Source organism: Sagittula sp. (assembly GCF_052825245.1).
The window spans coordinates 1-54,996 of the sequence record NZ_JBRBWD010000058.1; the positions used below are offsets into that span (position 1 = coordinate 1).

A 54,996-nucleotide genomic window follows, 5' to 3' on the forward strand; every position below is an offset into this window, starting at 1 on the left:
ATTGCGGCGGCTGGGCACGGTCGGCGAATTTTCCCGATCCGCCGCAGGCCTTCGCCGACTACCTCGACCGCCTGCGCGACCGCCCGGCGTTCCAGACGGCCCTGGGGTAGGGTGGCGCAAAGCCCCACCCTACGGGGGCGTCGCGCCGACACGGCCGCCGCACGGCGATCACCCCGTGTCGGCGCGGGTAGCGGAGCCACGGGCAGACCGGGATGCAGGGCGGAGATTCTCCGCCTCCCGATCACCGCAGGGATCAGCCCTTGTCTGTGACGTTCTCCTTGAACGCCTTCTCGAAGGCGGCCTGCTTGCCTGCGTCGGCCTCCGTCTGGTTCTGCGCCTTCCACTCGGCGTAGGGCATCCCGTAGAACACCTCCCGCGCCTCGGCCTGGTCCATGTCCATTCCGCGCTCCTGCGCGGCTTCCATGTACCAGCGGCTCAGGCAGTTGCGGCAGAAGCCCGCGAGGTTCATCAGGTCGATGTTCTGCACGTCCTGACGGTCCTCCATCAGGTGCTTGCGCAGGCGACGGAAGGCCGCCGCTTCCAGTTCGGTCCGGGTTGCGTCATCCATGTCGTCTCTCCTCTGGTCGCTCGTCTTGAAGACGGGCCGCCACGCGGCGGCCCCTAGTCTGATACCTTTTCCAGCGCCGACACCAGCATAGGTGCCAGCCGCTTGCCCCACAGAACCTGCGCCGCCTCGTCGCGGATCAGGTCGTGGCGGATCTCGATCAGCGTGTTCGGCCGCCCGCACCGCAGTGCGTGCAGGTCGATGGCGTCGCCGGGCAGGTGGCCGGGGTAGGGCTCGTTGCGGCCCACCACGAGGTCCGGCTCCGCCTCCAGCCGCGCGATCAGCGGATCGGACAGGCGCGCGTCCCAGGCGTGCAGGATGCCCACGTGCCACGGCCGGGGCCGCCGCCCGCGCAGCCGCGGCGTGAAGGAATGGATCGCCACGATCACCGTGTCGTCCCGCCGCGCGGCCAGCCCCTCCAGCGCGTCGTGGTAGGGCTGCCAGTAGGCGGCGATCCGGCGCGCCTTCTCGGCGGCATCGGCGTGGCGGTTCCCGGGGATGATCGTCCCGTCGTAAAGCTTCATCAGCAGGGTCGGATCGTCGGCGCCGCGGTTCGGGTCGATCACCAGCCGCGAGAAGTTCGCCATGACGACCGGCGCGTCCAGTTCCGCCGCAAGCGCCCGCGACACACCCGCAGCACCCACGTCGTAGGCGATGTGCCGCGCCATATCCTCCTCCGGCAGGCCCAGCGTCCCGCCAAGGTCCGGCGGCACGAGGTTGGTGGCGTGATCGCAGGTGATGAGGAAACGGCTCTGGCGCTCTGCCCCTTCCATCGTGAATGGCGCGTATGTCATGGTTCGGTAACCTCCGGCCCGCTACACATAGAGGCCCTTGCGGGGAATGAAAATGTGCGACATCTCGTTGCACAAGCCCGGCAGTTAGGCGATAAAGCAGGCGTGTTAGCGGTAACCCGTTCGGGTATCCGCATGCGGCCATGGCAGGGTCGGCACCACCACGACGGCAGACCCCGCAAGGGCGCCGATTGAACCGTACGGGACAGGACGACAAGGAAAGGTCTACCGCCATGAAACGCGACCGCAACGTCAAGATCGTGGCCACGCTCGGCCCCGCATCCTCGACCTACGAGATGATCAGGGCCCTGCACGAGGCGGGCGCAGACGTGTTCCGCCTCAACATGTCCCACGGCACCCACGAGGAAATCGAGGAGCGTCACCGCATCATCCGCAAGGTGGAGCAGGACCTCGACAGCCCCATCGCCATCCTCGCCGACCTTCAGGGACCGAAACTGCGCGTCGGTGAATTCGCCAATGGCTCCGAAGAGCTGGAGTGGGGGCAGGAGTTCCGCCTCGACCTCGACGACACGCCGGGCGATTCGAAGCGCGTGCAGCTTCCGCACCCGGAAATCTTCGAGGCACTGGAACCCGGCGCGCACCTGCTGGTCAACGACGGCAAGGTCCGTCTCAAGGTCGCCGACTGCACCAGCGACCACGCCAACTGCATCGTCGAGGCGGGCGGAACGATCTCCAACCGCAAGGGCGTGAACGTCCCCGACGTGGTGCTGCCGCTGGCCGCCCTGTCGGAGAAGGACAAGCGCGACCTGGAATTCGTCTGCTCGCTTGGGATCGAGTGGCTGGCGCTGTCCTTCGTGCAGCGCGCCCGCGACGTGCAGGAAGCGCGCGACCTCGCCAACGGCCGCGCCGCGCTGATCGCCAAGATCGAGAAGCCCTCTGCCGTGAACGACTTCGACGCGATCCTCGAGGTGTCGGACGGAATCATGGTGGCGCGCGGCGACCTCGGCGTCGAACTGCCCGTCCACTCCGTCCCGCCGATCCAGAAGCGCCTCGTGCGGAAATGCCGGGCCAAGGCGCGCCCGGTGATCGTTGCCACGCAGATGCTCGAGTCGATGATCGAATCGCCGATGCCCACAAGGGCAGAGGTCTCGGACGTCTCCGGCGCGATCTACGAAGGCACCGACGCGATCATGCTCTCGGCGGAATCCGCGGCGGGCCAGTACCCGATCGAGGCGGTGATGACGATGAACAACGTCGCCGTGTCGGTCGAAAGCGACCCGACCTACCGCGACATCATCGAGGCCTCGCGTCACGCCGACCGCAAGACCGTGGCCGACGGCATCGTGGCCGCCGCCCGCGAGATCGCGGAGACGACCGACATCAAGGCGATCTGCTGCTTCACCTCTTCCGGCAACACCGCAGGTCTGGTGGCACGCGAACGGCCCCGCGTGCCGATCATCGCGCTGACCAACCGCCGCGGCACCGCGCGCCGCCTGTCCCTGAACTGGGGCACGCAGTGCGTCATGACCGGCGAGCTGGAGCGCTTCAAGCAGGCCGTGGTCAACGCCGCCCGCGCCGCCCGCGCGCATGGCTACGCGACAGAGGACGACCAGATCGTCGTGACCGCCGGTGTGCCGTTTAACACCTCGGGCACGACCAACATCCTGCGCGTCGCGCCATGTAACGAGCGGTTGATCTATTCCACCGATCCGGAGTGATCCGGCAACCGTGGCGCGTGTCCTGCGCGCCCCGGCCCCGTGGCCCATCCTTGCCCGAATGTCATCCGGCGCCGCATTTGACCCGCGCGCGCCGGTGACGCACTCTGGCCCTGACAGCCGGAGGCACCCATGACCCTCGATCCCAAGACCGCGCTCGTGATGGGCATGCTGCTCGTGGTGCTTGCGCTGCCGGCGCTGATCTCGGCATGGGCAGACCGCCGGAAACCCTTCGCGGGCACGATCCTGCTGTTCGCCGGCTGCGCACTGGGCACATGGGCCTGGCGCAGGCAGGAGGGCGGCTTCCGGCTCGACGAGGTGCCCGACATCCTCTACGGCGTGATCGGACAGATGATCGGCTAGCCCGGCCGCCCGCGCACAAGGCGCGGACCCCCTTGCCAAATTCCCCCCGGCCCTCTATAGGGCGCCCTTCAACCGCGCGGCCGGCCTTCTTTGGCATGCCGAGTCGCGTCAACAACGGCGGCCCGAGCGTAAGCGAGGGCGCTCTTTGAAGAGGAACCGAAATGCCCAAGATGAAGACCAAGTCGAGCGCCAAGAAGCGCTTCAAGGTGAGCGCGACCGGAAAGGTCATCGCTGGCCAGGCCGGCAAGCGCCACGGCATGATCAAGCGCCACAAGAAATTCATCCGCGACGCGCGCGGCACGACCACGCTGTCGGCCCCCGACGCCAAGATCGTCAAGGGCTACATGCCCTACGATCGATAACCGCTAGCCAGGAGGATCAGATATGCCCCGAGTCAAAGGCGGTACCGTCACACACGCGCGCCACAAGAAGATCACCAACCAGGCCAAAGGTTACTATGGCCGCCGCAAGAACACCTTCAAGGTGGCGGCACAGGCGGTTGACAAGGCGAACCAGTACGCAACCCGCGACCGCAAGAACCGCAAGCGCCAGTTCCGCGCGCTGTGGATCCAGCGGATCAACGCCGCCGTTCGCCTGAACGACGAGACGCTGACCTATTCGCGCTTCATCAACGGCCTGTCGAAGGCCGGCATCGAGGTGGACCGCAAGGTGCTGGCCGACCTCGCCGTGCACGAGCCGGACGCCTTCGCGGCGATCGTCGAGCAGGCGAAAGGTGCGCTGGCCGCGTAAGCTGCCCGCCCTGATGTGTTGAACACGAACGGCCGTCGGATCCCCGGCGGCCGTTTTGCTTTGTGCGCCGCGCCCGGGCGGCCGTCAGCGTCCGCCGCCGCGCTTCGCCCGCTCGGCCTGCAGCGTATCGGCCAGCAGCCTCGCGATCCGGGCGGAGCCGGTCGGCGACGGGTGGATCTTGTCCCACGCGAACAGCGACAGGTCCGACGACGGCATGACCGCCGCAAGGTCGACCAGCACAACGCCTTCGTCGCGCGCCGCCATCCGCATCAGCCGCGCCTCGTATTCGAGGTAGGGCCCGACGCAGATCGTGCCGGCATAGCGCGGCGCGGTGTAGTAATCCGCCCAGATCACCCTGCTGCCTCTGCCGCGCAGCCCGGCAACCAGCCGGGGCACCGCGCCGGAGCGTCCGTCCTCCGACACCAGCTCGTCCAGAACAGTATCGCAGCGGGTACAGCCGCATTCCTCGCGCAGGTCGTTGGCGCCGCCGTCGAGGATGACCCATTCCGCCGACAGCCGCGCCACCTGCGAGGGGATGCTCAGCGGCCCCACACCCTCCGTCACCCGGGCGAGCGAGGTCGCCACGTCGCCCACCGGCTCCCGCAGGAGGGCAGACATGTTGTCCGCCACCGATCCGCCGCTGTTGCGGTTCCACGCCATCACCGAATCGCCTGCGACGACGATCCGCGCGCCGGGCGGCACCGAGCGCCCGCAGGCCGCCAGCGCAAGGCATATCAAAAGTCCGACAAGTCGCATCGCGATCCTCCCTCGCCGGGGAACCTGACACGAAATCCCCGCGCTTCAAGTCGTCCCGTTCGGGCAACACGAGGCCGTTTCTTGGCAGCGGGAACACGTTTCCCGGCCACGCCATGGCGCTCCGGCCTTGTTTCCCCCGGCGTCCCTCGCTACTCAGCACGCGCACACGCGGGAGCCCTGACATGGACGATCTGAGAAACAAGTATCTCGACCTCATCTCGAACGCCTCCGACGAGGGCACGCTCGAGGACCTCCGCGTCGCCGCCGTCGGCAAGAAGGGCGAGATCAGCCTGAAGATGCGCGAGCTGGGCAAGATGTCCCCCGAAGAGCGTCAGACCGCCGGTCCGGCGCTGAACGCGCTGAAGGACGAGATCAACACGGCGCTGGCCGCGAAGAAGGCCGCGCTGGCCGATGCGGCGCTGGACGAACGGCTGAAGACCGAATGGCTCGACGTGACGCTGCCGGTCCGCCCGCAGCGTCAGGGATCGATCCACCCGATCAGCCAGGTGACGGAAGAGATCACGGCGATCTTCGCCGACATGGGCTTTGCCGTGGCCGAGGGGCCGCAGATCGACACCGACTGGTACAACTTCGACGCGCTGAACATCCCCGGACACCACCCCGCGCGGGCCGAGATGGACACGTTCTACATGCACCGCGAGGAGGGCGACAATCGCCCGCCGCACGTGCTGCGCACCCACACCTCGCCGGTGCAGATCCGTCACATGGAAAAGCACGGCGCGCCCTGCCGCATCATCGCGCCGGGCCGCGTCTACCGTGCCGACTACGACCAGACCCACACGCCGATGTTCCACCAGATCGAGGGCCTTGCCATCGACCGCGACATCTCCATGGCGAACCTCAAGTGGGTGCTGGAGGAGTTCTTCTCCGCCTTCTTCGAGATCGACGGCATCAAGACCCGCTTCCGCGCCTCGCACTTCCCCTTCACCGAACCCTCGGCCGAGGTCGACATCCAGTGTTCTTGGGAAGACGGCCAGCTCAAGATCGGGCAGGGCGACGGCTGGCTGGAGGTGCTGGGCTCCGGCATGGTGCACCCGCACGTCCTGCGCTCCGGCGGCGTGGACCCGGACGAATGGCAGGGCTTTGCCTTCGGCATGGGGATCGACCGGATCGCGATGCTGAAATACGGCATCCCCGACCTCCGCGCCTTCTTCGACAGCGACCTGCGCTGGCTGCGCCACTACGGTTTTGCGAGCCTCGACGTGCCGACTTTGCACGGTGGGCTGTCGCGCTGACCTGAAAGGCAATCCCGCGGTGTACCCGCAGGATGTGGCCTGACAGCGCGACCCGGCAACGGGTACCGCCCTTCCGGGGGCGGTATCGCCTGTGGCGTACGTTGCTGTGAGTATTTGCAAAGCAGAGAAGCACAGGGTCGCCCTTCCCCTCCCATCGGGGCTGCGGTAAGGGAGGCCGGACGTATTTTCTGATCGGGGCCCGGCACATGAAATTCACCCTCTCCTGGCTGAAAGAGCATCTCGACACCACCGCCTCTGTCGATGAGATCGCGGAGACGCTGACCGATCTCGGGCTGGAGGTCGAGGAGGTCGTCGATCCCGCGTCCCGGCTGAAGGCCTTTACCCTCGCCAAGGTGGTCCACGCCGAGCAGCACCCGGACGCCGACCGTCTGCGCGTCTGCCGGGTGATGACCGACGAGGGCGAGAAGCAGATCGTCTGCGGCGCGCCGAACGCGCGTGAGGGGATCACCGTCGTGCTGGCGAAACCGGGCGACTACGTGCCCGGCATCGACACGACGCTCTCGGTCGGCAACATCCGCGGCGTCGAGAGCCACGGCATGATGGCCTCCGAGCGGGAGCTGGAGCTGTCGGACGAGCACACGGGCATCATCGAGCTGCCCTCCGGCGAGGTCGGCCAGAAGTTCACCGACTGGCTGGCGCAGAACGACCCGGCGAAGGTCGACCCGATGATCGAGATCGCGATCACGCCGAACCGGCAGGACGCCCTTGGGGTGCACGGCATCGCCCGCGACCTGGCGGCGCGCGGCCTCGGCACGCTGAAACCGCTGAAGGAAGCGCATGTCCCGGGCCAGTATCCCTGTCCGGTCTCCGTCACCATCGACGCGGATGCCGCCACCGACGGCTGCGCGATCTTTGCCGGGCGGCTGATCCGCGGCGTGCAGAACGGGCCTTCGCCGAAATGGCTGCAGGACCGCCTGCGCGCCATCGGCCTGCGTCCGATCTCGAAGCTGGTGGATGTGACCAACTTCTTCACCCATGACCGCAACCGCCCGCTGCATGTCTTCGACGCGGACAAGGTGCAGGGCGGCGCGCTGCGCATCCACCGCACCGAGGGGGGCGAGACGCTGGTGGGGCTCGACGAGAAGACCTACAGCTTCGGCTCCGGGCAGGTGGTGATTTCCGACGCGGCGGGCGTCGAATCCATCGGCGGCATCATGGGCGGGCTGTCGACCGGCTGCACGCAGGACACGGTGAACGTCTTCCTCGAGGCCGCCGTCTGGGACCGCATCCAGATCGCCCACACCGGCCGCGCGCTGAAGATCAACTCCGACGCCCGCTACCGCAACGAGCGCGGCATCGACCCGGCCTACAACATGCAGGCCATCGAGGATGCGACGCAGATGATCCTCGACCTTTGCGGCGGCGAGCCGTCCGAGGTGGTGGTCGCGGGCCGCGTGCCGGACACCGCGCGGGCGTACCGGCTGGACCCGGCGCGCGTCGTCTCGCTCGTCGGGATGGAGATCCCGGAAAGCGAGCAGCGCCAGACCCTGACCCGTCTGGGCTTCCGCATGGAGGGCAACATGGCGCATGTGCCGTCGTGGCGCCCGGATGTGCTGGGCGAGGCCGACCTTGTGGAGGAGGTGGCCCGCGTCGCCTCCCTGACGAAGCTCAAGGGCAAGCCGCTGCGCAAGGCGCCGGGCGTCCAGAGGCCGATCCTCTCGGCCCTTCAGAAGCGCGAGCAACTGGCGCGGCGCACGGCGGCCGCGCTCGGCTACAACGAGTGCGTGACCTACAGCTTCATCGACTCGGAGGCCGCGGCGCTGTTTGGCGGCGGCGGCGATGCGACGATGCTGGCCAACCCGATCAGCAGCGACATGAGCCACATGCGCCCGCAGCTTCTGCCGGGGCTGCTGCGCGCGGCTGCCCGCAACCAGGCACGCGGCTTTGCCGAGATGGCGCTGTTCGAGGTCGGCCATGCCTTCCACGGCGGCGAGCCGGGAGAGCAGGCGCTGATGGTCTCCGGCCTGCTGGTCGGGCGGACCGGGCCGAAGGACGTTCACGGCGCCTCGCGCCCGGTGGACGTCTATGACGCCAAGGCGGATGCGGAGGCGGTGCTGGCGGCCATGGGCGCGCCCGCGAAGGTGCAGATCCTGCGCGGCGCCGAAGGCTGGTGGCATCCGGGCCGTCACGGCAAGCTTTGCCTCGGCCCGAAGAAGGTGCTGGGCGTCTTCGGCGAGCTGCACCCGCGCGTGCTGTCGGCGATGGATGTGAAGGGGCCCGCTGTGGCCTTCACGCTCTACCCCGCCGAGGTGCCGCTGCCGCGCAAGGCCGGGGCGACCCGTCCGGCGCTGGCGCTGAACGACCTGCAGGCGGTGGAGCGCGACTTCGCCTTCGTCGTCGACCGCGACGTGGAGGCGCTGACCCTGGTCAATGCCGCCCAGGGGGCCGACAAGGCGCTGATCTCCGACGTGCGCGTGTTCGACGAGTTCATCGGCGGGTCGCTGGGGGAGAGCAAGAAGTCCCTCGCCATCACCGTGCGCCTTCAGCCGACCGACGCGACGCTGAAAGAGAAGGACATCGAGGCCGTGGCGGCCCGGATCGTCGAGAAGGTGACCAAGGCCACGGGCGGCGTGCTGCGGGGCTGACCCCGGACCGCACCGCTGGCGTGACATGAGGTAGGGTGGAGTTAACTCCACCCTACTTTGCGTTTCGTGGGCCGGGTCAGTTGGTTCCAGGACCTTTCGGCATGGCGTGGCCCATGCCCTGACCCATACCTTGTCCCATCCCGTGACCCATGCCCTGCGCCATGCCAAGGCGCGTGCCTTGCCCCTGGCCCATGCGCCCCGCGCGGCCCGGTCCGAAATCGGCCAACGTCACCGCGCCGTCTCCGTCGCTGTCCATCTGCGCGACCCAGCCGGCGGCTCCGGCGACGAACTCCTCGCGGCTGACCTTGCCGTCCCCGTCCGTGTCGTTCCGCGTCAGCTTCATGCCATCCGCCGCGCGCATCATCGGCCCGCGATCCTGCGCGCTTTGGGCCGCCATGTCGGTTGCACGGGCCTCGTCGAAGAGCACGTATTCATCGGCGTCCAGAAACCCGTCCTCGTCGGCATCGAAGGAGAGGAAGACATCGCCGCGGCGCGTCTCGGCTTCGGCCACGGTCACCTTGCCGTCGCCGTCGAGGTCCCAGTTCTGGAAGAAATGCGCCCCGGGCGTGCCTTGCTGCGCCAGCCCGGGCGTTGCGAGAAGGGCGAGGGCGAGAGCCATGCGTTTCATGTCGGGATCCATTCATCTGCGTTTGTGACAGTCATATAACGATTTCAGAATGTATCTCCGTCGCGGAAATCGCGCCCGCCCGCAGATTTTGCAGGGCGGCACCCGGCCACCGCGTTGCCCGCCCTTGGCCGGGGCGTCAGGCGTGCCCGCCCCTGCCGCTTGCGACGTCCAGCGCCTGCGCCAGTTGCCGGGCGAAGTTCGCCGCCGCCACCGGCAGAGTCCGCTGCCGCATCTGCGCGAGGTAGAGCACCCCGGCCGGCACATCGCGCGTGTCGATGGGCCGGGACACCACCGGCCCTGAATCGTCCATGGGCAGACCGATGGGGATCTGGAAGGTCACCATCAGCTCCGGCCCGGGATAGCAGCGCAGGAACTCGAAACTGTCGGACTCGATCCCCGGGACGATCTGCACGGAGGACCTCCGCATCGCGATGTCCAGCAGGTAGCGCACGCCGAACTCCTCGCTGGGCATCCCCACGGGGAAGTCCGACAGGTCCGACAGCCGGATCACCTTCTTCGCCGCCAGCGGGTGTTCGTGCGACATGACCGCATGCACCGGCTGCGGCGCGGTTGCCAGCACCTGCACGTCGGAAAGGCGCACGGGTTCGAATACCAGCGCGATGTCGGCCTCATGCGTGATCAGCGCCCGTTCGGCGCGGTAGCGGTCGCGCAGGTTGACCTCGAAGGTGACCAGCGGATGCTCCGCCCGGTAGTTGTTGATCTCGCGCGGCATGAAGTAGGGCAAGAGCGCCTGGCTGCACGCCACCTTCACATGGCCGCGCCGCTCTCCCTTCAGGTCCGAGATCTGCGAGCGCAGGCGTTCGAGGTCGGCGCGCTGGTTCCTGACGTGCTGGATCAGCAGCTCCCCGGCGGTGGACAGCCGCACGCCGCGCGGCAGCCGTTCGAAGACCGGCGCGCCCAGTTCCTCCTCGAGCGACAGCAGACGCCGGTTGAGCGCGGTGGAGGTGATCGAAAGCGACTCCGCCGCGCCCCGGATCGACCCGGCCCGGCTGATCGCTTCGATGAAGTCGAGCGTTTCGAGGTGTTTCATGGTGACCGCTGCGTTTTCTGCATCGCAATGGAGCGAACTTAGCAGCAGACAGCATCGCAGCATAGCTTAACCTCTGCGTCAACGTGCCCCCGGAATCGCGGGGGCCACAGCAGAGAGGGATGAAGAATGACCAGTTTCCTGACACGGCGCCGCTTCCTGTCGACCACCGCCGGCATGGCCGGGGCGGCGGCCCTCGGCGGCTTTGCGGCCCCTGCGCGCGCGGCGGGCGGCCTGACCGTCGGCTTCATCTACGTGGGTCCCCGCGACGACTACGGCTACAACCAGGCCCACGCCGAGGCCGCCGCCGTAATCAAGGGCATGGAAGGCGTCACCGTCATCGAAGAGGAGAACGTCGCCGAAACGCAGGACGTGCAGCAGACCATGGAGTCGATGATCAACTTCGACGGCGCGACACTGCTGTTCCCCACGTCCTTCGGCTACTTCAACCCGCACATCCTGACCGTCGCGCCGAACTACCCCGACGTGCGGTTCGAGCATTGCGGCGGCCTCTGGTCCGAGGGGATGCCCGAGAACACCGGCTCCTACTTCGGCTACATCGGCATGGGCCAGTACCTGAACGGCATCGCCGCAGGCCACGCGACGAAGACCAAGAAGATCGGTTTCGTCGCGGCCAAGCCGATCCCGCAGGTGCTGCTCAACATCAACTCCTTCCTGCTGGGGGCCCGCTCCGTCGATCCGGAGATCACCTGCCAGGTCATCTTTACCGGCGAATGGTCGATGGCCGTGAAGGAGGCAGAGGCGACCAACGCGCTGGCCGACGCGGGCGCGGATGTCATCACCTGCCACGTTGACGGCCCGAAGGTGGTGATGGAAACGGCCGCCGCGCGCGACTGCTTCATCTGCGGCTACCACGCCAACCAGTCGGAACTCGCGCCCGAGAAATACCTGACCGGCGCGGAATGGAACTGGGCGACCGTCTACACCGACATGGTGCAGAAGACGATGGCGGGCGAACCCATCGACAACTTCGTCCGGGGCGGCCTGGCCGAGGGCTTCATCAAGATGTCGCCGCTGGGGCCAGCCGTGTCGGACGCCGCGCGCGCCCAGTTCGAGGACACGCACGCAAAGATCATGTCCGGCGGTTTCGCCGTCATCAGCGGCCCGCTGAAGGACAACACCGGCAACGAGATCGCCGCCGCGGGCACCTCCTACGAAGAGACCGACGTGGCGCTGGAATCGATGAACTACCTCGTCGAGGGCGTCATCGGGTCGACCTCGTAAGATGTCGCTCGGGGCGGAGATGACCGGCCCGGTCCGCGACACGCGGGCCTGGCTGGTGCCGCTGGCGGGGCGGGCCGAGGGGCTGATCCTGCCGGTCGCGGCGCTGCTGACCGGGTTCGCGGCCTTCGGGCTGTTCCTGCTGCTTCTGGGCAAGAACCCGGTGGAGTTCTACCAGCTTGTCTACAAGGCGGGCTTCGGCACGGCCTTCTCCTGGACCAACACCCTGTCGCGGGCCGCCCCGCTTCTGTTCGCGGCGCTCTCTGTCGCCATCCCGGCGCGGCTCGGACTGGTGGTGATCGGCGGGGAGGGGGCCATCGTGCTGGGCGGCGTGATGACCGGCGGCCTTGCGGCGACCTTCGCGGGCTGGCCCGCGCTCATCGCCATGCCCATCCTCGCGCTCATGGCGGCGGTGGCGGGCGGGGTCTGGATCGGCATCGTCGGTGCCCTGCGCCAGTGGCGCGGCGTCAATGAAACCATCGCCTCGCTCCTCATGGCCTACATCGCCATCGCCCTGATGAACCACCTCGTCGAAGGGCCGCTGCGCGATCCCGCTTCGCTCAACAAGCCCTCCACCGCGCCCCTGGCCGACACCCTGAGGGTCGGCGACCTGCCGGGGTGGAGCGTGCACTGGGGCCTCGCCGTCGCGGTGATCTGCTGCATCCTCGCCTGGGTGCTGATCGAACGCACCACGCTGGGCTTCTCCGCCCGCATCGCCGGGGGCAACGTCCGCGCCGCGCAGGTGCAGGGCCTTCCGGTGGGCAAGCTGGTGATCGGCTTCACCGCGCTCGGCGGCGCCTTCGCGGGGCTTGCGGGCTACTTCGAGGTCTCCGCGGTGCACGGATCGGCCAATGCCTCGCTCGCCGCCGGGTACGGCTACACCGGCATCCTCGTGGCCTTCCTCGCCCGTCACAACCCGCTGGCCATCGTTCCCGTGGCCCTGCTGCTCGCCGGGTTCGAGGCGTCCTCCGGTCTCGTGCAGCGCCGCATGGACCTGCCCGACGCCACCATGCTCGTCCTTCAGGGCTTCGTCTTTGTCGCCATCCTCGCGTCGGAGACCTTCACCGGCCGCATCAACCTGATCGGCTGGATCGCGAAAGGAGACCGGACATGAACGGCGACATCGGGCTCTGGGCCGTGCCCCTCGCGATGCTGGGCGGCGCGATCCGCGTGTCGACCCCGTACCTCTTCGTCTCGCTGGGCGAGGTCATCACCGAGCGGTCGGGCCGCATCAACCTCGGGCTCGAAGGCACGCTCGTCTTCGGCGCCATGGCGGGCTACGCGCTGGCCTACCTCACCGGGTCTGCCTGGGCGGGGGTGCTGGCGGCGGCGCTGGCCGGGGCGGCCTTCGGCCTGATCCACGGGCTCCTGTGCTCCCTGCCAAAGGTCAACGACATCGCCATCGGCATCGCGCTCATGCTGCTGGGCACCGGGCTCGCGTTCTTCTTCGGCAAGCCCTTCATCCAGCCGGTCGCGCCGGACCTGCCGGCGATCAACCTCGGCTGGTGGTCCGACCTGCCGCAGGTGCAGGCGGCGCTCAAGGTCAACGTGCTGTTCATCGTCGGCGCCGTGCTGGCCGTAGCGCTGGCCTGGATGCTGAAGAAGACCCGCATCGGCCTGACGCTGCGCGTGGTGGGCGACAGCTCCGACGCGGCGCGTGCCCTGGGCATCAGCCCGTCGAAGGTCCGCATCCTTGCCACCGCCTTCGGTGGCGCGCTGGCGGGCATCGGCGGGGCGTACCTGTCGCTCTTCTACCCCGGCTCGTGGAACGAGGGCATCTCCTCGGGGCAGGGCCTGATCGCCGTGGCGCTGGTGATCTTCGCCCGCTGGTCGCCGGTCTGGTGCTTCTTCGCGGCGCTCCTCTTCGGTGCGGCCGGCGCGCTTGGTCCGGCGCTGCAGTCCATCGGCATCACCTCGGGCTACTACCTCTCCTACGCCGCGCCCTTCGTGCTGACGCTGATCGTCCTGATCCTGTCGTCGTCGAAATCCGGTGCGCTCACCGGCGCCCCGCGCGAACTGTCCATCACCAAGTGAACGGAGACCCACAGATGAACGTCATGACCGAAACCCCCGTGGGCACGACCATCGACTCCGCGCCCTACGCCTGGCCCTGGAACGGCGACCTGCGGCCCGGGAACACTGCGCTCATCATCATCGACATGCAGACCGATTTCTGCGGCGTGGGCGGTTACGTCGACAGCATGGGCTACGACATCTCCCTGACCCGCGCGCCCATCCAGCCGATCCAGTCCGTGCTGAAGGCCTTCCGCGACAAGGGCTACATGGTGATCCACACGCGCGAGGGCCACCGCCCCGACCTCTCGGACCTGCCCGACAACAAGCGCTGGCGGTCCCGGCAGATCGGCGCGGGCATCGGCGATCCCGGCCCCTGCGGGCGCATCCTGACCCGCGGCGAACCGGGGTGGGAGATCATCGGCGAACTGGCCCCGGAACCGGGCGAGGTCATCATCGACAAGCCGGGCAAGGGCTGTTTCTGCGCCACCGACCTCGAGATGATCCTGCGCCTGCGCGGCATCGACAACATCGTCCTGACCGGCATCACCACGGACGTCTGCGTGCACACCACCATGCGCGAGGCCAACGACCGCGGCTTCGAATGCGTGATGCTGACCGACTGCTGTGCCGCGACCGACCCGGCCAACCACGCCGCCGCGATCCACATGATCCACATGCAGGGCGGGGTCTTCGGCGCCACGGCGACCTCCGACGCACTGCTGAAGGTGCTGCCATGAAGATGGCGGCGCTCGACGACACGCCCACCGCGCCGGTCGCCAAACCGAAGGGCACCGGCGCCATCGGGATCGAGACGGTCGGCATGACCATGCGCTTCGGCAATTTCACCGCGCTCGACAACGTCTCGATCAAGGTGAAGCCGGGCAGCTTCCACGCGCTGCTGGGCGAGAACGGCGCGGGCAAGTCCACCCTCGTCAAGTGCATCATGGGGTTCTACCACGCCACCTCCGGCAACCTGCTGATCGACGGCTTCGACGGCAACGTGACCGATCCGAAGGACGCCCACGCCAAGGGGCTGGGCATGGTCTACCAGCACTTCACGCTGGTCCCGGCCCTGACCGTGGCGGAAAACCTCGTGATCAGCCGCGCCGACGTGCCGGCGGTGATCGACTGGGAGACGGAGATGCGCGACCTCTCCGCCTTCATGGACGCGATGCCGTTCCGTGTTCCCCTTGCGGAGCCCGTGCATCGCCTCGCGGCGGGCGAGAAGCAGAAGCTGGAAATCCTCAAGCAGCTCTATCTCGGCCGCCGCTTCCTGATCCTGGACGAACCCACCTCCGTCCTGACGCCCGACGAGGCGGACGAGGTGCTGGGCCACGTCCGCCAGCTGTGTGAGGCGGGGGCGCTGTCGGTCCTGATGATCTCTCACAAGTTCCGCGAGGTGACGGCTTTTGCCGACGAGGTCTCCGTCCTCAGGCGCGGCGTCTACACCGGCGGCGGCATGGTCAGCGACCTGTCCCACGCCGACATGGCCGCGATGATGATGGGCGATGCAAAGCCCGCCGACCCCGCCCCCCGCGCGGAAACGAGCGGAGAGACGGTGCTGGCGCTCGACGGCATCCGCGCGACCGACCGCTCCGGCCTCGGCCAGATCACGATCGACGGGCTGAAGGTCCGCGCGGGCGAGATCGTCGGCATCGCAGGCATCTCCGGCAACGGCCAGATGGAACTGATGGAGATCCTCACCGGCCAGCGCACGCCTTCCGCCGGCACGATGACCGTGCATGGCGTCCCCTACGGCGCCACCCGGGCCGAGGAACGCCGCCTGAAGGTCCGCTACCTGCCCGAAGAGCCGCTGCAGAACGCCTGCGCGCCGCGCATGACCGTGGCCGAGAACATCGGCTTCCGCTCCTTCGAGACGGGCCGCGACCGGCCGCGCTTCTGGCTTGCCCCGCGCGCCATGAAGCAGAAGGCCGAACGCCTCGTGGCCGAGTACAAGGTCAAATGCGCCTCCATCGAAAGCCCCATCGCCGCGCTCTCCGGCGGCAACGTCCAGCGCGCGGTCCTTTCGCGCGAACTGGACGGAGAGGTGGACCTGCTGGTGATCTCCAACCCCTGCTTCGGCCTCGACTTCACCGCCGTGGCCGAGATCCGGTCGCGCATCATGACCGCCCGCAATGGCGGCGCGGCGGTGCTTTTGATGAGCGAGGACCTCGACGAGATCCTCGAGCTTGCCGACCGCGTGCTGGTCATGTCCGAAGGCGCGCTGGTCTACGAATGCACCGCGGCCGAGGCCGACGTGCCCACCATCGGCCATCACATGGGAGGTCACGCATGAGGATCGCCGCAGAGCCCTTTCCGCTGGACCTCGACCCCGCGACCACCGCGCTGATCGTGATCGACATGCAGCGCGACTTCATCGAGCCGGGCGGCTTCGGCGCTTCGCTGGGCAACGACGTGACGCGGCTTCAGGCCATCGTGCCGACCACCGCGCGGCTGATCGACGGTTGCCGCGCGGCCGGCGTTCCGGTGATCCACACCCGCGAATGCCACAAGCCCGACCTGTCCGACTGCCCGCCCGCCAAGCGTCTGCGCGGGGCGCCGTCGCTCCGGATCGGCGACGCGGGCCCGATGGGCCGGGTCCTGATCGCCGGCGAACCGGGGGCCGAGATCGTCGCAGAACTGGCGGCCATCCCGGGCGAAAAGGTCATCGACAAACCGGGGAAGGGGGCCTTCTACGCCACCGACCTCGGGCCGTACCTTGCCTGTCTCGGGACGAAGACCCTGATCTTCGCGGGCGTCACCACGGAGGTCTGCGTCCAGACCACAATGCGCGAGGCCAACGACCGCGGCTTCGACTGCCTCCTGGCCGAGGACGCCACCGAAAGCTACTTCGCCGAGTTCAAGGAGGCGGCCCTGCAGATGATCCGCGCGCAGGGCGCCATCGTCGGCTGGACGGCGCCCGTCGCCACGATCCTCTCGGCGCTGGAAATGGCCGATGCCTGAGCCGCTCTCCATCGCTGACCTCACCAGCGGCAGCTGGCGCGACATGACCTTCGCCCCGTTCCGCGACGGGATAGAGATGTGCACCATCGCCGAAGGCACGCCCCAGGTGGCACTCCTGCGCTACGAACCCGGCGCCGCCGCCCCCCGCCACCGGCACAGCGGCATGGAGACCGTGCTCGTGCTGGACGGCAGCCAGAGCGACGAGAACGGGCATTACCCCACGGGCAGCCTCGTGCTGAACCCCGAAGGCAGCGTGCACACCGTGCGCTCGGACGAAGGCTGCGTCGTGCTGATCCAGTGGACGAAGCCGGTGGAATTTCTGGAAGGTGACTGACCTATGAACGTGATGACGCTACAGGCGCCCGACCTGCGGATCGGCGCGCTACACGACCTCTATTCCGCGGGCACCACGCCCGGCACGGTGATCGCCGCCGTCTACGCCCGCATCGCCGAGATAGGCGACCCCGGCATCTTCATCGCGCTCCGCGAGCAGTCCGAGGTCGTGGAAGAGGCCATGGCCCTGCCGCCTTTCGATGCCGACGCGTACCCGCTCTGGGGCGTGCCCTTCGCGGTGAAGGACAACATCGACGTGGAGGGCCTGCCCACCACCGCCGCCTGTCCCGCCTTCGCCTATGAACCCGCCGAGGACGCCTTTGTCGTCGCCCGCTTGCGCGCCGCCGGAGCGCTGGTGATCGGCAAGACCAACCTCGACCAGTTCGCCACCGGCCTCGTCGGGATGCGCTCGCCCTACGCCGTGCCCTTCAACGCCGTCGATCCGGAGATCGTGCCGGGCGGCTCCTCCTCCGGCTCTGCCGTGGCGGTGGCGCAGGGCATCGTCAGCTTCGCGCTGGGCACCGACACCGCCGGATCGGGCCGCGTGCCCGCCGCGCTGAACAACATCGTCGGCTTCAAACCCTCCCTCGGGTTGCTCAGCGCCACCGGCATGGTGCCCGCCTGCCGGACGCTCGACACCATTTCCATCTTCTCGGTCGGCGTGGCGGACGGCTGGACGGCGCTGCAGGTGGCCTCCGGCTACGATCCCGCAGACGCCTATTCCCGCGACCTTGCCGCCCCCGCGCTCGACACGCGCGAGACGCTGACCGTCGCGATCCCCGATGCCGCCTCGGCGCAGTTCTTCGGTGACACCCTCCAGGCAGAGGCTTTCGCCAGTGCCACCGCCCGGCTGATGAACATGGGCATCACCGTCGAGGAGATCGACCTCACGCCCTTCTACGACGTGGCGCAGATGCTCTACTCCGGCGCATGGGTGGCCGAACGCAGGGCCGCGATGGAAGAGATCATGGCGGTCGAACCCGACGTGGTGCACCCCGTCACCCGCGCCATCGTCTCGGCCGCCGATCGGTTGACCGCCGTCGACGCCTTCCGCGGGTTCTACCGCCTCGCCGACCTGCGCCGCGCCGTCCAGCCGGTGCTCGACCGCTACGACATGCTCGTGGTGCCCACCGTGCCGACCTTCTACACCCGCGCCGATCTGGAGGCCGACCCGGTCGAACCGAACTCCCGCTTCGGCACCTACACCAACTTCGTCAACCTGCTGGACATGTGCGGGCTGGCCGTGCCCACCGCGCCCCGCAGGGACGGGCGCCCGGGCAGCCTGACGCTGCTGGCGGCCTCCGGCAGGGACGGGCTTCTGGCCGCTCTCGCCGCCCGGATCGAGGAGGACGCCGCCATAGCCCCCGGCAACGGGCTTGCCATTCCGATGCCCTTGCCGCTTCCGGCGCGCGCACAGAACGAGACGGTGATCGCCGCCGTCGGCGCCCATATGTCCGGCCTGCCGCTCAACGGCGAGCTGACCCGCCTCGGCGCCCGATGCCTCGGCCCCGCCCGGACCAGCGCGGACTACCGGCTCTACCGGCTGCGCGGCGGCGTGCCGAAACCGGGCCTCCTGTGGGTGAACCGCGGCGGCAAGGCGATCGACATCGAGCTCTGGGCGCTGCCCACCGCCGCGGTCGGCGCCTTCATGGCCAACATCCCCTCGCCGCTCACCATCGGCACGCTGACGCTGGAGGATGAAGACCTCTGCAAGGGATTCCTGGTGGAGGCGGCGGCGGTCGAGGGCGCAGAGGACATCACCGCATTCGGCGGCTGGCGCGGCTTCCTCGCCTCGCTCGAATCCGCCCCGGCCTGACCCGGCCCGCCGGCAAGAGAAAAGGCGCCTCAGGGGGCGCCTTTCCAGTCCGTCCCAAGGATGTCAGCCCAGCAGGCGCCGCGCGATCACCTGCGCCTGGATCTCTGCCGCGCCCTCGAAGATGTTGAGGATGCGGGCGTCGCACAGGATGCGCGAGACAGTATATTCCAGCGCAAAGCCGTTGCCGCCGTGGATCTGCAGCGCGTTGTCCGCCGCGGCCCAGGCGACGCGCGCGCCGAGCAGCTTCGCCATCCCGGCCTCAAGGTCGCAGCGACGGCCTTCGTCCTTCTCCCGTGCAGAGAAATACGTCAGCTGCCGCGCGATCATCACCTCGACCGCCATCATCGCCAGCTTGCCCGACACACGCGGGAACTTGATCAGCGCCTTGCCGAACTGCTTGCGGTCCAGCGCGTAGCGCATGCCCACGTCCAGCGCCGCCTGCGCCACGCCGATGGCCCGCGCCGCCGTCTGGATGCGCGCGGATTCGAACGTCTCCATGAGCTGCTTGAAGCCGTTGCCCTCGACGCCGCCCAGAAGGTTCTCGCCCTTGACCTTGAAGTTGTCGAAGCCCAGCTCGTATTCCTTCATGCCGCGGTAACCCAGCACCTCGATTTCGCCGCCGGTCATGCCCTCGGTGGGGAAGGGGTCGGCGTCGGTGCCCGGCGTCTTTTCCGCGATGAACATCGACAGGCCCTTGTAGTTGTCCGTCGACGGATCGGTGCGCGCCAGAAGCGTCATGATGTGGGTCCGGGCGGCGTGGGTGATCCACGTCTTGTTGCCGGTGATCCGGTAATCGCCGTTCTCGTCCTTCACCGCCCGCGTGCGGAGCGAGCCGAGGTCCGACCCGGTGTTCGGCTCGGTGAAGACGGCGGTCGGCAGGACCTCGCCCGACGCGAGCTTGGGCAGCCATTTCGCCTTCTGCTCTTCCGTGCCGCCCGCGATGATCAGCTCTGCCGCGATCTCCGACCGGGTGCCCAGCGAACCCACGCCGATATAGCCGCGCGACAGCTCTTCGGATACCACGCACATCGACGCCTTGGACAGGCCGAAGCCGCCGTGCTCTTCCGGGATGGTCAGGCCGAAGACGCCCATCTCGGACAGTTCCTCGATCACCTCCATCGGGATCAGCTCGTCCTTCAGGTGCCATTCGTGGGCGAAGGGCTCCACCTTGTCGACGGCGTAGCGGCGGAACTGCTCGCGGATCATCTCCAGCTCTTCGTCGAGCCCGGTGCGGCCCACCGTGATCTCGGCCGAGCGCTCCTCCATCAGCTCGACCAGCCGGCTCCGTGCGGCCTGGCTGTTGGCGTTCAGCGTCAGCGTGACGATGGCCTCGCTGGCCAGCGGCGCGGCTTCGGCGGGGGTCACGCCCAGGTCCGCAAGGCGCACCATCTCGCCCTGGTTCATCTGGATGCCGCCCATGATCTGCGCGAGGTACTCGCCAAAGGCGATCTGGTGGATCAACTGCTCCACCTCGCCAAAGGTCCCCTCGGCGGTCAGCTTCTCCGCCCAGCCCTGCATCTGGCGCAGCGACTCGAGGTAGGTGGCGAACCACGCAAGGCCATGCGCCGCGGTCTGGTTGTCCTCCACCGCGCGCGCCGAGACCCGGCCGTCGATGCTGACCAGCGCGCGCACGCGCGCACGGGCGGCCTCGAACACCTGTTCCACCGGGGCAACGGCCGCGCCGGTCAGATCCAGAAGGTCGGGCAGGATCACGCGGCCCTGACCCAGGTCTTGTCCATCATGCGCCATTCATCGTCTCCTTGTCGTCGGTTTCGGTCGCCGGACGCGACGGGTTCGGTCTGTGTATTCGGTTGCGACGGTCCTAAACATTTTGCAGTTGCAGCGCAACAAAAATACCAAGGACTGCGGCAGAGTGTTCATTTCTTGCGCAGAGGATTCTTGCGGCGGCCCTCGGACGCCCATGCTATCAGCGCCGCATGACCGCTTTTCTGCCCGATCTCGCTCTGCCCGTCCTGCTGGCCGCCCTTGGCATCGGCCTTGTGGCGGGCGTGGTCAAGGGAATGGTCGGTTTCGCCATGCCCATGATCATGATCTCCGGCCTTTCGAGCCTGATCCCGCCGGAACTGGCGCTGGCCGGACTGATTCTTCCGACGCTTGTCACCAACGGGATGCAGGCGCTCAGGCAGGGGGCGGGCGCCGCATGGCAGTCGGTCAAGCGGTTCCGGCTGTTCCTTCTGGTCGGGCTGGTGTTCCTGCTGGGCGCCGCGCAGCTGGTGACGGTGCTGCCGGTGCGCTGGCTGCTTCTGGCCATCGGCCTGCCCATCACGCTGTTTGCCATGCTGCAACTGGCGGGCTGGCAGTTGCGCCTTGCCCCCGGCACCCGCCCGGGGCTCGAGGCCGGGATCGGCGCCTTTGCCGGCTTCATCGGCGGGCTGTCCGGTGTCTGGGGGCCGCCGACCGTGGCCTACCTGACTGCCATCGGCACCGAGAAGACCGAGCAGATGCGCGTGCAGGGCGTGATCTACGGGCTGGGCGCACTGGCACTGACCGTCGCGCACATCGGCTCGGGCGTGCTGAACGAACGCTCCGTCTGGTTCTCGGTCATGCTGCTGCCCACCGCGGTCTGCGGCATGTGGATCGGCAGCCGCATCCAGGACCGCATCGACCAGCGCGCCTTCCGCCGCGCCACGCTGGCCGTGCTGCTGGTCGCGGGCCTGAACCTCGTCCGCCGGGCGCTGATGGGCTGACCGGCGGCGCCGGCCGCGCTAGACTTCCCTTCATGACCACGCTCACGGATCACGTCACGGCGCTTGTCGACGCGGAACTGGCGATGCACCCCAAGGCCACGCGGGCCGACCGGATGCTGCTGGACGACTTCCGCCGCCTGCGCGCCCGCCATCTCCCGATCACCGTGAACATCCCGGGCGGCGCCACCACGACCTGCATCATGGTCACCCGCTCCAACGGCGCCTACACGCTGGTCTGGCTGCCGGAGGCGCAGCTCTTCTCGCTCTGCGTCGACTCGATCTTCGGCCCGGTGGACATCGGCGTGCACGGCGCGGCGCTGGCCTGCTTCTCCTCTGTCTGACCCGCGGACTTCCCGTCCTTTCAAGTGGATGCCTCAAGCGGTAGCACCCGCGCCTTTCCACCTGTTCCCGATGCACGTGCAGAAAGAAGACCGCAAATCCCGAATTGCGAACTTGGGATAATTCCGGATTGAGCGCCCGGATTTGAAAAGGGCAGGGGGTAGCTTCTGACCGGGCGGAGTGAATGAAGCCCCATCAAAGCCCGAGTCCGGCGGACCCTCCAATCCAAGCAGACGTGCATGAAGTCCGTACCCCGGCGCCGATCCTGTGCCGTGGCGCTCCTCCGGTCCTTGCCAGACACACGCCACCGCCTCCGGCCCCAACGATCAGGGCTGACGCCAGTTAACGCCACTTGTTTTCAAGGCCGGAACCGGTCAGTGCGACGCGCAGGCACCAAGCTGACCAAGGGCAGCCCCCGCACCGGCATCGCCGGGAAAGGACCGACTATGGAATTCCCCACTCGACTCAATCCGGGAAATGCACGAGAATAACAACCTATGGTTGGGGCGCTTTCCGCCTATGGAAAAGATTCCCGATTAATTTGAGAGTCCTGTGAATTAAGTCAGGGTTTTTTGTCGCCCGCGGGAAACGGCCTTATTTACGCCTTTTTTGCGCGACAGACGGCGGCGAATCGGTCTTAATTCCGATCACCAACTTATTTTTGGAGGTTACTAATGAAGATCAATACGTTCCTTGGCGCTGCCGCAATTGCAATTTCCGCTATCGCCACCGCCGCTTCCGCCGGCCACCAATCCTATGACGGCCCGATGGACCCGGTCACCCCGGGCTGCGACCGCTATCGCAGCGGTCTTGCTTCGTACGACGTGTGCTTCACCGGGGGCGAACCCTACGTGCAGGGCCACTATTCCTCTCTGGCCTGCGCGGACCCCTACAAGGGCACCCGCTTCGTCTGGAAAAAGCCCTTCCTCGCCAAGGGCCGCTACGTCCTGACCTGCACCGACAACTGATCCGTCCATCACGGACCCATGACGCGCGCGCCCCGGCATTACCGGGGCGCGTTGCGTTCAGGCCCGCAAACCAGTCACGCCAGCCGCACCGGCTGCCGCCTGCGGCCCCAGGTCCCCGGCGGCCCGACGAAAACCCCCGGCAAGGCCGTCCCGCAGACCACGCAGGCGCCGCGGTCGTCGAGGCCCCAGTCCGATAGCGCATACCAGTCCCGCCCGATGACCTTCGTGCCGCAGCCCGCGCAATAGCTCGATTGCGCCGCCTCGTGATGCACGTTGCCCACGTAGACATGCCGCAGCCCCGCGCCCTTCGCGGTGGTCCGGGCGCGCAGCAGCGTCTCCACCCGCGTCCGGGGCACGTCGAGCATCCGGTAGTCCGGGTGGAAGGCGGTGAAATGCACCGGCACATCCGGCCCGCAGGCCTCCACGACCCATTCTGCCAGCGCCGTCACCTCTGCCTCCGAATCGTTCTGGCCGGGGATCAGCAGCACCGTCAGCTCGACCCAGCAGGCGGTCTCGCGCACGGCGTAGCGGATCGTCTCCAGCACCGGGGCCAGCGCGGCGCCGGTCAGCTCGCGGTAGAACCGTTCGGTAAACCCCTTGAGGTCGATGTTGGCCGCATCCATCGCGCCGAAGAACGCCTCTCGCGGCCCGCCCGAGATGTAGCCCGCCGTCACCGCCACCGATTTCACCCCCGCTTCACGGCAGGCCGCGGCGGTGTCCAGCGCGTATTCGTAGAAGATCACAGGGTCGTTGTAGGTGAAGGCCACCGACCGGCAGCCGCCCCGCACCGCCGCCCCGGCGATCATCTCAGGCGTCGCCCGGGCGCTCATGGCGTCGACCTCGCGGCTTTTCGAGGTCTCGTGGTTCTGGCAGAACTTGCAGGCAAGGTTGCAGCCCGCCGTCCCGAAGGACAGCACCGGCGTGCCCGGCAGGAAATGGTTCAGCGGCTTCTTCTCGATCGGGTCGATGCAGAAGCCGGTCGACCGCCCGTAGGTGTCCAGCACGATCTCGCCGCCCTGCCGCATCCGGACAAAGCACATGCCGCGCTGGCCGTCGCGCAACTGGCATTCGCGCGGGCAGAGCGTGCACATCAGCCGCCCGTCCGGTTGTTCCCGCTGAAGGACGATCTCGCTCAAGGTGCTTGGTTTCCTCTCTCCGACGCGAGACAATGATAGGGCAACGGAAGGCAGATGACGATGACCACCACCCGACAGCCCGCCGTCGCGGGGCGATTCTATCCCGGCCAGCCGGGCGCGCTGGCATCCGAGGTCGCGGCCCTGCTGGAGGGCGCGCCCACCGCGCCCGAACCGCCCCTTGCCGTGATCTCGCCCCACGCGGGCTACGCGTTCTCGGGCCGCCTGACCGCGCGGGCGCTGGCCGCAACACGGGACGCCACGCCCGGGGGTATCGCCGTCCTCTCGCCCTCGCACCGCCACGCCTTCGACGGCATCGCCGCGCCGTCGCAGGACGCCTTCTCCCTGCCGACCGGCACCGTACGTATCGACACCGCCGCGCGCGACGCGCTGACCTCCGGGGGGCTGATCCATGTGGAGGACGCCGCCCACGACCAGGAGCACGGCGTCGAGGTGCAGCTTCCCTTTCTCCACGCCCTGCACCCCGGCGTGCCGGTGCTGCCGCTGGTGGTCGGGCGGGCGGACAACGCACAGGTCGCGGCGGTCATCGACGCGCTGCCCCAAGGCACGCTGATCGTCCTCTCCTCCGACCTCAGCCACTTCCTGACCCGCGACGCCGCGCAGGCGAAGGACGCGCGCACTGCCGAACGGCTGGAGACCGGCGCCGCCCCCGACCTGCGTCCCGAAGAGGCCTGCGGCGCCCGCGCCATCGCCGGGTTCTTTACCTCCCGGCTGGCAGAGGGCACGCGGCTGACCCGCCTCGCCATGGCGAACTCGGGCGAGGTGACGGGCGACGACAGCCGGACCGTGGGGTATGGCGCATGGGCGATCACCGCGGGGGAGGCGGCCTGCCTCGACCCCGGCCAGCGCAGACGGCTGCTCAGGACCGCGCGAGAGGTGCTGGCCTCCAGCCTGAGCCGGGGCAAGCCGCCGCTCATCGACACGGCGAGCTTCCCGCCGCCATTGCAGACCTACGGGGCCAGTTTCGTGACGCTGGAACAGAAGGGGCGGCTGCGCGGCTGCATCGGCAGCCTCAAGGCACACCGCCCGCTGGTCGAGGACGTGGCCCTCAACATCCAGAAATCCGCCTTCGAGGACCCGCGCTTCAACCAGCTGAAGGAAAGGGAACTCGACCGGACCTCCATCAAGATCGCGATCCTGTCACCGGCGCGGCGCATGACCTTCGCCGATCAGGAGGACCTCGAATCGCAGCTGGTGCCGGAACGCGACGGGCTGATCCTGCGCGACGCGGGCCGCGCGGGGACCTTCCTGCCGATGGTCTGGGAAAAGCTGCCCGACCCCCGCGCCTTCGTCGAGGCGCTGAAGGTCAAGGCCGGGCTGCCAAAGGATCACTGGAGCGACACGCTCACCATCGACCGGTTCCACGCGGAAACCTTCGCCGAAGTGTGAGGCGCGCGTTCAGCCCTTGCGGCGCGGCGGTTCCGTCCCGCCGGGGCGCGGCTTGCCGCCGGTCTTGCCCTTGAACTTCGACGGACCCTTGGCGCCGTCCTTCGGCGTGCCCTTGAACGACCCCTTGCCCGGACCCTTGGCAGGCCCCTTGCCGGGGCCCTTCGCCGGTCCGCGCGACATGCGCTGCGACGGGTCGGAGGCATTGCTGCGGTAGGCGGGTTTCGCCGGGGCGGCGTCGCCGTCCTTGGTCGTGCGCGGTTTGTAGGGCTTCTTCGGGCCGTCCCGGTCGGACCGCTCGCGATTCGGTTTGCCGTATCCCTTGCCCTCGGTGCGCTGGGTGAACTTGCCCGCCGGTTTGCCTTCGGATCTGCCCTCCGGCCGTGCGGCGGGCTTCTTCGGGCGCGGCGTGTCGGCAGCCGGGGCGGCAGAGGCCTCGGCCCGCGGCGCGGCTTCGCTCACCGGGGCGGATTTGGCGGCAGGGGCGGGGGCAGGACGTTCCGCCCGCTCGGTCCGCTCGGGGCGGTCTTCGCGCGGCGGGCGCGGCTTGCGGTCCGGCCGGGCGCCCCGGTCGTCCCGGTCATCGCCACGGCCGCGATGCGGCTTCGGTCCCTTGCGGAACCCGTCGTCGCGGCGCGGGCCGGAGGGGCGGCGCGCGAACTCGGGCTCTCCCTCGACGGCACGGGCGGTGATGTTGTCGGCCAGCATGCCGTCGGCCCCCAGCGCGCCTTCGAAGGCGGCGGCCCGGGTGGCGGCGATCTCGACAAATGTCTCCGTGTCCTGGACCCGGATCGCGCCGATGGCGTCCTTTTCCAGATCCGTGGCGCGCAGGATCAGCGGCAGCAGCCAGCGTGCTTCCGCGCGGTCGTTGCGGCCCGCCGACAGTGCGAACCAGCGGCTCGGGCCAAAGCTCTTGGTGTCGCGGCGCGCGGGCGTGTCGGGGCTTTGCAGGTCTTCCGGCGCGGAATGGCGCGCCAGGTGCATGCGGACCAGCGCGGCGGCCACCGCTTCCGGCCCGTGCGCCTCAAGCAGGCGGGCGGCGAACTCGGCCTGCTCTTCCGGGACGCCCATCTGCCAGGACGGATCGTTCAGCAGCTTTTCCTCGTCACGGGCCGAGATATCCTCCGCCGAGGGAGGCACGGTCCATTCCGCGGTGATCTTCGCCCATTTCAGCAGGCGCTCCGCCTTCCCCACCGACTTCGGCGGCACGATCAGGGCCGAGATGCCCTTCTTGCCCGCGCGCCCGGTGCGGCCCGAGCGGTGCAGCAGGCTTTCGGTGTTGGTCGGCAGATCGGCGTGGATGACCAGCGACAGGTTCGGCAGGTCGATGCCCCGCGCCGCCACGTCGGTCGCCACGCAGACCCGCGCCCGGCCGTCGCGCATCGCCTGCAGCGCGTGGGTGCGTTCCTGCTGGCTCAGTTCGCCGGACAGGGACACGACGGACAGGCCGCGGTTGTGCAGCCGCGCCGTCAGGTGATTGACCTGCGCGCGGGTGTTGGCAAAGACGATGGCGCTTTCGTCGTCGTGAAAGCGCAGCAGGTTGAAGATCGCGTGATCCGAATCCGCCTGCGCCACGCGCAGCGCCTTGTAGGCGATGTCGGCGTGCTGCTTGGCCTTGTTGATCGTGTTGATCCGGAAGGCGTCCTTCTGGAATTCCTCGGCGATGCGCCCGATGACCGGCGACACCGTGGCCGAGAACAGCAGCGTGCGCCGCTCGGCCGGAGCGGTCTGAAGGATGAACTCCAGATCCTCGCGGAAACCGAGGTCCAGCATCTCGTCGGCCTCGTCCAGCACAACGGCGCGCACGTCGCTCAGGTCGAGCGCACCGCGCCGGATGTGGTCGCAGAGCCGCCCGGGCGTGCCCACGACGATATGCGTGCCACGTTCGAGGAAGCGCCGCTCCTGCCGGACGTCCATGCCGCCGACGCAGGAATTCACCATCGCGCCGGTCTTTTCATAAAGCCAGCGCAGCTCCTGCATGACCTGGAAGGCCAGTTCGCGGGTGGGGGCCACGACCAGCGCCAGCGGCGTGCCGGCGGGGCCGAAGGCCTGATCCTCGCCCAGCAGCGTCGGCGCGATGGCAAGGCCGAAGCCCACCGTCTTGCCCGATCCGGTCTGCGCCGAAACCAGCAGGTCGCGCCCATCGGCGTCCGGTGCGGTCACGGCCTCCTGCACGGGGGTGAGGGTGTCGTAACCGCGCTCGGTCAGCGCGTCGGTCAGGGCAGGAATCATGCGGAGCGGCTCCGGAAAAGGGGCGTCCGGGATCGGACGCGGAAAGGTCGGCATCTGGCAGGATGCGGGATAAGTCTACCGGAAAGCCGGTTGCAAACACGTCAAAACGACAGGACGGACCCTTTCCCGGTGCCAGCCCGGGCGGTCGACCTGTCGCGTTATCGGAAGAATGGTGGAGCCTAGGGGGATCGAACCCCTGACCTCTACAATGCCATTGTAGCGCTCTCCCAGCTGAGCTAAGGCCCCATCTTCTGGTCTTCTCCGGCCGGCCGCATGGCCTGTCGGAGTGTCGTCCCTGGGCGGCGCATCCGCGCCGTGCGGGGGTGATTACGAGAAGCCGCCAGCAGGATCAAGCGGAAAATGCACCCTGCGCCGCGGCTTTTGTCCCAACCCCTTCCGGGGCGTGGTCAGCCCCTCCCCCGCGGGGAGAGGCCAGGGCGTGCGATCAGGAATCGTCGTCCTCGTTGGACACGTCGGTGATGTCGTCGAGCGAGACGTTGTCGTCGTCCTCGTCCTCCAGAACATCATCGTCGTCCAGATCGACTTCGACATCATCATCGTCCAGCAGGTCGACGTCTTCCGAGTCCTTCTTCTTCGCCTTCGAGGCCTGGTCCTCGGCGTCCGCCGCGATCATGCTGCGCTTGCCGGTGTCGAGGTTCACGACCTCACCGGTGTACGGGCTGACGATCGGATTGCGGTTCAGGTCGTAAAAGCGCTTGCCGGTGGTCGGGCAGACGCGCTTCGTGCCCCATTCTTCCTTCGGCATGGGTGATCCCCTCTTGATGCTGGGACCTGGCGGGCCCCCGTCGACAATCTTCGCCCCCTGCCATATGACCGGTTCGATGTCAAAGCTTTTGGGGGAAGGCGTCATATGGGGCAGATCCGCCTGACTGGCAACCCCGAGATTGCAGTCACCGTGCGCCGGTCCGCCCGCGCACGCCGGCTGAGCCTGCGCATCTCGCAGCTCGACGGCCGCGTGACCCTGACGCTGCCCCGCGCCGTGCCGGAAGCGGAGGGCCGCGCCTTCCTGCGCGCCAAGGAGGCCTGGCTGCGCCGCCACCTCGAAACCCAGGGCGCGCCGGTGCCCGTGGGTCTTGGCGCACGCATCCCGCTGGAGGGCACGCTGCACGAGATCCTGCCGGGGGCGGGGCGGTCGGTCACGCGCGGTGACGGCGTGCTGCACGTGCCCGGCGATCCCGACCGGGCGGCGGCGCGGCTTCAGGGGTATCTCAGGACGCTGGCCCGCGACCGGCTGGCGGCGGCCTCGGATTTCTACAGCGCGAAGCTGGGCAAACCTTACACCCGGCTGACCCTGCGCGACACGCGGTCGCGCTGGGGGTCCTGCACCTCCGACGGGGGGCTGATGTATTCGTGGCGGCTGATCCTCGGCCACCCCGAAGTGCTGGATTACGTCGCCGCCCACGAGGTCGCGCACCTCAGGCACATGAACCACTCCGACCGTTTCTGGGCGGAGGTCGAGCGCCTGTACGGCGACTGGCGGGCGCCGCGCAAATGGCTGCGCGATCACGGCAACGAGCTGCACCGCTACCGCTTCGACTGACCCGCGACAGACCCGACAGGCGCCGCCCGGTCAAGACAGGTATCCCAGCCTGTGCAGGCGCGCGCGCCGTCCCCACATCTTAGGGTAGTAAAGTCACACCCGAAGGAGGGTCCGATGACCATGCTCCACTCCCGCGCGGGGGCGATCCCGCTCGAAGGCCTGCCGATCACCGCCGAACAGCAGGAACGCCTCTCCCACACGCTGCGCTGCGTCCCGGCGGACCACCTGCGCAGCCTGCAACGCATCGTGATCCGCGACCGGCAGGTGCGCGACGAACGCTCGGGCGAGATGCGCGAATACGCCGGCGGCTCCACCAATGCGGCGCAGCGCGGCTGGAGGGACCTCTCGCCGCACCAGCGCCGCTTCTGGATCATGCTCGACATCGACAGCTTCGATCCGCGCCAGCGGCCGATCAACAACCGCCCCGGCGGCAAGCACTACACGCTGCTGCACGAACTGGGGCACCTCGTCGACTGGAGCTATGGCGCGCTGAGCTGGATCATGCGCAACGATCCCGAGGGCTTCCGCCTGCTGGCCCGGCAGCCGCACACCGGCATCACCCAGGGCACCCAGGAGCGGTTCGCCGACGCCTATGCCGACCTCTACTTCCACCGGCCGGAGCGGACGCGCGACGACCCGCGCATCCGGTGCATCCTGCAAAGCCCGCCCTTCCGCACCGCCTGGACGCCGCACACCGAGATCGCCGTCTGAGCCTTCGCCGCCATAGAAAAGGGAGGGCTGCAGCCCTCCCTTTCCCTGCCATGCCCGGGCATGGTCTGGTTTGGGGCTCTTCACATACCCAGGTACATGACAAGCCGGAGGGTGCCGCAGGTGTGTGTCTTGAACCGGCACCGCATCCGCACGAAGGACGCGCCCCGGACGCCCTCCGATCCCTTGCCGGGGCGTGTCCGGCCCGGCGCTTGACCCTATCCACGAACGCGGCGGCGAGGCAGTTTCAGAAAATTCAACCTGACGTTGCGTCATTCTGAAGTTTTCCCGCCCACCCGCGCCGCGCAGAGACCGATTGACCTGCCGCCAATTTGTGATCACATGCGACCATGCAAACCGTTCCCCTGAAGACCGAAGTCACCGCCTCTGCCCACGACCGCGTCTATCGCGGGCTACGGACCCGGATCATGCACGGCCAGATCGGGCCGGGGCAGGCGCTGACCCTGCGCGGCATCGGCAAGGAGTTCGACGTCTCCATGACACCCGCGCGCGAGGCGGTGAACCGGCTGGTGGCCGAAGGCGCGCTGTCCATGTCGAACTCGGGGCGCGTCGCCACGCCGGAACTGTCCAACGAACGGATCGAGGAACTGGCGGCGCTGCGTGCACTCCTGGAGGTCGAGCTGGCCTCCCGCGCGTTGCCGCGGGCGCACATGGCGCTGATCGACCGGCTGCAGACCATCAACGCCACCATCGCCGACGCGGTGTCGAACCGCGACGCGGTGGCCTACATCCGCACGAACCTTGAATTCCACCGCGCGCTTTACCTGCGCGCGCAGGCGCCCGCGATGCTGGCCATGTGCGAAACCGTCTGGCTGCAACTCGGCCCCACGATGCGGGCGCTCTACAGCCGCCTGCGCCGTACCGATCCGCCGCAGTATCACCGGCTGATCATCGCCGCGCTGAAGGCCGGAGACGAGCCCGGCCTGAGGCTGGCGGTGCGCACCGACGTGACGCAGGGTCTGAGGATGATCGCAGACCGCATCTGACGAACCCGCGAAGGCCGGCACACCTCCCGCCCGTCCTGCGCATGTCCGGCGAAAGGCGGCCCGAAGGCCCGCCCTACAAACCCTCCCGCCCGTGGTCATCCGGTCACGCCGCGTCAAGACGCCCGCTTGTGGCCACAGGCAGGGGCGCGCATACTCTGGGACCGCATCGCCCCCTCCGGAAAGAGCCGCCATGCCGTCAGATCCCTCCGCCAGCCCGCCGCGCCGCCAGGTGCTGTTCAAGTTCCTGCTGCTGCTGGCGCTGCTCGCCGGTTATTTCGCCTATCTCTGGGTGCGTTTCGATGCGGCGACGGGCGCCGTCACGGCGGGGCTGACATGGGCGTTCTTCGTGCTCTGCACGCCCATCGCCGACGCGGGTTTCCTGCTGGATTTCCCGCTGCGTGTGCTGTTCGGCATCCGCATGGTGGTCTCGGAACTGGCGGTCTGGGCGCTGGCGGGCGGCATCGTCGGCGCGACGCTGCTGATGGCGCCGGAATATTTCGACACGACCGTGCTGACCCGGCTGTTCCACCAGATCCTCGTGCACCCCTGGCCTTACTGGGGCGTCGTGGCGCTGTCCGCCGCCGGGACCTTCCTGTCGGTGCGGATCGGGGACGAGCTGATGGACGTGCTCCACCACCGCGACCGGGCGTTCTTTCACTCCCACGCCTTCAAGCGGGAGCTGATCCAGATCGCGGCCTTCGCGGCGGTGGCCATCGCCTATTACCGGCTCATCGCCTCGCTCGGGCTGGAGAGCGTGCTGTAGCGCGGATCAGGAGGTCGCGGCGCCGAGCGCGGTGTCCATCAGCGCCTTGATCTCCGCCTTGCCGGTCTGCGCGACGAGACGGCCCAGTTCCTTCTCGCCCTTCAGCACGACGAGGGTGGAGCGGCGCGGGATGTTCAGCATGCGCGACAGTTCCCCCTTGCCGTGGATGTCCCAGTCCACGTCGATGAAGGTGATGTTCTGCTCGTAGGCGGGGTTCTCCTGCTTGAGCTCGGTCAGCACGCGCTGCTGCGCGGCGCAGGTCGAACACCAGCTTGCCCGGAAGTCGAGGAACAGCGTCTCTCCGGCGGCGAGCCGCTGGGTGGTGAGGCCGGGCGTGTACTCCAGCGCGGCGCGGGCGGCGAAGGGCAGGGCAAGCGCGCCCGCGGTCAGGGTCAGGAAGCTGCGGCGGTGCATGGGAAACTCCTTTGGCAAGGGTCGGGAGGAAAGGGTCAGAGCGAAACGGAAAGGTCGATCAGCCAGCCGGGCAGGACGCCGATCAGCCAGGCCTCGACCATATGGTGGAGGTTGAAGAGGAGCGCCAGCCCGGTGGCGGCAAAGACCACGCCCAGCACCGGCCGGGCCGAGACCGCCAGCCGCCGGAGCGTCGCGTTGTGCCGACCGATGGCACCGCGCGTGCCGTAGGCCAGCCCGAGGATCAGGGTTGAGACGCCCATGGCGAAGGCCGCCATGATCGCCGTGACCCGCAGGAGGCTCTCGCCCTGCGAGGCAAGCGCGATGGCGCCGCCCAGCGTCGGGCCGATGCAGGGGCTCCAGACCGCGCCAAGCAGCAGCCCGCCGAGGAACTGCCCCCGCAGCCCGCTGCGGTCGACGCCGTCCATCCGCATGTCGGCGCGCGCCGCCATCCCCGCCGTGGCCCCGGCCAGCACGGCCCCCGCGCGCGGCACCAGCAGCGCCAGCCCGAAGACAACCATCAGCACCGCCCCGGCCTTCGAGATCGTCTCCACGTCGAGGCCGACAAGGTGCCCGAAGGCGGTCACGGTCACGCCGAGGGTCACGAACGACAGCGACATCCCCGCCGCCATCGCCAGCGGCCCGCGCGGACTGGCCTGCAGCGCGCCCGCAAGCACGATCGGCAGCACCGGCACCACGCAGGGATTGATCAGCGTCAGCAGCCCCGCGCCATATGCGAAGACGAGTTCCATGGGGAGATATGACCCGAGCACGCGGCCGCTGTCACCGGGCAAACGGCTGACGCAGGGTCACGTCCGCGCCAACGATTGTTTCAGGGGGCAGGCGGTGGCGCCTGTGGTGCGGACGGGAGCGAGGGGCCGGCCCCTCGCGCTCCCCGGAGTATTTTTGAAGCAAAGAAGCAGGGAAGGGTGAGGGTGCTGAGGCGCGGTGCGGTGTGGGGCAGCACGTGGGCGGAAGTGCCGGGATGCGTTGAGGCGTTGGCGCGCCCTTGGATGGGGTGTCCAGGCGCGCAAAAGTGCGCGGGGCACCGGCTTTCGTCGGGCGGAGGCTGGGCGGGGCGCGCCTTGGCCGGCGCGGCCTTGTTCGGGAGGGAGACGGTGGGCGGTGGGATCGGGAGGGCGGCCGGTCAGGCCGCCAGCCCCTTTGCGCCCATGTTCAGGTATTTCGCCCGGCGGGCCTGCACCAGTTCGCCGCGTTTCGCGCCGCCCAGTTCCTTCAGCATGGTCGCGATGGCCTCGCCCACGGAGGTCAGCACCGCCTCGCGGTCGCGGTGCGCGCCGCCTTTCGGTTCGCGGATGATCCGGTCGCAGACGCCCAGCTGGTAGAGGTCCTGCGCGGTCAGGCGCAGCGCCTCCGCAGCCTCGCGCATCTTCTCGGCGTCCTTCCACAGGATCGAGGCGCAGCCCTCGGGCGAGATCACCGAGTAGACCGAATGTTCGAGCATCGCGACGCGGTTCGCCGTGGCGAAGGCCACCGCCCCGCCCGAGCCGCCCTCGCCGATGACCACGGTCACCAGCGGCACGCCGATCTGCAGGCATTTCTCCGTCGACCGGGCGATTGCCTCGGACTGGCCGCGTTCCTCGGCGCCCTTGCCGGGGTAGGCGCCGGGCGTGTCGATCAGCGTCACCACCGGCAGTCCGAAGCGGTCCGCCATGTCCATCAGGCGCACCGCCTTGCGGTAGCCCTCGGGCCGTGCCATGCCGAAGTTGCGGTCGATCCGGGACGTGGTGTCATGGCCCTTCTCGTGGCCGATCACCATCACCGGCTCGTCGTTGAACCGCGCCAGCCCGCCCATCACCGCGTGGTCGTCGGCGAAGTTCCGGTCGCCGGCCAGCGGCGTGTACTCGGTGAACAGCGCCTCGATGTAGTCCTTGCAGTGCGGGCGTTCCGGGTGGCGCGCGACCTGGCACTTCCGCCAGGGCGACAGCTTGGCGTAGAGGTCCTTGAGCAGCGCATCGGCCTTCTTGTCGAGCGCCTTGGCCTCGGCTTCCACGTCCATGCCGGGGTTCTCGCGCGCCATCGCGCGCAGTTCTTCCGCCTTGCCTTCGATCTCCGCCAGCGGCTTCTCGAAATCGAGGTAGTTGGCCATGCGGTGTCCTCCATGATGCTGGGCGCTATATGGCGCCTGCAACAGCGGAACGCAACAAAGCAAGATTTGTCGCCCCTGCCCGGTGCAGGGTGGCGCCGAAAGGAGCACCCATGACCGCCCAGCCGCCTGCCACGTCCTACGAATCCCGCCTGCGCCGGGTGATCCGGCACATCGCCGACCACCCCGACGGCGACCTGTCGCTCGATGCGCTCTGCGAGGTGGCGGGCATGTCGCGCTTCCACTTCGCGCGGGTTTTCCACGCCATGACCGGAGAGACGGCGGCGCAGGCCGTCCGCCGGTTGCGGCTGCACCGCGCCGCCTTCGACCTGACGCGGGGCACCGACCCCGTGGACCGGATCGCCGCGCAGAGCGGCTACGACAACGCCGACAGTTTCGTGCGGGCGTTCAAGGCGCTTTACGGCATGACGCCCACCGCCTTCCGTCAGGCCGGGCGCAGCACCGCCGACGCGATGACCTTCACGACCGTCCCCACCGGAGACACCGACATGACCGACACCTACCCGACCGAACTGCGCGTCTGCCCGGCGCTGCGCCTTGCCGCGCTGGAACATCGCGGCCCCTATCACGAGATCGGGCGGAGCTTTTCCGACCTTGCCACCCTCTTCGCCACGCGGGGGCTGTTCCCGCAGGCGCGCGCGCTTGTCGGGATCTACCACGACAGCCCGGAGGACACGCCGCAGGCGGAACTGCGCAGCACCGCCGGGATGGACGTGGCCGAGGGGTTCGAGATGCCCGATGACCTGACCCGGGTGGATGTCCCGGGCGGCGAGCACCTGGTGCTGACGATGCGCGGGCCCTACACCGGGCTGCCCGCCGCCTGGGGCTATCTCTACGGCACGGCGCTGCCCGCCTCGGGCCGTCTGCCCGCCGACCGGCCGCCTTACGAGTATTACCTCAACAATCCCATGGACACGGCGCCGGAGGATCTGCTGACCGAGATCCGCGTGCCTTTGACCTGAGCGCCGGGCGCCAAGGCCTCAGCCGAAGAGCACCGGCACCATGGCGGCGACCAGCAGCACCGCCATGGTCACGTTGAACCAGCGCAGGCGCACCGGGTCGGCCAGCCAGCGGCGGATGCCTGTGCCGAAGCTGGTCCAGACGAAACCCGACACCATGCCCAGCGTCAGGAAGACCGCCGCCACGAACAGCACCCCGGCCACGTCCCGGCCCGGCGCGTAAAGCGTGATCGCCCCCAGCGCCATGCTCCAGCCCTTGGGGTTGACCCACTGGAAGGCCGCCGCCTGCGCGAAGGTCATGGGGCGCGCCTCTGCCTCCGCATCCCGGACCTCTCCGGCGTTGGCGATCTTCCACGCGAGATACAGCAGGTAGACCACGGCCAGCGTCTTCAGCACGGTGTAGGCGGGCGGCCAGAGATCGAAGAGCCGCATCGCCCCCAGGCCCACCGGCACGATCATCAGCGGGAACCCCAGCACCACGCCCGACAGGTGCGGCAGCGTCCGGCGGATGCCGAAGTTGGCGCCCGACGCGACCAGCATCAGGTTGTTCGGCCCCGGTGTGAACAAGGAGGCGGCGGCAAAGCCCGCGAGGGCGGGGAGGATGTCGAAGGTCATGGCGGGGCGCTTCCGGGTCGTGCGGCTTTGGCGCAACTCTGACGCAATCGCCGCGCCATGAAATTGCGAAATGCCGCGCGGATCGTGCTATCACGCAATCCATGACCGAACTTGACCATATCGACCGCAGGATATTGCGAGAGCTTCAGGCCGATGGCCGCCTGTCCAACCTCATGCTGGCGGAACGGGTGGGGCTGTCGCCCTCCGCCTGCCTGCGCCGCACACAGGCGCTGGAGAAGGCGGGCGTGATCGCCGGCTATCGCGCCGTGCTCGATCCCGGCAAGACGGGGACGGGGTTCGTGGCCTATCTCTCGGTCGGGCTGAACCAGCACACCAAGGCCTCGCAGGAGGCGTTCGAGCGCGCGATGACCGCCGCCCCGCAGGTGGTCGAATGCCACAACATCACCGGAGCGGTGGAGTACCTGCTGCGGGTCGAGGTCGCGGACCTGACCGCCTACAAGCATTTCCACACGGAGATCCTCGGCGCGCTGCCACAGGTGGACCGGCTGACGACCTACGTGGTGATGGGCTCGCCCAAGGACATGCGGGCCTGAGGACCGGCGGGCGTAAGGACGGGCGGGCTTAACGACGGACGGACCTGACCGCCGTCAGACCGTGATCCCCAGCGTCGCAAGCCGGTCCTTCAGGCCAAAGCTGTCCTCCGCCTCGCCCGCGACGACCGCGCGATGCGCCTTCACCCCGAACTGGATCGGGCCGCCCCAGGCGGGTGACACGAAGCCGGGCATCGGCTTGCGGGCCTTCAGGCGGCGCAGCATCGCGGCGTTGAACCCGTCGCAGCCGTCCTGCGCGGCCTGCCGCTGCACCTCCGGCCGCAAGTCCAGAAGCGCGCCCGACACGTAGGCCGTCATCACCGCCTGGAAGGCCTGTGGCGTGTCCACGTCCAGCGCCGCCATGCAGTCGCCGAAGGTCCGCCCGCCGTCCCCGGCCACCTGCTTCAGCCCGGCCAGCACGTCATCGGGCAAACCGCGCTTAAGCTGATCGCCGACCGAGGGATGCGTGCCCATGTCGAGCGCCTCGTCCCAGGCCACCACCTCGAGGTCGCGCATCGCGGCCACCATGGCCGGGCCGGGCATCCGCATCGCGCCGCGGTGGAACAGGTCGTTGCGGAAGGTCCGGCGCAGCAGCAGGTCGCGCGCCGTCTCGGCCCAGCCGCCCTCCACCGCCTTCTTCAGGAAGTCCATCTCGGCGGCGTCGAGGTAGAGCGCGTCCATGTGCTCTACCAGCACCGCCGGTCCGGCAAAGGCCATCTTCGCCCGCTCCAGCGGCCGGCCGAGGTCCTCCATCCACTGCCCGGTGCCGAAGGAACTGGCGATCTCATGTGCAAGGAAATGGTCCGGTGCCTCGCTCAGCTTGTTCCACAGAAGCCGCATCTGCGGATAGCCGTCGCCCACCATGTCGACCCAGGACTGCGTGGCGGCCCGCGCCGCGCCGTAGCGCGCGTCCGCCGACCGCGCCAGCGGGGCCGAGCGGAAGATCTTGCGGATCGGCGCGGCCGAGCACCAGCCCGCCGCGGCGTTGTAGCCGAAATACGCGACCGACCCCGGCGTCATCCACGTGCCCAGCACATCGACGATCTCCTCCCGCACATCCGGCGGGACCCAGGCCCAGACGCCATGCGCTGCGGCGAAGTCGTATTTTTCGGTGGGCGGGTCGGCGGCCATCTCCGCAAAGCTGCCCTCGCGCACCTCGATGTTGGTCAGGCCGATCTCGTCGATCAGCCGGTTCGCCATGACGATGTGTTCGGGCATGAAGTCGTAGCCGGTGAACTCCGCCCAGGGGTAGGCGGCGGCGAGCGCGATCAGCGTCATCGCCGACCCGCAGCCCAGCTCGAGGAAGCGGAACGGCTTGCCCGGATCGGGGCAGCGGAGCCCGCCGAAGTGCATCGCCTGTGCCCAACGCCACGGCGTGATCTCCACCTGTATGGCGTCGATGTAGGCGCTGTCTGTCGGGTATCCCTGGGACCAGTCGGACATCACGCCACCCCCAGCACGCCCAGCCGCCGCGCAAGCTCCGGGCCGGGCTCGCCCTCGGCCAGGGCGGCGCGGTGCGCCTCCTCCTGCACCTGGATCGGGCTGCCGATCACCGGCGACACGAGGCCCGGCGCGGTCTCTCCGCGCTGCAATCGCCGCAGCATCGCCATGTTGAAGCGGTCGCAGCCGTCCTCTGCCGCCGCGATCTGATCGGCCGGGCGCCGGTCCAGCAGCTTGCCGGAGGCAAAGGCCAGCATCGCGATCTGGAACGTCTGCGCCGGGTTGTCGCCCAGCATGTCCGCGCAGTCGCCCAGCGTCGCCCCCTCTGCCGCGCGGGCGTGCAGCGCGGCGACAAGGTCGTCCTGCAGGTGATGCTTCAGCCGCCGGTAAATGCCCAGATGCGTGGTCAGCCGGATCTCCAGATCCCATGGCACGACCTCCAGCGCTCGCATCCGCGCCACCATCTCCGACGCGCCGAGGAAGGGCGCGCCCCGGTGGAACAGGTCCTTGCGGAAGAAGCGACCATGCAGCATGTCGCGCGCCGCCTCGCCCCAGCCGTCCGCCACGGCTTGCCGCAGCATCTCCAGCCGCGGCTCGTCGAGGAAGGGACCGTCCATGTTCTCGGCCAGCACGGCGGGGCCGCCATAGGTCATCTTGGCATCGGCAAGGGGGGCGGCCACCTCCTCCATCCAGACGCCGGTGCCGTGAGGGTTGCCCAACTCGTGAGCCAGGAAATGGTCGTCGCGGTCGGCCATGGTCGCCCAATGCGCCCGGACGCCGGGGTTCGCATCGCCCATCAGGGTCAGCCAGTGCGACACGGCCTCCCGCGCGGGGCCATAGGGATTGCCCGGCGGGCCTTTCGGCGCCTCGGCAAAGATCTTGCGGATCGGCTCCGACGCGGCCCAGCCCGCCGCGGTGTTGTAACCCACGTAGAACACCGCGCCCGGCGCCATCCACCGCCCCATGACCGCAACGATGTCGCGGCGGAACGCCTCCGGCACCCAGGTCCAGACGCCATGTGTGCAGGCAAAGTCGTACTTCTCCGCGGGGGTCACCAGCGCCATCTCGGCAAAGCTGCCCTCCCGCACCTCCACGTTGGTCAGCCCGGTCTCGGCGATCAGCGCGTTCGCCTGCATCACGCATTCGGGCATGAAGTCGTAGCCGGTGAACTCCGCCCACGGATAGGCGGCGGCCAGCGCGATCAGCGTCGTCGCCGACCCGCAGCCCAGCTCGAGGAAGCGGAAGGGCTTGCCCGGGTCCGGCGCGTCGCGCCCGGCAAAGGCCAGCGACTGGTGCCAGCGCCAGGGCGAGATCGCGGGCTGGATGGCGTCGACGTAGACGGAGTCGGTCGGGTAGCCAGCGGACCAGTCAGACATGCGTGTTCCCATCCCCGGATCAAAACTGATTTTTGTCGAATTGAGGCAAGCCTGCGAGGAAGTCGGCTGAAAGGCAAGGGCAGGGTTTCCGGACCCGCGCCGTGCGCATCGGGCAGGTCGGAAGGTGGCTGAGGTCACGCGGGTGTGATCGGCGATTTGCGCTGCGGCGCGGAAATTCGCGGGATGCGGGCGGTTTTGCCGGGAAAACGCCGGAAGGGCACCGATCGATGGTTAACAACCGGCCGGTTCAGGGGGTCGAAACGGCCGGGACTCACCATAAGAAACGGTTAACGGGGCGTGGTTGACGCCCCGTTCTGTCCGTTCCGACGATGTTCAGCCGATGCGGCATCCCCCGCCGCTGGCCTGTCACATGCTGGCGATCAGGTCGGCCTGTTTCACGATGACCTCCGCCTGTTTCATCGAGGCGATGTCGATCAGCTTGCCCTTGTAGGTCGTGGCGCCTTCGCCGCGCGCGGTGGCCTCCTGCATGGCCGTCAGGATGGCGCGGGCGTCCTCCACCGCGGCGTCGGTGGGGGTGAAGACCTCGTTGGCCAGCGCGATCTGCTTGGGGTGGATGGCCCACTTGCCCACCATGCCCAGCGTGGCCGACCGCAGCGCCTGCGCGCGGAAGCCCTCGTCGTCCGAGAAGTCGCCGAACGGCCCGTCCACCGGCAGCACGCCATGGGTCCGGCAGGCGGCGACGATGGCGGCCTGCGCCCAGTGCCAGGGGTCCGACCAGTATTTCTGCCCCTCGCGGTGCATGTAGTAGTTTTCCTGCGTGCCACCGATACCTGTAGTGGCCATGCCCATGGAGGCCGCAAAATCTGCCGCGCCGAGGCTCATGGCTTCGAGGCGCGGAGAGGCGGCGGCGATCTCTTCGACATGGGCGATGCCGGCGGCGGTCTCGATGATGCATTCGAAGCGGATGGGCTTCGTGCGGCCCTTGGCCCGCTCGATGGAGGTGACGAGCGCGTCGACAGCGTAGATGTCGGAGGCACAGCCAGCCTTGGGGATCATGATGCGGTCGATCCGCTCCGAGCCCTGCTCCAGCAGGTCGACGACATCGCGGTACCAGAACGGCGTATCGAGCCCGTTGATCCGCACCGAGAGGGTCTTCTTGCCCCAGTCGATGTCGTGCGTGGCGGCGATGGTCTGCGCGCGGGCCTTGTCCTTGTCCCCGGGGGCAACGGAATCTTCAAGGTCGATGTTTATGACGTCCGCAGCAGAGGCCGCCATCTTCTCGAACAGCGACTCGCGCGACCCCGGCCCGAAAAGCTGGCAGCGATTCGGAACGGCGGGCGCAATCGGCTGAAGTCGGAACGACATGGGGGAGGGCTCCTTCGGTTGGGTAAGGAAATTGCGTGAGTTTCGCGTGACGGGTTATTAAATTACCGTATGCTGCGCAAGCAAAATGCGTGTGCCGCGGTATGCAGACGTTCGCCCGTTGCGAGATTCTTCGCCAAACTGCCGGTTTTTTCGCTGATTCTTGCCAGAAACCCGGTTTGACCCATGTAATCGCAAGCCTGTTGCGGCGGATTGCGATCATGATCCCCGCAAGACCGATTTGCGGAGACTATCATGATTCAAACGCCCTATCTTCTCTTCCTCGGCGACGCGCCGGACCCGCTGGCTGCCAAGGTGGCCCAGGGGATTCGCGACTGGCGGCCGGAGAACTGTGTCGGACAGTTCCGCATGGAAGGCTGCAAGGCCGACATGAAACTGCCGGACATGACGCTGGAAGAGGCAAAGGCCGCGGGCGCGAAGACGCTGGTGATCGGCGTGGCGAACCGGGGCGGCAAGATTTCGGCCGCGTGGAAGAAGGTGCTGGTGCAGGCGCTGGAAGAGGGCTTTGACCTCGCCTCCGGCTTGCACAACCTGCTGCGCAACGAGGCCGACCTGAAGGCGGTGGCCGAGGCGACCGGCCGCACCCTGCACGACGTGCGCGTACCGGTGGTGGAGTACCCGATCGCCGACGGCACGAAGCGCAAGGGCAAGCGCGTGCTGGCCGTGGGCACCGACTGTTCGGTCGGCAAGATGTACACCGCGCTGGCGCTGGACAAGTCGATGCGCGAGGCGGGCATGAAGAGCACCTTCCGCGCCACCGGCCAGACCGGCATCCTGATCACCGGCGGCGGCGTGCCGCTGGACGCGGTGATCGCCGACTTCATGGCAGGCTCGATCGAATGGCTGACGCCGGACAACGACGAGGACCACTGGGACGTGATCGAGGGGCAGGGCAGCCTGTTCCACGTCTCCTTCTCGGGGGTGACGCTGGCGCTGATCCACGGCGGCCAGCCCGACGCGCTGATCCTCTGCCACGAGCCGACCCGCACGCATATGCGCGGCCTGCCGGGCTATGCGCTGCCGACGCTGGAACAGGTGCGTGACGCGGCGCTGTCGATGGCGCACGTGGCCAACCCGGACTGCAAGGTGGTGGGCGTGTCGATCAACACCCAGCACATGGGCGAAGAGGAGGCCGCGCGCTACTGCGAGGAGACCGAGGCGCGCCTGGGCCTGCCCACGGTGGACCCGTTCCGCCACGGCGCCGACCGCCTGGCGCAGGCCCTGGCGGCGGTCTGACCCTCGGACGGCGGGTGGGCCGGCCTGCGGCCGGACGCTCTTCCTTCGGAAATCGCCCCACCCACCGTCCCTTCAAGGTCTTCCGTCCCGGCGCCGTGCCGGTGTCCCGGGCGGAGACGAGTATTTTCAAAGCGAAGAAACGGGGGGAGTGCCCATGATCGAAGTCAGGCGCGACGTCTTCCGCCTTGCGGAAGCCTTTACCATCAGCCGCGGATCGCGGACGGAAGCGCAGGTGCTGACGGTTTCGGTCAGCCGGGACGGGATCACCGGGTGGGGCGAATGTGTGCCCTACGCCCGCTACGACGAGACGCTGGACAGCGTGGCTGCGCAGATCGCCGGTCTGCCGGAGGGTATTTCGCGGGCCGACCTTCAGGAGGCGCTGGAGGCCGGGGCGGCGCGGAACGCGGTGGACTGTGCCCTGTGGGACCTTGAGGCGAAGCAGGCGGGCAGGCGGGCCTGGGAACTGGCCGGACTTTCGGCGCCGCGGCCCGAGATCACCGCCTACACGCTGTCGCTGGATGCGCCGGAGAAGATGGAGGCCTCGGCCCGCAAGCACGCACACCGGCCGCTTCTGAAGATCAAGCTGGGCACGCCCGACGACATGCCGCGGCTCGAGGCCGTGCGGCGCGGTGCGCCGGGGGCCCGGATCATCGTCGACGCCAACGAGGGCTGGAGCGCGGAGGTGTATTCGGACCTTGCGCCGCACCTGGTGCGTCTTGGTGTGGCGCTGGTGGAGCAGCCCCTGCCGGCCGGTCAGGACGAGGCGCTGATCGGGCTGGAGCGCCCCGTGCCGCTATGTGCCGACGAGAGCTGCCATGACAGGGCGTCGCTGCCGGCGCTGAAGGGCAAGTACGACGTGGTCAACATCAAGCTCGACAAGACCGGCGGGCTGACCGAGGCGCTGGCGCTGCGGGACGCGGCGCTGGCCGGGGGCTACGGGATCATGGTCGGTTGCATGGTCGGATCGTCCCTGGCGATGGCGCCTGCCGTGCTGCTGGCGCAGGGGGCGGATGTGGTCGACCTCGACGGGCCGCTGCTGCTGGCCGAGGACCGCGATCCGCCGCTGACCTACGATGAGGCCGGTGTGCACCCGTCCGATGCGGCCCTCTGGGGCTGACGTGGGGCGTGCGGGGAACGGGCGGGCTGTTCGGGGCCGGCTTTGCACGCTGTGTCCCGGCGCGGCACATGGGCCCGGAAAGGTGCGGTCATGACCGGCCCCCTCCGGGACATGAGGTGGGAGGTGCTGGAGACGCGCCTCCTGTCGGACAACTGGGCGCGGCTCACGACGTCCCGGTTGCGGCTGAAGATGAGCGACGGCACCGTGCAGGAGCAGTGGCGCGAGGCTTACGACCGTGGGGACGGCGCCTGCATCCTGCCCTTCGATCCCGAGCGCGGCCACGTCCTGCTGGGTCGGCAGTTCCGCTGGCCGGCCGCCTCTAACGGCGACGATCCCTTTCTCGTGGAGGCGGCCGCCGGGCTGCTGGACGACGACGCGCCGGAGGACCGCATCCGTGCCGAGGCGCAGGAGGAGCTGGGACTGGCGCTCGACGCGCCCCGTTTTCTTTTCTCGCTCTACATGTCGCCGGGATCGGTGACGGAGCGGCTGCATTTCTTCACCGCCACCTATGGCGCCGCCGATGCGCAGGCGCGCCTGGGCGGGCTGCGGGATGAGGGTGAGGAAATCGAAATAATGGATATCCCCCTGAAGGAGGCCTTGACCATGGTCGAAGATGGCACCATCCGGGATGCGAAAACCGTGATCCTGCTGCAATACGCGGCGCTGCACCTGATGCCGGAGGACTGACCCATGACCCGCAACGTCTACGTGAACGGAGAGTTCCTGCCGGAGACCGAAGCCAAGGTCTCCATCTTCGACCGGGCCTTCCTGATGGCCGACGGCGTCTACGAGGTGACCTCCGTGCTCGACGGCAAGCTGATCGATTTCGACGGCCACGCGGTGCGGCTTGAACGGTCGCTGAACGAGCTGGACATGCGCTCTCCGGTGACGAAGGAGCAGCTCCTGGAAATCCACCGCGAGCTGGTGGAGATGAACGGGATCGAGGAGGGGCTGGTGTACCTCCAGATCACCCGCGGCGCGCCGGGCGACCGGGACTTCGTCTTCCCCGATCCGGAGACGACGGAGCCGACCATCGTTCTGTTCACCCAGAACAAGCCGGGACTTGCGGACAGCCCGGCGGCGAAGAAGGGAATGAAGATCATCTCGATCGAGGATCAGCGCTGGGGCCGCCGCGACATCAAGACGGTGCAGCTGCTCTACCCGTCCATGGGCAAGATGATGGCGAAGAAGGCCGGGGCGGACGACGCCTGGATGGTGATGGACGGCTACGTGACCGAGGGCACGTCGAACAACGCCTATTACATCAAGGGCAACACCATCGTGACCCGCGCGCTGAGCAACGACATCCTGCACGGGATCACCCGCGCGGCGGTGCTGCGCTTTGCGGCAGAGGCGCAGATGCAGGTCGAGGAGCGCAACTTCACCATCGAGGAGGCGCAGAAGGCGGACGAGGCGTTCATCACCTCGGCGTCGGCCTTCGTGATGCCGGTGGTGGAGATCGACGGTGTTCCGCTGGGCGATGGCCGGCCCGGTCCGAAAGCCACGCGCCTGCGGGAGATCTACCTTGAGGAAAGCCGCAAGGTCGCGGTCTGATCACCCTTTGACATAGGCCGCTGCGTGGCGCCCGGCCCAGAGGCCGGTGGCCAGGCAGGCGGTCAGAAGGTAGCCGCCGGTCGGCGCCTCCCAGTCCAGCATCTCCCCGGCACAGAACGTGCCGGGGATTTTTCGTATCATCAGCCCGGCGTCGAGCGCGTCGAACGGCATGCCGCCGGCGGTGGAGATTGCCTCGTCCATGGGGCGCAGCCCGGTGTGGCGGATCGGAAGCGCCTTTGCCAGCGACGCCAGTGCCTGCGGGTCGTCCGGCAGGGGGCGCGCCATTTCCATCAGCAATCCGAGGGCGGCGGGCGGCAGGCGAAGCGCCTTGCGCAGGGCATTCGACAGACTCTGCTTGCCGCGCGGGCGGGACAGCCGTTGCGTCAGCGCCTCGGCGGTCACGTCCGGCAGCAGGTCGATGGTCAGCGGGTGCCCGTCCCGCAGCGCCGGGGTCAGCGGGTAGAGGCCGCCGCCTTCCAGCCCTCGGCGGGAGATGACGGCCTCGCCCCGGTTTTCCAGCGGGCCAGCGCGGAAAGTGACGTTCTTCAGCGGCGCGCCGAAGTGGCGGTCCATGTGGTTCGACCAGTCGATCTGAAGTCCTGCGTTCGACGGGGCGAAGGGGGCGATGTCCATGCCCTCGGCCCGCAGGATGTCGGCCCATGCACCGTCCGAGCCGAGCCGCGCCCAGCTTGCGCCGCCGAGGGCGAGAACCGTGGCTGCGGGGCGCAGCGTGTGCGGGCCGTCGGGCGTGTCGAAGCAGGGTGCGCCGTCCTCCCAGCCCGTCCAGCGCCAGCGGGTGTGGCGGACCAGCCCCATGCCGTCGAGCCTCGCCAGCCACGCCCGGAGCAGCGGCGAGGCCTTCATGGCCTTCGGAAAGAGCCGCCCGGTGGAGCCGGTGAAGCACGGCTGGCCCAGCCCCTCGGCCCAGCTGCGCACCTCCTCAGGGCCGAAGGCCGTCAGCATCGGTTCCAGCAGCGGCGCGCGGTCGCCGTAGGCTTTCAGGAACGTTTCGAACGGCTCCATCTTCGTCAGGTTCAGCCCGGATTTGCCCGCCATCAGGAACTTGCGCGCGGCAGAGGGTTTGGCCTCCGCCAGCGTCACCGGCACACCGGCGGACAGCAGCGCATCGGCGGCCATCAGGCCCGCGGGGCCGCCGCCGATGACCAGCGCGAAGCGGTCCGGGGAAGGGGGCAGGGTTGTCATGACCTCTCCTTACCCGCGGCGTGCGGGGCGCGACAGGGGGCTTGCACGCTTGATCCCGGCACCCTTCCGGCCAGATGGTCCCGGTGAAAGGAGCCGCCATGGCCGATCCGATCTGTCCGCTCTGCCTGCGTCCGATCCCGTCGGAGGCAAAGCAGAGCCTTCACCACCTGGTCCCGAAGCTGAAAGGCGGCAAGGGCGGGCCGACGGTGCTGCTCCACCAGATCTGTCACTCGGAGATCCACGCCCGGTTCACCGAGGCGGAACTGGCGCGCGACCTCTCGACCGTGGGCAAGCTGCGCGCCCATCCGGACATGCAGCGTTTCCTGGACTGGGTGGCCAAGCGCCCGCCCGCATTTCACAGCCGTTCGGCCGTGGGGCGGCGAAAGCGGTGATCTTGCGCGATGCGGGGTCAGCGGCTACCCCTTCGACCGGACGGCAGCAAGGGGACGGGGCCATGCACATCTATCCCATCCGGGTCTACTACGAAGACACCGACATGGCGGGGATCGTCTATCACGCCAACTACCTCAAGTATATCGAACGGGCCCGGTCCGACTGGGTGCGCGAGCAGGGGCTCGACCAGAACGCCATGCGCGAGAAGGACGGCATCGTCTTCGTGGTCCGCCGGATCGAGGCCGACTACCTCGCCACCGCCAAGTTCGACGACCGGCTGGAGGTGCGCACCTTCGTGCGGAGCATCACCGGCGTCCGGCTCGTGATGGCGCAGGAGGTGCTGCGCGGCGAAGTCCCCGTCTTCCGGGCAGAGGTGACGGCGGTCTGCGTGACATCGGACGGTCACCCGGTGCGCCTGCCCGCGGCGCTGCGGCTCAAGGTGCACTGACGCGCGCCCCGTCCGCCGGTTGACATGGCTAGTCCGGCAGCCGGTAGCGGGAGCGGAACTCGGCCCCGCCGCCGGTGCGGCTGGTGTGGATGACGATCTTCCACGGCTCGTTGCTGCCGGGGGCGCTTTCGTGCAGCACGACGCGCACGTATCCCAGCGCATCGGCGGCGATGTGGCCGAAGAGGTAGAGGTTCATCATGAAGCGAGACCGCGCCCCCGAAGGTCCGGGCGACAGCAGCGTCATCTGCTGGTCCGACGCCTCGGCGATCGTGACGTCCTCGTCGAGCCAGGCGATGGCGGTGTCCACCTCGCGCGCCACATGCGCCATGGTGGGGCGGCCGGGTCGGGCTTTCCGGATGGCATTGGCGCCAAGCTCCGCCGCGAGGGTATAGGCGGACTCGGCCATGAAAAGTTCCGCGTCATGCCGCCCGAGGTGGGTCTCGTAGACTTCGGCGACATTTCCCAGAACGGCGCGCAAATAGCGCGTGTCCTGACCTTGCCCCTGTATTGCGGCGTGGCTGGTTTCCCTCATCGCTTCCTCCCGTGGCAAAATATGCCTCGTTACGCCAGTAATCCGAACAGGGAGACCGCGTAAACGCGATTTTCCGTGAGCGGTGGCAGGGATTCGCGCATGCGCGCCGTGCCGCGGCGCAGAATCGCCAAACCCGTGGTCAATGGCCTGTATTTCCGTTACATGTGTGGCAAATCAGAGCCCCAACAGGGCCGACAACGAAAGAGCAGGTTCATGGAAGCAGACACTCTTGCCCTCGCGCAGGGCATAGACTTCTCGTTCTGGGCATTGTTCGCACGCGCGACGCTGACCGTGAAGCTCGTGATGATCATGCTGATCGCCGCGTCTATCTGGTCGTGGGCAATCATCATCGAGAAGTTCGTCAGCTATCGGTCCGCCCGCCGCGAGGCCTCCAGGTTCGACCGCATGTTCTGGTCCGGAGAACCGCTGGACGAGCTGTTCGACCAGTTGGGGCCGGAACCCAAGGGCCGGTCCGAACGCGTGTTTGCCGCCGGCATGATCGAATGGCGCCGCTCGCACCGCGAGGACGGCGCGCTCATCGCCAACGCGCAAAGCCGGATCGACCGCTCCATGGACGTGGCCATCCAGAAGGAGGCGGACGAGCTGCAGCGCGGGCTGCCTGTGCTGGCAACGGTCGGCTCCACCTCGCCGTTCATCGGCCTGTTCGGTACGGTCTTCGGGATCATGCACGCCTTCGTCCAGATCGCCGAGACGCAGAACACCTCGCTCGTCGTGGTCGCGCCGGGCATCGCCGAGGCGCTGCTGGCCACCGGCCTCGGCCTTCTGGCGGCCATCCCGGCGGTCATCTTCTACAACAAGTTCTCGGCGGACGCGGACCGCATCGTCGGCAACTACGAAGCCTTCGCGGACGAATTCTCCACCATCCTCTCGCGCCAGCTGGATTCCTGATCCATGGGCGCAGGTGTCATGAAATCCGGGGGCGGTGGCGGCAAGCGGCGGAGACGCGGGCGCCGCAAGTCCGCGCCCATGGCAGAGATCAACGTCACGCCCTTCGTCGACGTCATGCTCGTGCTGCTCATCATCTTCATGGTCGCGGCGCCGCTCCTGACGGTCGGCGTGCCGGTGGAACTGCCCAAGACCGCCGCCCAGGCGCTGCCGCAGGACACCGAGGAACCGCTGACGGTGACGCTCGCCTCTGACGGCACGGTGCTGATCCAGGCGACCGAAGTGCCGCGGGACGATCTCGTGAACCGACTGCGCGCCATTGCGGCGGAACGGTCTGATGACCGCGTCTACCTGCGCGCCGACGGAACCGTCCCCTATGAAAGCGTGGCCCAGATCATGGGTGCGCTCAACGCCGGTGGCTTCTCGTCCATCGGGCTGGTCACGGACGTGGGTGGTCCGGGGCTCGACGGACAGGACTGAGGTCAGGCGCCGGTGTCGCGGTCTCTTTACATATCTGCCGGAGGGCACGCCTTCCTCTTCGCGTGGCTGTTGCTGGGCGACCTCTTCGACGCGCCGCCGCCGGAGATGCAGATCGCCGATGTGACCGTTATCTCCGAAGAGGAGTTCGCCGCGCTGTCGACGCCGACTTCGTCGGAGAGCGAGGCGTTGGAGCCCACACCCGCGCCGGAGCCTGCGCCGGAACCGGAGCCCCAGCCTGCGCCGGAACCGGAACCCGCCCCAGAACCGGAACCCGTACCGGAACCGGAGCCGGAACCCCAGCCCGCGCCGGAGCCTGAGCCTGCCCCGGAACCGGAGCCGGAACCCGCGCCCGTTCCGGAACCAGAACCGGCGCCGCAGCCGGTGCCCGAGCCGGAACCGCTGCCTACGCCCACGCCGGAACCCGATCCGCTGCCCTTGCCGCCGTCGCCGGCGCCCGTGCCGCAGGTGCTGGCCCCTGACAGTTCGCGCCGCCCGCAGCCGCGCCCCGCACCGCGCGTGGCCGATGAACCCATCGCGCCGCCCGATCCGGAGGCCGTGACCGCCGAGGACACGCAGACCGCCGCCGACCCCGACGCCGAAAGCCCGGACATTGCCGAAGAGACGCAGGAGTCGACCGCCCCGCCGGAAACCACGACCGAAATCGTGACCGAGGCCGAAGAACCCTCCGGCCAGCCGCTGGCACCCTCGTCGTCGATGCGGCCGCGCGGACGTCCCGAACAGGTGGCCTCGAACCCCGAACCGGCGCCCGAGACGCCGGCACAGCAACCGCCCGCCTCGGAACCCGAAACCGAAAGCGCCCCCGCAAGCGATCCGGTCGCCGACGCACTGGCGGAGGCCATTGCCGAGGAACTGAGTGGCGGCGGCGCACCCGACGCCCCGAGCGGCCCGCCCCTGACCGGGGCGGAGCGTGAAGGTCTGCGCATCGCGGTGCAGGCATGCTGGATCGTCGACGTGGGCAGCCAGGCGGCGGACGTGAAGGTCACCGTCGGCTTCGACCTCGACCGGGAGGGCCGGGTCGCGGGCAACGTGACGATGATCGGCGCCGAGGGCGGATCGGGCGCGGCGGTGGACACAGCCTTCGGCGCCGCCCGCCGTGCCATCCTGCGCTGCCAGGGCGACGGCTACGAACTGCCGCCGGATAAGTACGACCAGTGGAAGCGGGTCGAGATCACCTTCAATCCCGAGGACATGCGCCTGCGCTGATCCCGTGGTGGGCGCACCTGTCCGCGGGGCGCCCGTCGCAAGCGTCCTCGGGGCTGTCACGCGCCCCACACGCGGTTGTGTCGGCGATTACCCGCTGAAACCGCCGTCAAGGGGTGTTTTGCGTGCATGAATTGCGCTGTATGTTATGTGCACGCGGGCGTCAGACCCGTGCGGCAGATTGTGGGCAGATCCCGAGGAGGGTTTCCATGAAACGAGTGGCATTGGCGTGCCTCATGATGACGTTTGCGGTTTTCCACGGGGTTCTCCCGGCCGCGGCGCAGGACCCTCTCCGGCTGGAGATCGACCGCGGCATCGTCGAACCGATGCCCATCGCGGTTCCGTCTTTCGTGGCCGAGACCCCCGCCGCCCAGGAATACGCCGACCAGCTGAGCCGCGTCATCGCGGAGGACCTCGTGGGCACCGGCCTCTTCCGTGAGATCCCGCGCGATGCGCATATCTCGCGCGTGTCGACTTTCGCGGCGCCGGTGCAGTTCGCCGACTGGAAGGCGATCAACGCGCAGGCGCTGGTGACCGGCGCGGTCAGCACCGACGGTTCCGGCCGCGTGGTCGTCAAGTTCCGCGCATGGGACGTCTTTGCCGAGCGCGAGCTGGGCGAGGGGATGCAGTTCGCCTCTTCCGCCGATGGCTGGCGCCGGCTGGCCCACAAGGTCGCCGACCAGGTCTACTCGCGCCTGACCGGCGAAAGCCCCTATTTCGACAGCCGCGTCGTCTTCGTGTCCGAGACCGGGCCGAAGGACCAGCGTCAGAAGCGGCTCGCGATCATGGATTACGACGGTGCCAACGTGCAGTACCTGACGGACAGCAGCTCCATCGTGCTGGCGCCGCGCTTCTCGCCGACCGGGAACCAGGTGCTGTATACCTCCTACGTCACCGGCTTCCCGCGCATCCACATCCTCGACGTGGGCGCGGTCCAGAGCCGCATCCTGCAGACCAACGAAGGCGTCATGAGCTTTGCGCCGCGTTTCTCGCCGGACGGGCGGATGGTGGTCTACTCGATGACGCAAGGGTCGAACACCGACATCTGGGCGATGGACGTGGCCTCGGGCGCGACGCGGCGCCTGACCTCCACCCCGGCGATCGAGACGGCGCCCTCGTTCTCTCCTGACGGCTCGCGGATCGTGTTCGAATCGGACCGTTCCGGCACCCAGCAGCTTTACGTGATGCCCGCGGGTGGCGGCGAAGGGACGCGGATCTCCTTCGGCGAAGGCCGTTACGGCACGCCGGTCTGGTCTCCCCGCGGCGACCGCATCGCCTTTACCAAGCAGAACAAGGGCCGGTTCCACATCGGCGTGATGAACACCGACGGCTCCGAAGAGCGTCTGCTGACCGCCTCCTTCCTCGACGAGGGCCCGACATGGGCGCCCAACGGCCGCGTGATCATGTTCACGCGTGAGACGCAGGGCGCAGAGGGTGCGTCGGCGCTCTATTCCGTGGACATCTCCGGGCGGAACCTGCGGCGGGTCCGTACCCCGGCGGGCGCCTCGGATCCGAGCTGGGGCCCGCTCCAGTGACCAAGTTAACGTGATTCCCAAGACCCGTTGTGTGTGGTAGCCTGCCACAAACAACATATGCGCACAGGCGCAAGACAGAGCAGGATGACAGTGATGAGCAAACTTCCCATGGCGATTATGCTGGTGGCGGCCCTCGGCCTCGCCGCATGTGCCAACCCCAACCGCTTCGGCGCCAATGGCGCGGGTGCAAACGACGCCTCGCGCAACGGTGGCGGCGTATCGAGCGGGGTCATCCCGGGCAGCGTCGATGACCCGACCTCCATGGCGTATTTCAACCAGCGCGTCGGCGACCGAGTGCTGTTCGCCGTCGACCAGTCGAGCCTCTCGCCGGAGGCGCGCACGGTGCTGGACGGCCAGGCGCAGTGGCTGATGACCAACGCCGATTACATGGCGGTGATCGAAGGTCATGCGGACGAGCAGGGCACCCGCGAATACAACCTCGCGCTGGGTGCACGCCGCGCTAATGCGGTGATGGAATACCTCGTGTCGAGGGGCGTGTCGCAGAACCGCCTGAAGTTCGTCAGCTATGGCAAGGAGCGTCCGATCGAGATCTGCTCCGAAGAGGCGTGCTATGCCAAGAACCGCCGCGCGGTGACTGTCATCGCCGCCGGATCGCTGATGGGCTGAGCCGATGCGCTGGGGGTGGATCATGGTTGCGGCGGTCATCGCCGCCGCGCCGGTGCAGGCGGAAACGCTTGCCGATGTGAAGCAGGACCTCGCTGTCCTGTCGGTCGAGGTGCAGAAGCTGAAGCGTGAGCTGTCCACAACGGGCAGCTCCACGGTGCAGGTGTCGGGCGACGTGTTGCAACGGCTGAACACCATCGAGTCCGAATTGCAGCGCGTGACGGCCAAGGCCGAGGAGCTGGAGTTCCGCATCGGCCAGGTCGCCGAGGACGGCGGCAACCGGATCAGCGACCTGCAGTTCCGGGTGTGTGAGCTGGAACCCGGCTGCGACCTGTCCTCGGTGGGCCAAGGCACGTCGTTTGGCGGTGAGACCGCCCCGGCTGCCGACGCTCCGGTTGCGGCGGGTACCGACGATCTGCCGTTCGACGGCGAACTTGCCGTCAGCGAGGAAGCCGATTTCCGCGCCGCGCAGGAAGCGCTCGATGGAGGCGACAATGCCCGCGCCTCCGACCTGTATGCCAACTTCCGCCAGACCTACCCGGGCAGCCCGCTGGAATCCGCGGCGCTGGTGGGCGAGGGGCAGGCGCTGGAAGCGCAGGGTGACACCCGCGAGGCCGCCCGGCGTTACCTCGACGCCTATTCCCGTTTCCCCGACGATCAGATCGCACCCCAGGCCCTGTGGCGGCTGGGAGAGACGCTGGGCAAGCTGGGCTCAGTCTCCGAGGCCTGCGTGACGCTCGCCGAAGTGGGCAACCGCTATCCCGGCTCCGAGGTCATCAATTCGGCGGCGGACAGCCGCATCGCGCTCGGCTGTCCGGTGGAATGAGACACGTCCGGGCCTTGTGCCCGGCCTGACTGATCCGGGGTTAGGTGGCCTGAAGAGCAGGTATTTTTGCCAAGATGAAGGGGCTGCCGGTGAGCCTTGACCAGCGTTTCGCGGAAGAGATGGGGGCCCTGCTGGGGCCCTCTTTTCCATCCGAGATTGGTCTGGCGGTGTCGGGAGGCGGGGACTCCATGGCCATGCTGGCTCTGGCGCATGGCTGGGCGCGCGTGTTCGGCGTGCGCCTGTGGGTGGTCACGATCAACCACGGTTTCCGCACGGAGGCGGCGGCAGAGGCAGAGATGGTCGCAGCCGAATGTGCCCTGCTGGGCTGGCCGCATGCGACGCTGCAATGGTCCTGGGACGGAAGGGGCAACGCCATGGAGGCGGCTCGCGAGGCGCGCCTTCGGCTGATCGCCGGGTGGCGCGGCCATCTGCGGCATGTGCTGGTGGCGCATACGCAGGACGACGTGGCCGAGACCTTCTTGATGCGGCTGGCGCGCGGGTCCGGGGTCGACGGGCTGTCTGCGATACAGGCCCGCCGGGTGGTCGATCAGCCGCCTCTGGCGGCGAATGCATTCGCGCCGATGATCGGGGAGGCGCCCTCGCAGGAGAGCTGTGTTCATCCTGACGGAGCGGTATCGAGCACAGGGGACAGGCGTGCCGATGGGCCGGGCGAGGACGGGACCTTCGAGATCGTCCGGCCCTGCCTGTCGATGCGGCGGGCAGAACTGCGGCATCACGTGCGCGTCCTGAAGGTGCCCTTCGTGGATGATCCGACGAACGAAGATCCGGCATATGCCCGTGCGCGCATCCGGGCGGCGCTGCCCGGTCTGGCGGACCTTGGGCTGGACGTCCCGATGCTGGCCGCGACGGCAGAGCGTATGGCCCGCGCGCGGGACTCGCTGCGTGTTCAGACAGCGGCGGCGTGGGATCGGATCGGTCAGGAGGGGCACCATCGCGGTGTGCCGACCGGCGACCTGCTGCTGGAACGGGACGGTTTTGCAGGGCTGCCGCGCGAAGTGCAGCTGCGGCTGCTAGCCGGCGGGATCGGCTTCGTCTCGGGCACGGTCCGGCGCCCACGTGCCGCGCGGCTGGAAGAGGTCCTGGACCGGGTGCTCTCCGGTGGCGGAGGCACGCTGGGCGGGTGCGAGATAGTGGCCGAACGCACGCACATCCGGGTCTTCCGGGAATACGCGGCGCTCGAGGGGCTGGCAGACGACGACGCGGGGTTGTGGGACGGGCGCTGGATGTTGTCGCCGGAGGCGCGGCGGCAGACGGGGGCAGCGGGTCTGGTGCCCCTCGGGGACGCGGGATGGCAATCGTTGAGCGCGGAGGAGCGTGACGGATTGACCTACCGCGCAGCGCGGTCCCTGCCGATGGTGGCGAATGACGCGGGCGGGGCCCGCATCAGCGTGGCGCAGGGCACGCGCGACATCCTCTACCGGCCGTTCGGAAAGCAGGGGCTGACCTTCGCCGCGTTCCTCATGACGCATTGAACCCGGGCCACATATCTCTATGTTAAGCTGAAACGGCGCCTGCCGCTCGGGCGCCCGGTTCCGTCTGCAAAGGAGTCCCCTCTTGGGCAACGCTCGCAACATCGCCTTCTGGGTCGTCTTGTTCCTGCTGATCCTCGCGCTTTTCAATCTTTTCTCGGGCAACAATCCGACCCTGCAAAGCCGTGAGACCGGGTATTCGGACTTCGTCAAGGCGGTCGAAAGCCAGAACGTGTCCTCCGCCACAATCGATGGCGAGCAGGTGCGTTACAGCACGAACGACGGGCAGGATTACGTCACGATCAAGCCCGAGGACGCGGAGGTGACAAACCTCCTTCTGGACAACAACATCCCGATTTCCGCGAAGAGCCAGGAGTCGTCCGGCTTTCAGGTTTTCCTGCTGAACCTTCTGCCCTTCCTTCTGCTGATCGGCGTGTGGATCTACTTCATGAACCGCATGCAGGGCGGCGGCAAAGGTGGCGCCATGGGCTTTGGCAAGTCCAAGGCCAAGCTGCTGACCGAAAAGCATGGCCGCGTGACCTTCGACGACGTAGCGGGCATCGACGAGGCCAAGGAAGAGCTCGAGGAGATCGTCGAGTTCCTGCGCAACCCGCAGAAGTTCTCCCGCCTCGGCGGCAAGATCCCCAAAGGTGCGCTGCTTGTGGGCCCTCCGGGCACCGGTAAGACGCTGCTGGCCCGCGCCATTGCGGGCGAGGCGGGTGTCCCGTTCTTCACCATCTCCGGCTCCGACTTCGTCGAGATGTTCGTGGGTGTGGGCGCAAGCCGTGTCCGCGACATGTTCGAACAGGCGAAGAAGAACGCGCCCTGCATCGTGTTCATCGACGAGATCGACGCCGTGGGCCGCGCCCGTGGCCAGGGCTACGGCGGTGGCAACGACGAACGCGAACAGACGCTGAACCAGCTTCTTGTCGAGATGGACGGTTTCGAGGCGAACGAGGGTGTAATCATCA

56 protein-coding genes and 1 tRNA gene (1 of these 57 only partly in view) are annotated in these 54,996 nt (G+C 68.4%); 38 read left to right on the forward strand and 19 right to left on the reverse strand.

From position 1 onward, the window contains the following. Positions 1-253: 253 nt before the first annotated feature. Both ACU0DV_RS23295 and ACU0DV_RS23300 read right to left on the reverse strand, forming a co-directional pair. Entirely contained in the window at positions 254-568 is a 315-nt protein-coding gene (locus ACU0DV_RS23295; protein ID WP_283981240.1) for a DUF1244 domain-containing protein, read from the reverse strand. A gap of 53 nt (positions 569-621) precedes the next feature. Then, positions 622-1,359, reverse strand: coding sequence for an N-formylglutamate amidohydrolase (locus tag ACU0DV_RS23300; RefSeq protein WP_100929196.1), 738 nt, complete (start codon positions 1,357-1,359; stop codon positions 622-624). Between the two features lie 230 nt (positions 1,360-1,589). Between ACU0DV_RS23300 and pyk the strand changes: the two genes are divergently transcribed. The 4 genes from pyk to rplT all read left to right on the forward strand — a co-directional run bounded on the left by pyk (position 1,590) and on the right by rplT (position 4,145). Next, entirely contained in the window at positions 1,590-3,035 is a 1,446-nt protein-coding gene (pyk, locus tag ACU0DV_RS23305; RefSeq protein ID WP_446242742.1) for a pyruvate kinase, read from the forward strand. 129 nt (positions 3,036-3,164) lie between these two features. Continuing rightward, entirely contained in the window at positions 3,165-3,395 is a 231-nt protein-coding gene (locus ACU0DV_RS23310; RefSeq protein WP_100929198.1) for a hypothetical protein, read from the forward strand. Positions 3,396-3,556: 161 nt separating this feature from the next. Beyond that, entirely contained in the window at positions 3,557-3,757 is a 201-nt protein-coding gene (rpmI, locus tag ACU0DV_RS23315) for a 50S ribosomal protein L35 (RefSeq protein ID WP_005855129.1), read from the forward strand. A gap of 22 nt (positions 3,758-3,779) precedes the next feature. Then, positions 3,780-4,145, forward strand: coding sequence for a 50S ribosomal protein L20 (gene rplT, locus ACU0DV_RS23320; protein ID WP_005855131.1), 366 nt, complete (start codon positions 3,780-3,782; stop codon positions 4,143-4,145). Between the two features lie 84 nt (positions 4,146-4,229). Here rplT and ACU0DV_RS23325 read toward each other — a convergent pair whose 3' ends face one another. Beyond that, the gene (locus tag ACU0DV_RS23325; protein WP_446242743.1) at positions 4,230-4,901 is read right to left on the reverse strand and encodes an SGNH/GDSL hydrolase family protein; all 672 of its coding nucleotides are present in this window, start codon (positions 4,899-4,901) and stop codon (positions 4,230-4,232) included. Between the two features lie 182 nt (positions 4,902-5,083). On the opposite strand from ACU0DV_RS23325, the gene pheS reads away from it, so the two are divergent. Continuing rightward, complete coding sequence (pheS, locus tag ACU0DV_RS23330) at positions 5,084-6,157, forward strand: phenylalanine--tRNA ligase subunit alpha (RefSeq protein WP_100929199.1); 1,074 nt, start codon at positions 5,084-5,086, stop codon at positions 6,155-6,157. Between the two features lie 206 nt (positions 6,158-6,363). Further along, positions 6,364-8,763, forward strand: a complete 2,400-nt coding sequence (gene pheT, locus ACU0DV_RS23335; RefSeq protein WP_446242744.1) for a phenylalanine--tRNA ligase subunit beta — start codon at positions 6,364-6,366, stop codon at positions 8,761-8,763. 76 nt (positions 8,764-8,839) lie between these two features. On the opposite strand, the gene ACU0DV_RS23340 is transcribed toward pheT, so the two are convergent. Together ACU0DV_RS23340 and ACU0DV_RS23345 are read right to left on the reverse strand one after the other, a co-directional pair. Beyond that, positions 8,840-9,391 (reverse strand): EF-hand domain-containing protein, encoded by a 552-nt coding sequence (locus ACU0DV_RS23340; RefSeq protein WP_446242745.1) that lies wholly within the window; start codon positions 9,389-9,391, stop codon positions 8,840-8,842. A 136-nt stretch (positions 9,392-9,527) separates the two neighbouring features. Next, complete coding sequence (locus tag ACU0DV_RS23345) at positions 9,528-10,442, reverse strand: LysR family transcriptional regulator (protein WP_100930961.1); 915 nt, start codon at positions 10,440-10,442, stop codon at positions 9,528-9,530. 126 nt (positions 10,443-10,568) lie between these two features. Between ACU0DV_RS23345 and ACU0DV_RS23350 the strand changes: the two genes are divergently transcribed. The 8 genes from ACU0DV_RS23350 to atzF are packed head-to-tail and all read left to right on the forward strand — an operon-like array spanning position 10,569 to position 18,810. After that, positions 10,569-11,684 (forward strand): BMP family ABC transporter substrate-binding protein, encoded by a 1,116-nt coding sequence (locus ACU0DV_RS23350; RefSeq protein WP_100929201.1) that lies wholly within the window; start codon positions 10,569-10,571, stop codon positions 11,682-11,684. 19 nt (positions 11,685-11,703) lie between these two features. Beyond that, positions 11,704-12,795, forward strand: coding sequence for an ABC transporter permease (locus ACU0DV_RS23355; protein ID WP_446242746.1), 1,092 nt, complete (start codon positions 11,704-11,706; stop codon positions 12,793-12,795). Continuing rightward, positions 12,792-13,715: an ABC transporter permease gene (locus tag ACU0DV_RS23360; protein ID WP_446242747.1), complete on the forward strand. Its 924-nt coding sequence runs from the start codon at positions 12,792-12,794 to the stop codon at positions 13,713-13,715. Before ACU0DV_RS23355 ends, ACU0DV_RS23360 begins: the two co-directional genes overlap by 4 nt. A 14-nt stretch (positions 13,716-13,729) precedes the next feature. Beyond that, the gene (biuH, locus tag ACU0DV_RS23365; protein ID WP_283981231.1) at positions 13,730-14,434 is read left to right on the forward strand and encodes a biuret amidohydrolase; all 705 of its coding nucleotides are present in this window, start codon (positions 13,730-13,732) and stop codon (positions 14,432-14,434) included. Beyond that, on the forward strand, positions 14,431-15,993 hold the full coding sequence (locus tag ACU0DV_RS23370) for an ABC transporter ATP-binding protein (RefSeq protein ID WP_446242748.1): 1,563 nt from the start codon (positions 14,431-14,433) through the stop codon (positions 15,991-15,993). Before biuH ends, ACU0DV_RS23370 begins: the two co-directional genes overlap by 4 nt. Continuing rightward, on the forward strand, positions 15,990-16,661 hold the full coding sequence (locus ACU0DV_RS23375) for a cysteine hydrolase family protein (RefSeq protein WP_283981229.1): 672 nt from the start codon (positions 15,990-15,992) through the stop codon (positions 16,659-16,661). The genes ACU0DV_RS23370 and ACU0DV_RS23375 overlap by 4 nt, the downstream gene beginning before the upstream one ends. After that, positions 16,654-16,995: a cupin domain-containing protein gene (locus ACU0DV_RS23380; RefSeq protein ID WP_283981228.1), complete on the forward strand. Its 342-nt coding sequence runs from the start codon at positions 16,654-16,656 to the stop codon at positions 16,993-16,995. Before ACU0DV_RS23375 ends, ACU0DV_RS23380 begins: the two co-directional genes overlap by 8 nt. 3 nt (positions 16,996-16,998) lie before the next feature. Continuing rightward, entirely contained in the window at positions 16,999-18,810 is a 1,812-nt protein-coding gene (gene atzF, locus ACU0DV_RS23385) for an allophanate hydrolase (RefSeq protein ID WP_446242749.1), read from the forward strand. A 63-nt stretch (positions 18,811-18,873) separates the two neighbouring features. On the opposite strand, the gene ACU0DV_RS23390 is transcribed toward atzF, so the two are convergent. Further along, positions 18,874-20,559 (reverse strand): acyl-CoA dehydrogenase family protein, encoded by a 1,686-nt coding sequence (locus ACU0DV_RS23390; RefSeq protein WP_100929207.1) that lies wholly within the window; start codon positions 20,557-20,559, stop codon positions 18,874-18,876. 188 nt (positions 20,560-20,747) lie between these two features. Between ACU0DV_RS23390 and ACU0DV_RS23395 the strand changes: the two genes are divergently transcribed. From ACU0DV_RS23395 to ACU0DV_RS23405, 3 genes are all read left to right on the forward strand, one after another. Beyond that, complete coding sequence (locus tag ACU0DV_RS23395; protein ID WP_283981225.1) at positions 20,748-21,518, forward strand: sulfite exporter TauE/SafE family protein; 771 nt, start codon at positions 20,748-20,750, stop codon at positions 21,516-21,518. A 32-nt stretch (positions 21,519-21,550) separates the two neighbouring features. Continuing rightward, positions 21,551-21,859: a hypothetical protein gene (locus ACU0DV_RS23400; RefSeq protein ID WP_100929209.1), complete on the forward strand. Its 309-nt coding sequence runs from the start codon at positions 21,551-21,553 to the stop codon at positions 21,857-21,859. A 672-nt stretch (positions 21,860-22,531) separates the two neighbouring features. Continuing rightward, on the forward strand, positions 22,532-22,825 hold the full coding sequence (locus tag ACU0DV_RS23405) for a hypothetical protein (protein ID WP_100929210.1): 294 nt from the start codon (positions 22,532-22,534) through the stop codon (positions 22,823-22,825). A 74-nt stretch (positions 22,826-22,899) separates the two neighbouring features. On the opposite strand, the gene amrS is transcribed toward ACU0DV_RS23405, so the two are convergent. Next, entirely contained in the window at positions 22,900-23,961 is a 1,062-nt protein-coding gene (gene amrS / locus ACU0DV_RS23410) for an AmmeMemoRadiSam system radical SAM enzyme (protein WP_446242750.1), read from the reverse strand. Positions 23,962-24,021: 60 nt separating this feature from the next. Between amrS and amrB the strand changes: the two genes are divergently transcribed. Next, positions 24,022-25,368: an AmmeMemoRadiSam system protein B gene (gene amrB, locus ACU0DV_RS23415; RefSeq protein ID WP_446242751.1), complete on the forward strand. Its 1,347-nt coding sequence runs from the start codon at positions 24,022-24,024 to the stop codon at positions 25,366-25,368. Between the two features lie 9 nt (positions 25,369-25,377). On the opposite strand, the gene ACU0DV_RS23420 is transcribed toward amrB, so the two are convergent. From ACU0DV_RS23420 to ACU0DV_RS23430, 3 genes are all read right to left on the reverse strand, one after another. Continuing rightward, positions 25,378-27,597, reverse strand: a complete 2,220-nt coding sequence (locus tag ACU0DV_RS23420) for a DEAD/DEAH box helicase (RefSeq protein ID WP_446242752.1) — start codon at positions 27,595-27,597, stop codon at positions 25,378-25,380. A 170-nt stretch (positions 27,598-27,767) separates the two neighbouring features. Beyond that, a tRNA-Ala gene (locus ACU0DV_RS23425) sits at positions 27,768-27,843 on the reverse strand. 199 nt (positions 27,844-28,042) lie between these two features. Then, complete coding sequence (locus ACU0DV_RS23430; protein WP_100929212.1) at positions 28,043-28,363, reverse strand: TIGR02300 family protein; 321 nt, start codon at positions 28,361-28,363, stop codon at positions 28,043-28,045. Positions 28,364-28,468: 105 nt separating this feature from the next. Between ACU0DV_RS23430 and ACU0DV_RS23435 the strand changes: the two genes are divergently transcribed. The 4 genes from ACU0DV_RS23435 (at position 28,469) to ACU0DV_RS23450 (ending at position 31,636) form a co-directional block, all read left to right on the forward strand. Continuing rightward, positions 28,469-29,158, forward strand: a complete 690-nt coding sequence (locus ACU0DV_RS23435; protein ID WP_100929213.1) for a M48 family metallopeptidase — start codon at positions 28,469-28,471, stop codon at positions 29,156-29,158. Between the two features lie 114 nt (positions 29,159-29,272). Continuing rightward, on the forward strand, positions 29,273-29,869 hold the full coding sequence (locus ACU0DV_RS23440) for a hypothetical protein (RefSeq protein ID WP_446242753.1): 597 nt from the start codon (positions 29,273-29,275) through the stop codon (positions 29,867-29,869). A 347-nt stretch (positions 29,870-30,216) separates the two neighbouring features. Then, positions 30,217-30,873, forward strand: a complete 657-nt coding sequence (locus tag ACU0DV_RS23445) for a GntR family transcriptional regulator (RefSeq protein ID WP_100929215.1) — start codon at positions 30,217-30,219, stop codon at positions 30,871-30,873. A 190-nt stretch (positions 30,874-31,063) separates the two neighbouring features. Continuing rightward, positions 31,064-31,636, forward strand: a complete 573-nt coding sequence (locus tag ACU0DV_RS23450) for a hypothetical protein (RefSeq protein ID WP_446242754.1) — start codon at positions 31,064-31,066, stop codon at positions 31,634-31,636. Between the two features lie 6 nt (positions 31,637-31,642). Here ACU0DV_RS23450 and ACU0DV_RS23455 read toward each other — a convergent pair whose 3' ends face one another. The 3 genes from ACU0DV_RS23455 to ACU0DV_RS23465 form a co-directional block, all read right to left on the reverse strand. Continuing rightward, positions 31,643-32,050: a thioredoxin family protein gene (locus tag ACU0DV_RS23455; protein WP_446242755.1), complete on the reverse strand. Its 408-nt coding sequence runs from the start codon at positions 32,048-32,050 to the stop codon at positions 31,643-31,645. Positions 32,051-32,085: 35 nt separating this feature from the next. Next, the gene (locus ACU0DV_RS23460; RefSeq protein WP_446242756.1) at positions 32,086-32,799 is read right to left on the reverse strand and encodes a cytochrome c biogenesis CcdA family protein; all 714 of its coding nucleotides are present in this window, start codon (positions 32,797-32,799) and stop codon (positions 32,086-32,088) included. A gap of 395 nt (positions 32,800-33,194) precedes the next feature. Continuing rightward, entirely contained in the window at positions 33,195-34,157 is a 963-nt protein-coding gene (locus ACU0DV_RS23465) for an acetyl-CoA carboxylase carboxyltransferase subunit alpha (RefSeq protein WP_446242757.1), read from the reverse strand. 110 nt (positions 34,158-34,267) lie between these two features. Between ACU0DV_RS23465 and ACU0DV_RS23470 the strand changes: the two genes are divergently transcribed. After that, positions 34,268-35,137: an AraC family transcriptional regulator gene (locus tag ACU0DV_RS23470; protein ID WP_446242758.1), complete on the forward strand. Its 870-nt coding sequence runs from the start codon at positions 34,268-34,270 to the stop codon at positions 35,135-35,137. Positions 35,138-35,155: 18 nt separating this feature from the next. Here ACU0DV_RS23470 and ACU0DV_RS23475 read toward each other — a convergent pair whose 3' ends face one another. Continuing rightward, the gene (locus ACU0DV_RS23475; protein ID WP_283981214.1) at positions 35,156-35,749 is read right to left on the reverse strand and encodes a LysE family translocator; all 594 of its coding nucleotides are present in this window, start codon (positions 35,747-35,749) and stop codon (positions 35,156-35,158) included. Between the two features lie 101 nt (positions 35,750-35,850). Here ACU0DV_RS23475 and ACU0DV_RS23480 point away from each other — a divergent pair, with 101 nt between their 5' ends. Further along, on the forward strand, positions 35,851-36,303 hold the full coding sequence (locus ACU0DV_RS23480; RefSeq protein WP_100929222.1) for an Lrp/AsnC family transcriptional regulator: 453 nt from the start codon (positions 35,851-35,853) through the stop codon (positions 36,301-36,303). Positions 36,304-36,357: 54 nt separating this feature from the next. Here ACU0DV_RS23480 and ACU0DV_RS23485 read toward each other — a convergent pair whose 3' ends face one another. The 3 genes from ACU0DV_RS23485 to ACU0DV_RS23495 form a co-directional block, all read right to left on the reverse strand. Further along, positions 36,358-37,743 (reverse strand): methyltransferase regulatory domain-containing protein, encoded by a 1,386-nt coding sequence (locus tag ACU0DV_RS23485; protein WP_446242759.1) that lies wholly within the window; start codon positions 37,741-37,743, stop codon positions 36,358-36,360. Further along, entirely contained in the window at positions 37,743-39,116 is a 1,374-nt protein-coding gene (locus tag ACU0DV_RS23490; protein WP_446242760.1) for a methyltransferase domain-containing protein, read from the reverse strand. The genes ACU0DV_RS23485 and ACU0DV_RS23490 overlap by 1 nt, the downstream gene beginning before the upstream one ends. Positions 39,117-39,482: 366 nt before the next feature. Continuing rightward, entirely contained in the window at positions 39,483-40,442 is a 960-nt protein-coding gene (locus ACU0DV_RS23495) for an L-malyl-CoA/beta-methylmalyl-CoA lyase (RefSeq protein WP_100929225.1), read from the reverse strand. Between the two features lie 252 nt (positions 40,443-40,694). On the opposite strand from ACU0DV_RS23495, the gene dgcN reads away from it, so the two are divergent. From dgcN to ACU0DV_RS23515, 4 genes are all read left to right on the forward strand, one after another. Next, positions 40,695-41,696 carry an N-acetyltransferase DgcN gene (dgcN, locus tag ACU0DV_RS23500; protein WP_100929226.1) on the forward strand — a complete coding sequence of 334 codons (1,002 nt, stop codon included), beginning with the start codon at positions 40,695-40,697 and terminating at the stop codon, positions 41,694-41,696. A 154-nt stretch (positions 41,697-41,850) separates the two neighbouring features. Next, positions 41,851-42,813: an N-acetyl-D-Glu racemase DgcA gene (gene dgcA, locus ACU0DV_RS23505; protein ID WP_446242761.1), complete on the forward strand. Its 963-nt coding sequence runs from the start codon at positions 41,851-41,853 to the stop codon at positions 42,811-42,813. A 90-nt stretch (positions 42,814-42,903) separates the two neighbouring features. Continuing rightward, positions 42,904-43,500 (forward strand): NUDIX domain-containing protein, encoded by a 597-nt coding sequence (locus tag ACU0DV_RS23510; RefSeq protein WP_446242762.1) that lies wholly within the window; start codon positions 42,904-42,906, stop codon positions 43,498-43,500. 3 nt (positions 43,501-43,503) lie between these two features. Continuing rightward, positions 43,504-44,367, forward strand: coding sequence for a D-amino-acid transaminase (locus ACU0DV_RS23515; protein ID WP_446242763.1), 864 nt, complete (start codon positions 43,504-43,506; stop codon positions 44,365-44,367). On the opposite strand, the gene ACU0DV_RS23520 is transcribed toward ACU0DV_RS23515, so the two are convergent. Further along, the gene (locus tag ACU0DV_RS23520) at positions 44,368-45,570 is read right to left on the reverse strand and encodes a TIGR03862 family flavoprotein (RefSeq protein WP_446242764.1); all 1,203 of its coding nucleotides are present in this window, start codon (positions 45,568-45,570) and stop codon (positions 44,368-44,370) included. Between the two features lie 98 nt (positions 45,571-45,668). On the opposite strand from ACU0DV_RS23520, the gene ACU0DV_RS23525 reads away from it, so the two are divergent. Beyond that, positions 45,669-45,962, forward strand: a complete 294-nt coding sequence (locus ACU0DV_RS23525; protein ID WP_446242765.1) for an HNH endonuclease — start codon at positions 45,669-45,671, stop codon at positions 45,960-45,962. 62 nt (positions 45,963-46,024) lie between these two features. Continuing rightward, positions 46,025-46,411 (forward strand): tol-pal system-associated acyl-CoA thioesterase, encoded by a 387-nt coding sequence (ybgC, locus tag ACU0DV_RS23530; protein WP_100929232.1) that lies wholly within the window; start codon positions 46,025-46,027, stop codon positions 46,409-46,411. Between the two features lie 28 nt (positions 46,412-46,439). Here ybgC and ACU0DV_RS23535 read toward each other — a convergent pair whose 3' ends face one another. Next, positions 46,440-46,943 (reverse strand): hypothetical protein, encoded by a 504-nt coding sequence (locus tag ACU0DV_RS23535; protein WP_446242766.1) that lies wholly within the window; start codon positions 46,941-46,943, stop codon positions 46,440-46,442. A 213-nt stretch (positions 46,944-47,156) separates the two neighbouring features. Here ACU0DV_RS23535 and tolQ point away from each other — a divergent pair, with 213 nt between their 5' ends. From tolQ to ftsH, 8 genes are all read left to right on the forward strand, one after another. Beyond that, positions 47,157-47,852: a protein TolQ gene (gene tolQ, locus ACU0DV_RS23540; protein ID WP_100929234.1), complete on the forward strand. Its 696-nt coding sequence runs from the start codon at positions 47,157-47,159 to the stop codon at positions 47,850-47,852. Between the two features lie 3 nt (positions 47,853-47,855). Next, positions 47,856-48,329 carry a protein TolR gene (gene tolR / locus ACU0DV_RS23545; protein WP_005855218.1) on the forward strand — a complete coding sequence of 158 codons (474 nt, stop codon included), beginning with the start codon at positions 47,856-47,858 and terminating at the stop codon, positions 48,327-48,329. 12 nt (positions 48,330-48,341) lie between these two features. Then, complete coding sequence (locus tag ACU0DV_RS23550) at positions 48,342-49,553, forward strand: cell envelope biogenesis protein TolA (RefSeq protein WP_446242767.1); 1,212 nt, start codon at positions 48,342-48,344, stop codon at positions 49,551-49,553. Between the two features lie 233 nt (positions 49,554-49,786). Beyond that, complete coding sequence (gene tolB / locus ACU0DV_RS23555) at positions 49,787-51,085, forward strand: Tol-Pal system beta propeller repeat protein TolB (RefSeq protein WP_283983530.1); 1,299 nt, start codon at positions 49,787-49,789, stop codon at positions 51,083-51,085. A 93-nt stretch (positions 51,086-51,178) separates the two neighbouring features. Beyond that, positions 51,179-51,712 carry a peptidoglycan-associated lipoprotein Pal gene (pal, locus tag ACU0DV_RS23560; protein WP_100929237.1) on the forward strand — a complete coding sequence of 178 codons (534 nt, stop codon included), beginning with the start codon at positions 51,179-51,181 and terminating at the stop codon, positions 51,710-51,712. A 22-nt stretch (positions 51,713-51,734) separates the two neighbouring features. Further along, positions 51,735-52,535 (forward strand): tetratricopeptide repeat protein, encoded by an 801-nt coding sequence (locus ACU0DV_RS23565; protein ID WP_446242768.1) that lies wholly within the window; start codon positions 51,735-51,737, stop codon positions 52,533-52,535. Positions 52,536-52,654: 119 nt separating this feature from the next. Beyond that, a complete protein-coding gene (gene tilS, locus ACU0DV_RS23570; protein ID WP_446242811.1) occupies positions 52,655-54,028 on the forward strand; it encodes a tRNA lysidine(34) synthetase TilS in 1,374 nt (457 codons plus the stop codon). Positions 54,029-54,110: 82 nt separating this feature from the next. Continuing rightward, positions 54,111-54,996, forward strand: the start of a protein-coding gene (gene ftsH / locus ACU0DV_RS23575) for an ATP-dependent zinc metalloprotease FtsH (RefSeq protein ID WP_100929239.1). It continues 1,037 nt past the right edge of the window; 886 of the gene's 1,923 nt are visible here — the first part of the coding sequence; its start codon is at positions 54,111-54,113; the stop codon falls past the right edge of the window.

Coding starts and splice junctions, on each gene's coding strand:
- tolQ (WP_100929234.1), top strand. CDS start 47,157: ATGGAAGCAGACACTCTTGCCCTCGCGCAGGGCATAGACTTCTCGTTC.
- ACU0DV_RS23470 (WP_446242758.1), top strand. CDS start 34,268: ATGACCGCCCAGCCGCCTGCCACGTCCTACGAATCCCGCCTGCGCCGG.
- ACU0DV_RS23450 (WP_446242754.1), top strand. CDS start 31,064: ATGCCGTCAGATCCCTCCGCCAGCCCGCCGCGCCGCCAGGTGCTGTTC.
- rplT (WP_005855131.1), top strand. CDS start 3,780: ATGCCCCGAGTCAAAGGCGGTACCGTCACACACGCGCGCCACAAGAAG.
- ACU0DV_RS23525 (WP_446242765.1), top strand. CDS start 45,669: ATGGCCGATCCGATCTGTCCGCTCTGCCTGCGTCCGATCCCGTCGGAG.
- ACU0DV_RS23405 (WP_100929210.1), top strand. CDS start 22,532: ATGAAGATCAATACGTTCCTTGGCGCTGCCGCAATTGCAATTTCCGCT.
- ACU0DV_RS23460 (WP_446242756.1), bottom strand. CDS start 32,799: ATGGAACTCGTCTTCGCATATGGCGCGGGGCTGCTGACGCTGATCAAT.
- ACU0DV_RS23480 (WP_100929222.1), top strand. CDS start 35,851: ATGACCGAACTTGACCATATCGACCGCAGGATATTGCGAGAGCTTCAG.
- ACU0DV_RS23430 (WP_100929212.1), bottom strand. CDS start 28,363: ATGCCGAAGGAAGAATGGGGCACGAAGCGCGTCTGCCCGACCACCGGC.
- rpmI (WP_005855129.1), top strand. CDS start 3,557: ATGCCCAAGATGAAGACCAAGTCGAGCGCCAAGAAGCGCTTCAAGGTG.
- ACU0DV_RS23420 (WP_446242752.1), bottom strand. CDS start 27,597: ATGATTCCTGCCCTGACCGACGCGCTGACCGAGCGCGGTTACGACACC.
- ACU0DV_RS23295 (WP_283981240.1), bottom strand. CDS start 568: ATGGATGACGCAACCCGGACCGAACTGGAAGCGGCGGCCTTCCGTCGC.
- ACU0DV_RS23400 (WP_100929209.1), top strand. CDS start 21,551: ATGACCACGCTCACGGATCACGTCACGGCGCTTGTCGACGCGGAACTG.
- ACU0DV_RS23310 (WP_100929198.1), top strand. CDS start 3,165: ATGACCCTCGATCCCAAGACCGCGCTCGTGATGGGCATGCTGCTCGTG.
- ACU0DV_RS23440 (WP_446242753.1), top strand. CDS start 29,273: ATGACCATGCTCCACTCCCGCGCGGGGGCGATCCCGCTCGAAGGCCTG.
- ACU0DV_RS23390 (WP_100929207.1), bottom strand. CDS start 20,559: ATGGCGCATGATGGACAAGACCTGGGTCAGGGCCGCGTGATCCTGCCC.
- ACU0DV_RS23520 (WP_446242764.1), bottom strand. CDS start 45,570: ATGACAACCCTGCCCCCTTCCCCGGACCGCTTCGCGCTGGTCATCGGC.
- ACU0DV_RS23495 (WP_100929225.1), bottom strand. CDS start 40,442: ATGTCGTTCCGACTTCAGCCGATTGCGCCCGCCGTTCCGAATCGCTGC.
- ACU0DV_RS23395 (WP_283981225.1), top strand. CDS start 20,748: ATGACCGCTTTTCTGCCCGATCTCGCTCTGCCCGTCCTGCTGGCCGCC.
- ACU0DV_RS23370 (WP_446242748.1), top strand. CDS start 14,431: ATGAAGATGGCGGCGCTCGACGACACGCCCACCGCGCCGGTCGCCAAA.
- ACU0DV_RS23455 (WP_446242755.1), bottom strand. CDS start 32,050: ATGCACCGCCGCAGCTTCCTGACCCTGACCGCGGGCGCGCTTGCCCTG.
- ACU0DV_RS23485 (WP_446242759.1), bottom strand. CDS start 37,743: ATGTCCGACTGGTCCCAGGGATACCCGACAGACAGCGCCTACATCGAC.
- tilS (WP_446242811.1), top strand. CDS start 52,655: ATGGGGGCCCTGCTGGGGCCCTCTTTTCCATCCGAGATTGGTCTGGCG.
- tolB (WP_283983530.1), top strand. CDS start 49,787: ATGATGACGTTTGCGGTTTTCCACGGGGTTCTCCCGGCCGCGGCGCAG.
- ACU0DV_RS23515 (WP_446242763.1), top strand. CDS start 43,504: ATGACCCGCAACGTCTACGTGAACGGAGAGTTCCTGCCGGAGACCGAA.
- pheT (WP_446242744.1), top strand. CDS start 6,364: ATGAAATTCACCCTCTCCTGGCTGAAAGAGCATCTCGACACCACCGCC.
- ACU0DV_RS23345 (WP_100930961.1), bottom strand. CDS start 10,442: ATGAAACACCTCGAAACGCTCGACTTCATCGAAGCGATCAGCCGGGCC.
- ACU0DV_RS23300 (WP_100929196.1), bottom strand. CDS start 1,359: ATGACATACGCGCCATTCACGATGGAAGGGGCAGAGCGCCAGAGCCGT.
- ACU0DV_RS23535 (WP_446242766.1), bottom strand. CDS start 46,943: ATGAGGGAAACCAGCCACGCCGCAATACAGGGGCAAGGTCAGGACACG.
- amrB (WP_446242751.1), top strand. CDS start 24,022: ATGACCACCACCCGACAGCCCGCCGTCGCGGGGCGATTCTATCCCGGC.
- ACU0DV_RS23325 (WP_446242743.1), bottom strand. CDS start 4,901: ATGCGACTTGTCGGACTTTTGATATGCCTTGCGCTGGCGGCCTGCGGG.
- ACU0DV_RS23490 (WP_446242760.1), bottom strand. CDS start 39,116: ATGTCTGACTGGTCCGCTGGCTACCCGACCGACTCCGTCTACGTCGAC.
- biuH (WP_283981231.1), top strand. CDS start 13,730: ATGAACGTCATGACCGAAACCCCCGTGGGCACGACCATCGACTCCGCG.
- ACU0DV_RS23510 (WP_446242762.1), top strand. CDS start 42,904: ATGACCGGCCCCCTCCGGGACATGAGGTGGGAGGTGCTGGAGACGCGC.
- ybgC (WP_100929232.1), top strand. CDS start 46,025: ATGCACATCTATCCCATCCGGGTCTACTACGAAGACACCGACATGGCG.
- tolR (WP_005855218.1), top strand. CDS start 47,856: ATGGGCGCAGGTGTCATGAAATCCGGGGGCGGTGGCGGCAAGCGGCGG.
- ACU0DV_RS23565 (WP_446242768.1), top strand. CDS start 51,735: ATGGTTGCGGCGGTCATCGCCGCCGCGCCGGTGCAGGCGGAAACGCTT.
- ACU0DV_RS23445 (WP_100929215.1), top strand. CDS start 30,217: ATGCAAACCGTTCCCCTGAAGACCGAAGTCACCGCCTCTGCCCACGAC.
- ACU0DV_RS23340 (WP_446242745.1), bottom strand. CDS start 9,391: ATGAAACGCATGGCTCTCGCCCTCGCCCTTCTCGCAACGCCCGGGCTG.
- dgcN (WP_100929226.1), top strand. CDS start 40,695: ATGATTCAAACGCCCTATCTTCTCTTCCTCGGCGACGCGCCGGACCCG.
- ACU0DV_RS23360 (WP_446242747.1), top strand. CDS start 12,792: ATGAACGGCGACATCGGGCTCTGGGCCGTGCCCCTCGCGATGCTGGGC.
- ACU0DV_RS23355 (WP_446242746.1), top strand. CDS start 11,704: ATGACCGGCCCGGTCCGCGACACGCGGGCCTGGCTGGTGCCGCTGGCG.
- ACU0DV_RS23375 (WP_283981229.1), top strand. CDS start 15,990: ATGAGGATCGCCGCAGAGCCCTTTCCGCTGGACCTCGACCCCGCGACC.
- ACU0DV_RS23435 (WP_100929213.1), top strand. CDS start 28,469: ATGGGGCAGATCCGCCTGACTGGCAACCCCGAGATTGCAGTCACCGTG.
- dgcA (WP_446242761.1), top strand. CDS start 41,851: ATGATCGAAGTCAGGCGCGACGTCTTCCGCCTTGCGGAAGCCTTTACC.
- pal (WP_100929237.1), top strand. CDS start 51,179: ATGAGCAAACTTCCCATGGCGATTATGCTGGTGGCGGCCCTCGGCCTC.
- pheS (WP_100929199.1), top strand. CDS start 5,084: ATGGACGATCTGAGAAACAAGTATCTCGACCTCATCTCGAACGCCTCC.
- ACU0DV_RS23350 (WP_100929201.1), top strand. CDS start 10,569: ATGACCAGTTTCCTGACACGGCGCCGCTTCCTGTCGACCACCGCCGGC.
- ACU0DV_RS23475 (WP_283981214.1), bottom strand. CDS start 35,749: ATGACCTTCGACATCCTCCCCGCCCTCGCGGGCTTTGCCGCCGCCTCC.
- pyk (WP_446242742.1), top strand. CDS start 1,590: ATGAAACGCGACCGCAACGTCAAGATCGTGGCCACGCTCGGCCCCGCA.
- ACU0DV_RS23380 (WP_283981228.1), top strand. CDS start 16,654: ATGCCTGAGCCGCTCTCCATCGCTGACCTCACCAGCGGCAGCTGGCGC.
- atzF (WP_446242749.1), top strand. CDS start 16,999: ATGAACGTGATGACGCTACAGGCGCCCGACCTGCGGATCGGCGCGCTA.
- ACU0DV_RS23465 (WP_446242757.1), bottom strand. CDS start 34,157: ATGGCCAACTACCTCGATTTCGAGAAGCCGCTGGCGGAGATCGAAGGC.